The sequence below is a fragment of the Clostridium sp. genome, assembly GCF_036569345.1.
GTDB lineage: Bacteria > Bacillota > Clostridia > Clostridiales > Clostridiaceae > Clostridium_AD.
In genome coordinates this window covers 1-57671 of the sequence record NZ_DATCQT010000055.1, presented here as the reverse complement: position 1 = coordinate 57671, position 57671 = coordinate 1, and the positions used below count along the sequence as shown (strand labels likewise).

Sequence of the window (57671 nt, the reverse complement as noted above, 5' to 3'; positions counted from 1 at the left end):
GACAGGGAATCGTCTAAAAGGGTTTTATTCTTTTCTTTAATCGTTTTATCAGTAGTGAGTTGAGCTATAGTCTCATAAAGTTCATCTAACTTTTTCTTATCAAGAGTATATTTTTCATAGCTTTTTACTAATGAATTAAAATCTTCTATTTCCCTTTGTAAATTTTGTAATGCATTTTCTTGTGTTCCTATTGTTGTAGTTGCAGTGTTTATAGTATTATTTATATCATTTAAGGTTTCACTAATATTGTTAAATGTGGTTTCTTTTGATATTAATAACTCTTCATTTATAACTAAGTTTTTTTCTAAGGATTCGTAAATTTCTTTATCTAAAACAGAAAATTGAACTTCACTTCTGTTTTTTTCATAAAACTCAACATCACTTAGTTTCTGATCTAAAACTGTATTTAATGAAGTTATTTCGCTTTGTTTTTGACTTAATAACTTTTTTAGTTCTTCTTCATTTATAAGATTAGTGTTAAAGGATACATAAAATGTCATATCATTTAAATAACACAAGTTATTAACTTTTTCACTAGATTCATTGGTTAAACTCTCTCTTTTCACTATAGGAATAGGATAAGATGTAAACACACCTAGATCCTGGTTTTGAAGTTTTATTAAATCCTCTGGCTCCATAATTAGAGAGTATGGCAGAAATGGATTGTTTTCTATAAATTTTATATTTTCATTTTCACTGTAATTATTTTTCTTAAGCCAATCCATACCATATAATAAGGTTATATCTCTTTGGCGAAGTTTTTCTTCAATGTCTTTTGGAATTTCTATAGTTCTTCCTGTTTGAAGTTTTTTCTCCTCTTTTTTCAGCTTACTTAATTTAACAATAAATTTATTTTCCTCTTCTTTTAAAATCTTGATTTTAGTGCTAAACACATTTATGATATAATCTTTGTCAAAAAGTCTACGCTCATCTACATCTATGTATTTTATAATATTTTTCCTTTTTTCTATCTCGGTAAGCAAAACAATTTTCTCTTTTTTCATATTGGTTAGTTCAAAAGTTATATTACTTATCACGTTTGAAACATCATCTTTTTCTCTTTCCTTAACCTTTAATTCAATAGATGTCGCCTCAAGTATTTTCTTGTTTTTAATAATGATTTGATTTTTTTTAATGGAATTTTCACTATATGTTAAAGTCTCTTTATTTATAAAATCTTTATTATAATATCCTATTAAGTTTCGTATAAAGACTTTTTTATATCTATTGTTGAAAATTTCTTCATTTAGCGAATATGACTTTATGTTACTTTGGAGGCTACCTATTGAGATACTTTTTTGTTGAAGAGCTTTATTAAAGTCATCTATTTCTTTTTTAGCATCATCTATATTTATTTTTGTAGACTTTATATTTTCATCACTTTTTTGTAAAAACGACCAGGTTTCCTTTTCTCTATCTTCATAATATTTCTTCAGAGTAAAACCTGTATTTTCTCTTTCTGGCCTTAGATCCTTATTTTTTTCCTTAACAATATCTATTTGGTTCTCATATTTTTGGACATCCTTTGATGCCTTAACATATTCCTCATATAACTTTGAGCACTGGAGTACTTGTTTATTTTTGTTAAGAATAGTTATTTTCTCATTAGTATTTAAGAATTCCTGAGTAGCTAGTTCGCTTTCTGTATTTATTTTTCTAGATTTACCTTCAAATGAGTAAAACTCTGAGGATATTTCTTCATATCTAATTTCTTTAATATAGGTTTCTATTTCTGAAATTTTAAACAGGAGGTCCTGTTGCGCTATTTCCGAGTATATTAAACTCTCTTCTAAATATTTTATAAGATTAGCTATTTGATTTTTTAAACCTTCACTTTGAATTTTATGATCCACGCATATTTCGGCTACTGCTAATATACCCTTTGCGCAAACCTTAAACTCTTCTATAGCATCTTTTTTTTGTATTTTAGATTGATTATATCTATACTGATATATATACTTTTTAACTATTTCACTGAAATTCTTTATCTTGTCTTCATCTTTATTAATTTTATCTTCTACGACTTTAATAAACCACTTCTCCACAAGACTTGATACATTTTTCGATTCTTGAAAAAGTTCTGATAAGCCTGATTCTCTCGTGTTGATTTTTTTAATTATACTTTCCCATTCTTTGTTATTTATATTAAACTGCCTTAAATTATCAAAATAATTCTTAGTCTGTGAAGGTACTGTAATATCATAGTAATTAAAGTTTATGTCCTTATCTTTTTTAAGCTCCTCGAGTAACCCTTTAGTGTTCGTAAAACTTTTAATTTTTTTAATGTTTTTTTCAATTTCAACTGCTGGGAAATTATTAATGTCATACTTGCTGTTGTTTCTATATTCGTGTATAAAGGTTATTATATCTAGATCCTCACCGGAATCATCATCTGAGGAAATTGACCTTTTTCTAATCATCATACCAATAAGCACATAACCAACACCTCCATCCAAAACCCATTCAGTTAAAATGTAGCTTGGAGAGATTTTTGTAAAATAACTATTAAATTTTCTATCTTTTAAATCCCTGTAGCGCTTATTTACAAAAGGGGCCATCATTAACTGGACCATTACAGACTTTCCCCCACCATTTCGTAGGCTTAAAAGGGTGCTCTCGCCGCCTAGCTCAAAAGTCTCATCATCTATTTTCATTGAATTGTTATTATAACTAAAGTTTACAATTCTAAGAGCATTGATTTTACTCATTGATTTCACCTCCAAAAGCAGTAACTACTCGCAGGTAGTTATTTTTGTTTAATATATTCCAATCCATAAAATTATCTAGTTTCGAGGTTGTAGTTATCATATCATCCACTGGCACATAATTTATAAGTCCTTGATTTTCTAAAAATGTTAGTATAGTATATATAAACCCTTCCTTAGTAGTTCTAGAAGTGGTTTGTTTATCAGAGCTTTTAAGAGCTTCAAAACGTTCTAGAATATTAGTATACGCAATACCTGTTTTGATTTGAGTTTCTTCTAAATCCTCTTTTTCTACGCTTTCTTTTAACCTGTTACTTATTATGTTTAAAAGCTCTCCACCCTTTAGAAAATATTTGCATTTACTTGATCTACCTTGAGAACCATAAAACTCAACTAGCAGAGTAAGTATTACAAACTGTGATAGATAATAATCCTTATCATTGCAATTAGACTTACAGAGTTCCTTTTTTAGCTCACCTTTAGAGTATCCAAAAAAGTCATTGTCCTCGCTTGGTATAAGATATATAACCCCACTGTACTTTTCAACCTTACAGTTACAATTTTCTCCTTGCGTTTTCACTAAATTCATTACCTGTTCACTCTCAGAATACATTCTAAAAAGATCTTTTTCCTTGTCGCCAGCAAGTTCACCATTTTGAATTAAGTAATAAAAAATTTTGTTGCTAGTATTTATATCTTCTATATTGTACATAACTATCCCTCACTACCTCTCTACTTTAAAAGACACATTTGAGCATATAACCGTTTTAACGGTGCCGTTGTCACTTGGAAGTCCATAAAATTTAATTTTTTCTTCACTATGTAATATTTTGGATACATAGATATTTTTGACATCACTAAGTTCGATATTTTCTTCTACTAAATCTAATATAGTTTCATTTAATTCGAATTCAAACTTTTCTTTTTCGTATATAGTTTCTGCTTTTTCCTTCTTAAGCTCTGATATATCAATATGGCTATACTTTAAAAGTTCTATTATTATTTCTCTAAATATTTCAACGGTAGGTATTAATATATCTTTATTATTAGGATTATCTTTAACCTTTTGTGATATTTCTTTAAGAGATACTTCTCCGTTTACGTTTGCTGATTCTAAAATCACTTTTAAGGAGCTTTTGTATTTTAAAAGCTTTATTCTTGATTTTTCTCTTTTTTCCTGGATCCAGTGGCCTTCTTCAAAAGACACAACTTCATCCTCTTCAAGTTCTTTTGCTTTTATAGGTTTTTGATACTGCAAACACTTATTAAGGTTGTACATTTTATTAATAGGTGATCTATATAAAGATCTAAAAATATAATCTATACAAGCCAATTTAGAACTATCTTTACTAATTATGTCGTAGATATCTGTCCCGATATTAAATCTTTTTATAAGAGACATCGAAGCCATTTCTTCTAATTCTTTTGAATAAACGCTTTTAAAATCAAAATGAGTGTTCAATATTTTTTGTTGCTCTTCAATAGCCCTGCCAAGATATTGCCCAATTATTCCTAAAAAATTTAAATTTTCAAGTTCTTTGTCATTAAGTTTTTTAACATTTATATTCTGATTTTCTATTTCTTGTATTTTAAGATTAACCATAACTCTATATTCATTAAATTTTTTTCTTGTTGTATTTAAAGAATCCATATTACCTTCTAATAGTTGCCTGTATTCTTCTACAGAATAATTAAGAGCATTTTGCCTAATCTTACTTATAGCATCATGCATTTTTTGAAGCTGTATTCGAAGGAGATTAAATATATTTTTTACATCATCAACAGCCTTATCATAACTAGCTTTCTCTAGATGAAGTTTAAAAATCATTTCATGTATGGTGAGCTTCATATTGTTTTCAATTTCTAAAGTAGATAATAACAGTGAATACCCATCATCTGTTAAATAATAAGAAGTTCTCTTTACTACATCATCAACATAAACTATCTTATTAGAAACAAAACTTATGTATATATTTGTGTATTCTCCTTCTTTAAAGTCGAAACCTTTAAAATACATTGCTTTACCTTCATCGCACAACACTATGTTTACTATGAATTCACCCAGGTCCTTGCACTGCTCATAACTTAGAGACTTTTTGAAATACTTCATATTAACATCATCAATGAAACTACCTATACTATCCATAGTGCAGTATTCATCCTTTAAAGACTCCTCCATTATGTAGAGCATAACTGCAAAAATCAAATTCATATATTCATGGGTTTGTTCAAAACCATAATTCTTCCATGTGTTTTTAAACATACTATTTTTACAAAGCAGAACATATGATCCAACTTTTTTCATTCTTATATTAAAATCTTTAAGAAAATCTACCCGCATTTTTAGTAATCCCCCTATATTTTTTTAAAAGAGACCTAAGCACTCTTTAAAAATCGCTAATATTCAATATTTCCTGTGGAATATATTTATCTGAGCTAAGTATATTTATTATGATATCTCTATATATCTGCGTAAATTCCATTGTAAATACTTGTCCTATATTTCTATTTTGACCATCTTTTGTATTTGGTAAACCTATATTTTCATTAATAAATTTATCTATCATAGACGCGTAGCCTTTAACAAAGGGTTTTATATTAAAATTCTCTTTGAAAATTTTATATAATCCCTCATAGATTATTATCCCTTCATAATCCAAATCTCCAAGATATAAAATTTCATTTTTCTTATCCATAAGATAGGGTTCAGCACAAACCTCAAAATCTTCAAAGGTTCTATATATATTTTTTCCTCCACCATATATTAATGTAGATATTTCGTCGCCAAAAATTTTATTACTTCCGTTTATAAGGTGTTTTCTCATGCTATAAAATGTATCTTTATTTTCAAGTATTAATATTTTTTGTGGTGAGGTTTTGCTATAGGAATAATAAGAAAGAGGCTGCGTAGTATCATAAATGTTTAAAAACTGGGAAGATAAATTAAGATTATTAAGTATTCTTTTTCCACCTTCACGATTAAGAAACTTTTCTCTTTGCCAAATTTGAAAACTTCTTTCATTAGCTGATATTTGTGTATTAAGTAAATTAATTGACTCATCAAGAAATCTACTTAAAGCAAGAACGAATACCCTGTCATCTTTATATTTATCTATGTTTTTAATATAATAAGTTTTATCTAAATGAATATTCATAGTATATGATAATTCCTGAGTATATTTAGAATTATCTTCCTTCAAGGCTATTATGGTATATCTATTATATAGAGAGGGATTCTTACCATTTAGCTTACTGCTTTTTATGGGGAGTATTACATTGTCAATAACTAAATTTGTTACTGTATTTGCAAAATCTATATACCCTATTATGTTAAGAAATTGTTGTAATTCATCAATGTCTATTCTTTTTTTATTGAGAGTTCTTAAATTCTTCATAGTTATCTCCTTATATAATCTGATATTTTCTATTTTACCATATACAAAACATCTCCACTATTTAAATCTAATTAAATTTAACTAGATATTGAAATAATAAAGAACTCTGGTGGCTACCAGAGTTCTTTATTATTTATCTTATTTTAATTGCCATTACCTTACCTTGACCCAGATAACCTGACTTAATAGCATTTCCTATAAGTATTTTTTTATATCATCAACACTTTCTAAATCAAAAATATCCGTTCCTATTTGCTGAATGATCTCTTCGGGTAAACATTTAATTTTTTCTATATAGTAATCAGAAAGTCCATTGAATTTTTTCATTAACTGATTTATAAGGAGTTCGGATTTACCTTCTGCAATACCCTTTTTCATCCCTTCTTTTACACCTTCTTTAAGTCCTTCTTTGATTCCTTCATCTAAACCTTCTTTTATTCCATCACTTTTTAATTTAACAAAGATGTTTGATGCATTTGAAACCATAATTTCAACCTCCTCATTTTTTATTTTCGTCAAATATATTTTCTACTAGCTCATTCATATTATATATTTCATTGTTACTAGTTGTATTTTTAATCCATCCTTTTAATAATAATTTTTCCTCAGAAGTTAATTTATTAAAACCAATTACTATATCCTTTAATCTTTCCAAATATTCAATGGCATTTATATTTTGATCTAACAAAAAGATGGCTGCGGCAATATTTTTAAATTCATACAAATGATCCTCATTATATCAAATTTAACACTGAAATAATATATGTTATATTAATATTATTACCTTAATGCGAACATATATTCGCATACGAGAAATTATTTGATTTTGATGAGGGGTAGTTAAAATTATACATTTTAACATTTAATATAAGGGAATAATGGTATAATAAAATAAATATTTTGTGTTGCAACAGTATAAAAAATATAATAGTAAAAGAGCTTTAAAAGAATTTATAACTTGCCACGTGGGTGGCAGTAGAAAAAGAGACAAAACAACACTATAATATAATTAGTAAATGCAGTAACGGAGATGAAGAAAATGAAAAAAGATGAACATTTATTAAGTATAACAGAAGTAAAAAATATACTTAAAGAAAAAAGTAGAGAAGAGCTATTGGAATTGATGATAGAAAGCTATAAAAAAATTCCACTTTTAAAGGAATATATAATCGTTAAATATGGTAGCCAGGATAACATAGAGAAAATTCTTGAAACTTACAAAAATAAGATTTATGATGTGTTTTTTCCTAAAAATATGAAAACTCAATTTAAAATAGGTGATGCAAAGAAAGCTGTTAACGAGTTCAAAAAGCTATGTTCTAATGAAAAATTTACAATAGAGTTAATGCTTTATTATGTTGAGATGGGTATTGAGTTTACGAATACTTACGGAGATATAAATGAAGCATTTTACAATAGTGTTGAAGTTATGTATGAAGCAGTTGTAAGTGCTATTAATAAACAGGATAATTCGGAGATTTATAATAACTTTAAAGATAGGTTAAAAGCTGCTGTAGAGGACACTAATGGTATAGGATGGGGTTTTAACGATGACCTTAGAGATATATATTGGCAGATAAAGTGGTTTAATTTAGGTGAGCTTGATATTGATGAGGAAGAGGTTAAAAATATAAAAGAATATATATTCGAAAGACTTGAAAAAAGAAAGGATTTGCCTAGTTTTGATAAAAACATTGTATTAGGTGAGGTTGTAAGTGAAATGGTAGATGCAGATGAAGTATTTCTAGCAATAATGGATGCTAGATGTATGGACTATAGTAATGATGATGAATTTGATTTTATATCAAAAAGAACAGGCTACTCTGAAGAACTTATAGAAATAATATTATGGCAAAAATGCTGTTATGAAATGGAAAATGACTATTGGGAATATGAAGGGAAATGTAGTAAGTGCGGTAACTGTAAATTATATATAAAGGAAGTCCCTAATGTGGATTTTGGAGATCAAGTTATCTGTAAAGAATGTGGAACTGAATTTATAAGATAATCTTTTATTAACAAAAAGCTGATAAAAATAACGTTAAAGATATAGTAAATAAAATCAATAAAAGTATTATTGGGAGTGAGTGGTCCAAGTGGTAGGGTTAACAAATTTAAAAAAGAGTTTGGGGGAGTATAATGATTGAAGCAGATATAACCAATAAAGGAATAATCACCAATGATTCCATCGCATTTAAAGAGGCAACTCTAGAATATGATTCAAACTGCTCTACCGGAGATAAAGATTATTTACTTCCTAAATTAACAGCTTCATTAAAAAGGGCAAAGACCATAGATATCATAGTAGGATTTTTGATGGAATCAGGGGTTAAATTACTTATTAATGATTTAAAACAGGTGGCGGATAAAGGTGTTAGAATAAGGATTCTAACAGGAAACTATCTAAATATTACTCAACCTCAAGCTTTATATTTAGTAAAGGATGCGCTGGGAGATAAAGTAGATTTGAGGTTCTATAATATTGCTAATAAATCCTTTCATCCTAAGTCATACATATTTGAATATGAAGGGAATGGAGATGTTTTTATAGGATCTTCTAATATGTCGAGTTCTGCATTGACTAGTGGCATTGAATGGAATTATAGACTAAATAAGAATAAAAACCTAGAAGATTTTACACATTTTAAAAATGTTTTTGAAGACTTATTTTTAAATCATTCTATAATTATAGATGATGCTGAGATGCGGCGTTATTCTTCAGTATGGAAAAGACCTAAAATCTTTAATGCTTTAGAAAAAACAGAAGATAACAAAGAAGAATTCGGTAAGTTAATCCTTCTGTATGAACCTAGAGGAGCACAAATTGAGGCCTTATATGAACTGAAAAAATGTAGAGAAGAAGGTTTAGATAAAGGATTAGTTGTGGCAGCAACAGGTATAGGTAAAACTTATTTAGCCGCTTTTGATTCATTAGATTTTAATAAAATTTTATTTGTGGCCCATAGAGAAGAAATATTAAATCAAGCTGAGACATCTTTTAAAAACATTATGCCTAATATTAAAACTGGATTTTTTAGTGGTAAGAATAAGGATACTGATTGTGACATTGTGTTTGCTACGGTACAAACCATGGGACAAAAGAAGTACCTGTGTGAAAAATATTTTAAAAGAGATGAATTTGATTATATTATAATTGATGAATTCCATCATGCAGCTGCAGGTAATTATGGGAATATATTAGAATATTTCACTCCGAAGTTTCTTTTAGGACTTACTGCAACTCCTGAGAGAATGGATAATAAAGATGTATTTGCCCTTTGTGATTACAACGTTGTTTATGAAGTAAGACTTAAAGGTGCCATAGACAAAGGATGGCTTGTTCCTTTTAGGTTTTATGGAGTTTTTGATGATACAGATTATGAAAAAATATCCTTTAGAAATGGTAAATACGATGAGGCAGAATTAGAAAAAGCTTTAATGATTAACAAGCGGGCAGACTTAATTTTAAAACATTATAAAAAATATAATAGTAAAAGAGCATTAGGCTTCTGTGCCAGCAGAAGGCATGCAGAGTACATGAGTAAATATTTCAATGAAAATGGAATTAAGGCTTGCACCGTAGTAAGTGGAGAGCAAACAGAATATTCTATGGATAGAAAAAAAGCTGTGGATAAGTTAAAGAAAGCAGAGTTAAATATTATATTCTCTGTGGATATGTTTAATGAAGGATTAGATATTCCTGAAATTGATATGATATTATTTTTAAGGCCAACAGAATCCCCGACAATTTTTCTTCAGCAATTAGGACGAGGGCTTAGAAAATATAAGGACAAGAAGTATGTGAACATTTTAGACTTTATAGGTAATTATAAAAAAGCTCAATTGGTTCCTTTCTTTTTAAGTGGCAATTTAAAAGATCCTGAGGGAAAAGTTAAACAAGGTAAATTACCTACAGAGGATGAATATCCTGATGATTGTATTGTAGATTTTGACCTTGGAGTAATTGATATATTCAAGAAGATGCTGCAGCAGCAAAAGAATATATTTGATTTAGTAGTAGATGAGTTTAATAGAATAAAAGAAGATTTAAAAACTAGACCAAGTAGGCTTCAAATGTATACTTACATGGAAGATGACCTATACAATGTAATAAGATCAAGAGGAGAATTAAACATTTTCAATGATTATCTAGGATTTCTAAATAAAATAGATGAAATTTCAGAAGAAGAGAAACTACTTTTAAACACTAAAGCTTATGAATTTTTAAAAAATATTGAGAAAACTTCAATGGTTAAGACTTATAAAATGCCATTACTTCTAGCTTTTTATAATAGTGGTAACATAAAGTTGAAAATAGATGAAGAAAATATATTTTTAAGCTTTAGAGATTTTTATGTTAAACCTTCCAATGCAGTGGATCTTTTGAGACATGATTCAACTAAAAACTATAAGAATTTTAATAAAAAAGATTATTTAAGGGTCGCTGAAAATCCAATAAAGGCGTTTTTAAATTCGGCAAAAGATTTCTTTTATAGAGATAAATCATATTTTTGTTTGAATGATGATTTAGGTGAATTTATTGATAATCCTTTATTTATATCTCATTTTAAAGATATTATTGATTATAGGACTAGAAGATTTTATAAAGAAAGACTTGAAAAGTTAGAAAAATAAATACGCTGACAAAACCCTCCATAGTGATTATATGGAGGGTTTTGGCTATTCATAAACTTTTTCAAGAACAATGCCTTTTTCAAAGCCGCCTCTTTCTTCTCTTTTTGCATTTCTTTTGTTAATTAAATCTTCCTCTGAGTATCCAAGAACACTCGCAAGGGCAAATAAAACTTCCATCACATCAGCAAGTTCTTCTAGGTTTTTAGCTTCTAAAAACTCAAATGCTTCCTCATCTAATTTGGTTTCAAGTAAAGGTAGTAGTTCTTCTTTTTTAGCATAGTGCACATCAAAGCTTTTACCTGTAGCTTGAATGATTTCAGGAATTTTATCGCGGACTAGTTTGTTGTAGATCTTCATGGGGTGGCCTCCTTGGTTGATTTTATTGGTTTATTATAGCATAGGTTAGGATATGACGGTAATTTATTGCCTATCTGTTAAAATTTTTTGAACTTTCTAAAATGAAAGCAAATTTTGAGAAAAATTGACTTGGCCTTTTTTAATTTCAAATGTGACAATATTCCCTCAATTTAGCAAAAAAAGTGTGGTAATATGTTTTAAATGAGATTTTCAAAATTAAAATGTAATAAATTGTAACGATATTTTCTAATCCTTTTAAGAGATTTGAAGATATGAGGTTCATGAAAAAATGTAGGGATATTGAGTATGTAGAGTTTAATATTAATGTTTGGAAAAAACTTAGTGGTGAAGAAAAAGTGTGGATAAGAGAATGGTGTGAGAAGAAGCTGGGGGAGTATTATGGGGAATAATATAGCTACATTATAAAGGTACACTGATTGTAATAGATATTCAGAGGGGGAACACAAATGTCATTATTAGAGAAAGCTGCATTTAGATTGATTAATGGAAAAAGAACAGTTACTGCTCCTATTTTTATAAAAGAGTTTGAAAAAGAGAACCAACAACTTAAAGATTTGATAGATCTTTCAAATAGAGTTAGTTCAGATAAAAAGAAACTTATAGATAGGGATATTATTTTTCTAAAACAAGGGCTAGATGGAGAACAAAACGTGCAATATGAGCTTAAAAACTCATTTATACCAATGTTATGTCTTCATGACATTAGAATTGAATATGATGACTATGTAGCTCAAATTGATTTTGTTATAATTACTAACAAATTCATCATGGTATTAGAAGCTAAAAAGCTTAATGGAGATATTGAAATTACATCTGGTGGCGATTTTATAAGAAGTCTGAAAAGCAATTCTGGAAAGGCATTTAAGAAAGAAGGAATGTATAGTCCAATATCCCAGAATGAGCGTCATGTTAATATACTTAGAAAAATTTTAATAAAGGAAGGTATTATAAAAACTTTGCCAATAAAATCTGCAGTTATACTAGCTAATCCAAAAACAATTGTGAATAAGTCTAAGGCTCCAAAGAGTATTCAAAATAATATATATAAATATGACCAAATCACAAATCTATTAAAAAAAGAACTAAATGATGATAAGAATACCAGAAACATGCTTGAAAAATATATGTACGAAATATCAGATTTTCTTATTAAAAATAACAAACCTATAACTATGAACAATAGGGATAAATATTCATTAATTGAAGAGGATTTTATAAAAAACGAACATAAGGTTAGTACTGAAGTATATACAAAGAAGGTTAAGGAAAGTAGAAAGCAACCTGAAAAAATTATCACTATTGTGAAACCTATAAATGATGATTCAAAGACATATGAATTACTTAAAAAATATAGACTTAACACCTCTAGGGAAGAAGGTATTAAACCATACCTTATATTTAATAATGAAGAATTAGATGCATTAATTAAGAGTAAACCAAAAACAAAAGATGATCTACAGCAGGTTAAAGGATTTGGGCCGAAAAAAATTGAGAAGTATGGTAATGAGATATTGGAGATTTTTAATGTTAGGAAATGATAATTTGAAATTTAAAGAAGGACAATTAAATGGTAAGATAGGTTAGAAGTGATTGTACGGTTGGCACATTTGAAAAAAAGAATGGACTTCCACCAGGGACTATTAGAAATGAAGGCAGTAGAGACACAAGAAGTGATAAAAAAATTGGAACGATACGAAAGGAAGCAGAAAAATAATTATAAGTTAAGAAATAGTTTGGACATTTGGTAGTGAAATTCTGGGGGAGGAAATCAATATGAAATTTAACAAGAATATCTTCACATTGTTTAATAGAGATGATTTTACATATCGTAAGGGTGATGAAGGTATTAAAAAAGAATATGTTGAAGGAATTGAGAATTGGACGCTATGGTGTGATGAATTAACCAAAAAAGAAGGGAAATTTGAATCTCCAATAATACAGAGTTGGCAAAATAGTGGACAGTTGGCCAGGCATTTCTGGACACGTCTAAAGTTTACTCCTTTTATAAATTCTGGATCTTGCGTTTCTATGCATGTAGTTAATTATGGATTTACAATTGAGCTTAGTTTCGAAATTAAAAATGAAAGCAGCAGTTTATCAAAAGAGGAATACAACAAACTGCTTCTTGAAAATCTTGAGAATTGGGCCAATAAATATAATGTTGATTTAGACTTATTCTATATTTGTGTCAAAACAAACAAGTGTACCTTGAATGAATACTTTCATAGTTCTGAAAAAATCAATTGGTTTGCTAATACAAAAGGTATAAATATTAATATTGGGGTTTTCTTTGCGGTAGAGCTAGTTTTAGAGCTTGATACAGAATCAGAAAAACTAATTGATATTCTTCAAAAATTAAGTCATTTATATGCAAAAGTGCAAAAGCCCAACCAGATTTATAATTCACTTAAAAATGCAGAGGAGCTAGTTCCAGATGTATACGATGGCAGCTATGAGTTAGTTAGGGAAATTGTAAAGGCATATGAAAAAGTTTCCTATGATAACTTAACTTTAGATGATTTAAATGCTATGTTCTTTATGTGTATCGGAACATTTAAGCAAGGTGTTGAAATTAAAAAACAATTTATTCGAAAATCCAACTTACCTGAATTTGAAAAAAACAGAATTATAAATTTAATAGATGAAATTGTCAGGAAGTCAAAGGACTCTGGTTACACACATGTTAGTGAAGGGCTTGGGGGTTTTGGTATGTTTGGTGAGGCTGTGGGTTCTTTACGTGCAAGCTATAAAGATACCGATGAAATAACTGGGGCAAAAGACTTTATTAAGTTGTGCATTAGTATTAGTAAACTTTCTGACGATGAAGAAATATTTGCTACATGTGAACCAGTATTAAAAGCTGGCATTAAAGGAATGCAGACAGGTAAGATATCTAAATTTTTGCATTGTCTAAAGCCATATACATTTCCAATTATCAATGAGAGACAAGGTAAAGGAACAAGTGTTTATGACTCACTTTGCATAAAACTAACTAAAGCTGAAAAAGCTGTTAATTATATTCAAAATGCAAGAGCAATTAAAAGTGTCAGAGATAAATTTTTTAACTTTCAAAATTATAGGGTAATGGATATAGTTGAAGAAGAAACAGCTCAGATAAGGTATTGGCTTGGTGGGGCAAAGTATGACGAAAAAGATGTATCACAAGAATTTATCACCCAAAATGTTTTTGGAATCGGTTGGCTAGGCGAAGATATAAAACATGCTGTAGGTGATGAGAAATTATTAGAAAATATTTTTGGAACTCATGATTTGAAGGATCATGCACGAAAAATGTTTAATTTATTTTTTCAAATAAAGGCAGGAGACAAGATAGCAATAAAATCTACTTTTGCTAAAGATAAGACTTCCATTTTAAGAATTAAAGCAATTGGCACGGTTCAAAGTGATGCCCAAAATGGCTATTTATATAATGAAAATTTGAAACATACAATTCCTGTTAAATGGGAGAATGTTGAACAGATTGATTTGAAGAATGTAGGAGGCCATTGGGACACCTTATCGGAGGTTACAAATCAGGAACATATTGATAGAATATTTTTCGAGAAAAACTTAATCGAAATAGATAAAGAACAGATTGAAGTAAGTATACCAATTAAATATTCAAAAGAACAATTATTAGAGGATGCGTATATATCAGATGATAAGTACAAGGTAATTGTAAGCCGCCTTGAAAAGAAGAAAAATATTATTTTACAAGGGGCTCCAGGAGTTGGTAAAAGTTATCTTGCTAAAAAAATAGCCTATTCAATAATAGGAACAATTGATGAATGCAAGGTGCAAATGATACAATTTCATCAAAGTTACTCCTATGAAGACTTTATTATGGGCTACCGTCCTAATAAAGTGGGTGGGTTTGACATTATAGAGGGCGTTTTCTATAAATTTTGTAATAAAGCTATTGCAAATCCCAATGATAAGTTTTTCTTTATCATTGATGAAATTAATAGAGGAAATCTAAGCAAAATTTTTGGAGAACTTATGCTGCTAATTGAAGCGGATAAACGTGGAGACAGTTTCGCTATGTCTACGGTCTATTCTGAAAAACCATTTTATATACCCAATAACTTGTATATTATTGGACTTATGAATACTGCAGATAGAAGTCTTGCTTTAATTGACTATGCTCTTCGTCGTAGATTTAGTTTCATCGATATTGAGCCAGCTTTTGGTGAGAATTTTATAAAATACACAGATAAATTCAAACTTACAAATTTAGATAAGGTTTTAAATATTATAAGAGTAATAAATGATGAGATTGAAGTTGATGAATCACTTGGAAAAGGTTTTAAGATTGGACATAGTTACTTCTGTAATTTAGAAAATGCTGATAATGCTGAACTTCTAGAAATAATTGATTGTGAAATTGTGCCACTTTTAGAAGAGTATTGGATTGAAAGTAACGATAAGGTTAAAAATTATTCTCAAAACTTACGTGAGGCCGTAAGTAATGAGTGAGGTTAATAATTATCAATTAAAGATACCCATTAAGAATATTTATTATATGCTTTCATATGCTTTTCGTGTGCTTAGGCAGGATGGGTTCGCTCAGCTTAGCAGTGAGAAATTTGAAAATATTTACGAATTATTATGCGAAATTCTTATAAAGGGTATAAGGGAGCAATTAAAACGTGGCATTTATAAAGAATATAATCTTATTGAAGAAGAAATACCAGTTGTGCGTGGGAAAATAGGTATCACAGAGTCTATTAAGTTAAAGGCAGTCTCAAGCACGAAACTTCATTGTATTTATGATGAATTTAGCAGTAATAATATTTTAAATCAAATATTGAAAACTACTTGTTTAGCTTTGATTAGAAATTCTAATGTGAATATTCAGCAAAAGAAAAAATTGAAGAACTTGATGATGTATTTTGGAGAAGTGAGTGAAGTTTCTATCAAGACGGTGGATTGGAAAAAGTTGAATTATCACAGAAATAATTTAACTTACAAAATGTTAATTAATATTTGTTATCTTGTATGGGAAGGACTTATTGTTAACGAGCAAAATGGAAAATATAAGTTTATGGATTTTATTAAGGATAAACAAATGGCAAAATTATATGAGAAATTCGTATATGAATTTTATAAAAAAGAGTGCCCAGATGTATGTGTAAGTTATCAACAAAAAATCATCTGGAAGACTGATGATGGTTATATAGATTTATTACCTAGTATGAGCACGGATATTTCTTTAACTAAGAACAATCATAGGCTTATTATTGATACAAAGTTTTATCCCGAAGCTATGCAAAAAAACTATTTGAGTGAGAATAAAAAATTTATTTCTGGAAATTTGTATCAGATTTATACTTATGTAAAAAATAGTGACTTTATGGGCGAAGTAAGTGGCATGTTACTATATCCGACGGTGACGTATGATTTAAATCAAGCTTATAAATTGAGTGGAAATAATGTATTTATAAGAACTGTTGATTTAAATAAAAATTTCAGTGAAATTTCAAAGTCACTAAGAGAGATTGGGGATTTAGTATGATAACTTTTATATCCGTCAGGGAGAAGCTTGTTAGATTTTACTTATTTAAGAAAAAATCGCAAGAATCTATATATTTTTACTGCTAATATGAGAATTGCTGTGATATAATAAATTCAGCAATAAATTCAGCTAATAAATCATGTAAAAATAAATAAATATAATTGAGGTGTTAATCATGAATATATCTTATAACAAGCTATTTAAGCTTCTGATAGACAAAGAAATGAAGAAAACTGAATTGCGTAAAGCCACTGGTATAAGCCCAAACACCTTGACTAAATTGTCTAATAATGAATTTGTGTCTATGGAGGTATTGGTAAAGATTTGTCACGCACTAAACTGTGATGTTGGAGATATTGTTGAAGTTATTAAGAGCCCTGATAATATGACAGCAAATGTTATAGTGTAATATAGGAGAATTATAATTATAGGAGGGAAAAACGGATATGGAACGCAAAGAATATAGCGCAGGGATGGTTAAGCTTTCATTCTGGTTTTCTGAATTTCGCAAGATGATTGAACTGTTGAGCAGTGGTAAAAACTTGCTGGAAATCAAGATGATGAATTTAGAAGAAAATATATTCTCAGCCCCTACACAGGCAAGGGCAATCCAAATATTCAGTACTGTGTCTACTCGTGTGAGATGTTTGAATCAGTCTTTTTATACATTGTTTGAGAAAAGTGATATCTCAAATCAAAAAGTAATTGCTCTTATAGCAGTTATGCAAAGCGACAGTTTATTCTTTGATTTTGTACATGAGGTCTATCGTGAAAAACTGATTATAGGTGTAGTTGAATTGGCTGATAGCGACTTTGGCATCTTTTTCAAGAATAAGCAACTGCAAAGCGATAAAGTTGCGAAATGGATGGACTACACTTTGAAGCGTTTGGGTAACTGTTATAAAACAATGCTAATGGAAGCAGGTTTAATAGAGCGCACAACAGGAACGCGAAAAATCTTGAAGCCAATCATAGATAGATCTTTGGAAGATTGTCTGATGGCAAATGGTATGGAAATAACGCTACATGCATTGATGGGGGTGAGATAAATGCACAGCTTGGAAGAGAGACTTGATGCTGCGGAACGAATAATAAAAACTGAAAGTTTTCGCAAGAATAAGGGGCTTGGAAATGAAGTAGGCTATTATGTGTTTGATTACCCTGCAGAGAAAGAACTGATTGTCCGAGAACGAATAAAATATATGAAGGGCAAGAGCTCCAAGGGAACCGATGGATTTGAGCTTGTTGTTTATGACCTTTACGATATTGTTATTGATCTTCTAGAAAAGGAAGGATTCATGGAACAATGTTTCAAGTTTGAAAAGAAAAAAGGCATGGAACGGATAGTTAAAGCTGTAGGAAATTTGCTTCAAGTAAATGATGAAACCAGTTTGATCGTGGAGTATATTCAAGAACATACTCCAAAGGATGCTGTTGTTTTCTTAGTGGGTATTGGGAAATGCTATCCTATTCTTCGTTCTCATAAGGTTCTCAATAACCTTAACCAGGCGATAGATCGTGTGCCTGTGGTTATGTTCTATCCAGGGAAATATGATGGTCAGGAATTGGTTCTATTTTCAGAAATAAAAGATGACAATTACTACAGAGCATTCAAGCTCGTGGATTAAGGGGGATAAAGGATATGTTAATTAAAGATATGTTCGCAAAGTCGATTGACAGAGATATCAAGGGTGTTATTAAAGTTGGTCAGGCTGACGATGAAAATATTCGACAGGAATTGGAAGAATATGTTGTTACTCGAGAACTGCAGAAACACTTTGCAGATTTTTTTGGAAGCTACAAAAGAGGAATAAATGGTCATACCGATAAAATGGGAGTTTGGATTTCAGGCTTTTTTGGAAGTGGTAAATCTCATTTCTTGAAGATTTTGTCATACATTCTTGAGGACAAAGAAGTTAATGGTAAAAAAGCAATCGACTATTTTGTAGAGGATAATAAAATAGTTAATCCAATGGTGCTTGCAGACATGAAGCTTGCTGCTAGTATTCCCACGGATGTTGTCTTGTTTAACATTGACTCTAAGAGTGAAATGACAGGTAAACAATCCAAGGATGCTATTGTCTCTGTTTTTCTGAAAGTATTTAATGAAATGCAGGGCTATTGTGGCTCTATTCCATTTCTTGCTGACCTAGAAAGACAGCTTACTGAAAAAGGCCGTTATGAAGAATTTAAGAAACTGTTCGAAGAAGATCTTGGAAAAAAATGGGAAGAATCCAGACATAAATTTGATTTTATTCAGGATAGTATTGTTGATGTTCTGGATGAAATGAAATTTATGAGTGAGGCGGCTGCTCGAAACTGGTGTGAAAAAGCAACGGAACCTTATAATATCAGCATCGAGAACTTTGCCAAAATGGTTAAGGAATACCTTGATAGTAAAGGCCGTAATCATCACATAGTCTTTTTATCGGATGAAATTGGTCAGTATATAGGTGATGATTCTAAATTGATGCTTAACCTGCAAACTGTGACAGAAGATTTGGGAACAGCATGTCAGGGGAAGGTCTGGATTGTAGTAACTAGCCAGCAGGATATTGATTCCATAACCAAGATAAAGGGAAATGACTTCTCTAAAATTCAGGGGCGTTTTGATACTAGGCTTTCTCTTTCCTCAGCTAACGTGGATGAAGTTATAAAGAAAAGAATTTTGGATAAAACAACTACTGCTAAGCAGACACTGAAATTGCTCTATGAGCAAAAGGCAACCATCATCAAAAACCTCATCGTTTTCAATGATGGTGTTGAGAAAAAGCTGTATACTGATGAAAATGATTTTGCTGCTGTTTACCCATTTGTGCCTTATCAGTTCAATCTGCTTGCAAGCGTATTGACTTCCATAAGAACCCATGGAGCATCCGGCAAGCATTTATCTGAGGGTGAGAGGTCCATGCTTGCCTTGTTTAAAGAATCGGCTATGAAACTGATGAATGAGCAACACGGCGCGATGATTCCGTTTAATGTTTTTTATGATGCACTGCATCAGTTCTTAGATCATAGCCATAAGGGTGTAATTACGAGAGCAATGGACAATAATTATATCAATCCTGATCATGAAGTTGAGTGTTTCAATGTCAACGTACTGAAAACCCTCTTTATGGTTAAATACGTCAAAGAGATTAAAGCCAATATTGATAATATTACTAGCCTTATGATTTCTGAAATTGATACCGACCGTATTGCATTGAAGAAGGATGTTGAGGAAGCTATTAAAGTTCTTGTTCGTCAGATGCTGGTTCAGAAGAATGGTGATATTTATGTCTTTCTAACTGATGAGGAACAGGAGATCAATCGTGAAATTGAAGGACAGCCTATTGAAATGAATGAGGTTATCAGCAAAGTATCTGAACTAATTTTTGAAGATATATTTAAAGATAAAAAATATCGTTATCCTGCTTTTAGTGGACGGTATAGTTTTTCATTTAATCAGATTGTAGACGACCGTCAATATAAGACAAATCAGAACCATGATATCGGAGTGCGGGTACTTACCCCGAACTCTGACTATAGTGATGAGGAGACAACACTTCGCATGATGTCTGGACAGGGCAAGGAAGTTCTTGTAGTATTGCCAAACGACTCTGCATTTTTGAATGAACTGAGAAGTGCACTGAAAATTGAAAAATATCTGAGGCTTACAACTTCTAATGCATTGGCTAAGTTTGAGCAAATTAAAGAAGCGAAACGTGTGGAAATGCGTGAAAGAAGTGGCAATGCAAAGCTGTTTCTTTTGGAATCAATGAAAAATGCGGATATATATGTTAATGGTGATAAAGCACAGATTGGCTCCAAGGAAGTTTCATCACGTATTAATGATGCTCTTAGCCGACTTGTGTCCACTGTCTACCACAAGCTACCTTATATTGATGCTGTAATGGGTGAAGCTAATATCAGGGTATTATTTAAGACTTCAAGTCAGCAGACACTGACGCTTGTAGGTGGAGCAGAACCGAATGTTAATGCATTAAATGACATGCTTAGCTATATTGCTAGCAATTCATCCATGCATACGAAGACTTCCATGAAAAGTTTGATGGATCGCTTCATGAAAGCTCCTTATGGTTTCGTGGAGGATGATGTGGAATGGCTGGTTGCAAAGCTGTTTAAGAGTGGGGATATTTCATTTGCTGTAAATGGCAGCAGTGTTACTATACTAAATAAATCTGAGGAAGAAATTATCCGTTATATTACTAAGAAAGAATATGTTGAAAAGCTTCTAACAGAACGTCGTGAAAAACCTAATGATATACAGAAAAAGGCTGTGCGTGAAGTAATGAAAGAATTGTTTGGCGTTTCGAGTGTTAATGATGACGATGATTCTATGATGCGTTCCTTTAATAGCTATAGCCAAAATGTGATCAACGAGCTGGAGAAATTTGAAATCATGTATAATAGTCAGAAGTTGCCGGGGCAAAAGACCGTTGCAACTGGGAAGGGCTTGCTTCGTGCGGTCATTCAGATTCAATCTCCTATGGAGTTTTTTATGAAGATTAAGTCTGACAGGGAGGACTATTTTGACTTTGCTGAGGAATATGAACCTGTTAAAGCGTTTTTTGCCGGTGATCAGAAGAGCATATTTGAACGTGCTTTGCGATTGATAAAGATTTACGATGAAAGTAAGACTTTTATTGTGGATGATAAGGTTGAAGAATATGTTAGTTCTGTTAAGGCTATTCTGAGAAAAGATTTACCATACGGTGATATTCCGAAACTTCCTGAGCTTCTAGATAACTATACTGATGCATATATGCGTGTTCTTTCAGAAATGGAAGCTCCGATAATTGCAGCTATTGATGATGCGAGAACCAGGGTATTCGAAATCCTTGATACTAAGTCATATAAGTCAGAACTAAGTGATCGTTATTTCAAACTTTTTACTGAAATTCATGATAAGGCCACTCATTGTAACAATGTTGCTACCTTGCAGAATATAAAGGTTGAAGCCGATGCTCTAAAAGTCCGTCTGCTAAATGAAATAGATAAAAAAGACGAATTGCTTGAAGCTGATCATGTTGCAGAAGAACAGGCTAGATATGAAAATAATGGTCACAAAACTGTTGATCCTGGGCCTCAGCTAAAAGTGAAGAAAAAGAAAAATATCAGCATCAAGTCTATTACTGTCTCTTCTTCTTGGCGTATTGAAACTGCTGAAGACGTTGAAAAATATATAGATGCTCTGAAAAAACGTATTTTGAGCGAGCTGGCTGATGATACAATTGTAAATATTGAGTTCTAAAGTAAAGGAGGAAGCATATGGCTGATTATTTTATGGATAATGATTCAAACCAAAAGACTTTAGAAGAAACGCTGTCAATGTTGATTTCCCGGTGTGAAAATGAACTAGTGGAGTTTAAAGAAGCTAAGGGCAATTATGATACCCATAAGCTTGGACAATATTTTTCTGCAATCAGCAATGAAGCAAATTTAAAGAACAAACAATATGGGTGGCTCATATTTGGAGTGCAGGATAAAGATCACCATATTATTGGAACCAACTACAAAGATATGAAATCTTTAGAAAAACTTAAACATGAAATTGCCACCAGCACAACCGGAGGCATTTCGTTCATGGATATATTTGAGTTATACCCGGAAGTTGATGGTAAACAGAAACGTGTGGTTATGTTTAAGATTCCGTCTGCGGTGACTGCAATACCTACCGGATGGAAAAATCGTTATTACGGACGTGATGGAGAATCATTAACTAATTTGTCACAGGAGGAAATAGATCGTATTCGAGGGCAAAAAAAACGGGATTGGTCAAAGCAGGTTGTAGAAGGCGCAAAGATAGAGTATCTAGATCATGATGCAATTGTAATGGCTCGTGAAAATTATAAGAAGCGGGCAAATAAACCGCATATTGAAGAAGAAGTAAATGCTATGACGGATATGGAATTTTTGACAAAGCTAAAACTTATTATTGACGGTCAGATAACCAATGCTGCAATGGTTCTTCTTGGAAACAGTGATTTTGATTATCTGCTGGATTTTTCGCCGCACATTATGTGGCGACTATACGATTCCAAGGGTAATGATAAGGACTATGAAATATTTAACATCCCTTTTTTGACTGTTGTAGATAAGGTCTATACTAAAATTCGTAATCTGACTTACAGGTATATGCCGAATCAAATGACGCTGTTTCCAACGGAAACTCAGCAGTACGATTCTTGGATGTTTCGAGAACTTTTGAACAACTGTATCGCTCATCAGGACTATACAATTGGTGGAAGAATCTATGTAAATGAATTTGAAGATAAGGTTAAAATCACTAACCCGGGCAGCTTTTTACCCGGAGAAATCCAGCCTGTGTTAGTACCGAGCTACTCCCCACCGTATTACAGGAATCAGTTATTGACACAGGCAATGTCAAGCTTTTACATGATTGATACGGCTAGCATGGGTATTCGTAAGGTCTATAAAATTCAAAAAGAAAAGTTTTTTCCAATGCCAGATTATGACTTTTCTAGGCAAGGTGAAGTATCAGTTGCTGTTTATGGCAAGGTGCTAAACGAAAACTATACTCGTATTCTGTTTGAAAATCCAGACTTTGATTTGGATACAGTCTATATAATTGATCGCATACAGAAAAATGAACCAATTAGTAAGGAAGATACCAAGCGAATTCGGAAACTTGGCGTTGTTGAGGGAAAAGCTCCAAATCTCTACTTATCTGCACCACTTTCCAAAGCCATTGATGAGCAGGCACAGTATATTAAAAATAAAGGTTTTGATGATGAGTATTATAAAAAGCTAATTGTGGATTATCTAAAACAATGGAAAAAAGGAAAGAAAAAAGATTTCATGGAACTGCTCTTCAGTAAATTGCCAGATGTGTTGGATGAAAAACAAAAGGAAAACAAAGTTCGTAACCTGTTGACGGCTATGAAACGTGAGGGAATTATCACAACAGACACTGACAATCAACAAAAATCATACTGGATATTGACTAAAAATTGATTAAAAACATTGGTTAAACTAAGATTTAACCAAGATTTAACCAAGATTTTAACTAAGAAAATTTTTAAACAGCTAATTGGGTATTGGTTAAAAGGATTAAGTTAACCAATGTTTAACCAATCTTTAGTCAATCTTTAGTCGATCATAGGAGGATATGCAATGAATAAAACAGCGATAAAAAACTTTGCGATATGGGCAAGAAATAAGCTCATCGCTGAAATAACATATAAAGCCGGATTACTTGGAATTACAGAAAAAGAGATTAAAAGTCCTTTGCCGCAGTCCACGCAGACTGTTAAGTTTTTTGATATTGGAACAAAGGAGCCTTACTCCATTGCTGGTGTTGAGATTGAACAACGCAAAAAATTGGCTGAAGAAATTCATAGAAAAGCCAAGAAGTCTGACTACAAAACCGCTTATCAGAGCTTGGTGGAGGAAGTTGCCTACACTTGGTTTAACCGTCTAATTGCTGTGCGCTTCATGGAAGTGAATGATTATCTACCAACTAGTATCAGAGTACTTTCCTCAGAAAGTAGCAATAAGTCTGAGCCGGATTTGGTCACTAATCCCATGAATGCCGACTTGGACTATACTGCTTATGAAAAAGACCGCATCGTACAGCTGAAAAATGAGAATCAGCTGGATGAACTTTTCCGTATGCTGTTTATCAAGCAGTGCAATGCTTTAAATTCCATTTTACCTGCATTGTTTGAAAAAACCAATGATTTTACTGAGCTTTTGATGAATGTGTCTTTCACTGATCAGGACGGTGTGGTCTATCATCTGATTCATGATATCTCGGAGGCTGACTTCAATGTATCCAAAGAAGGTCAGGTTGAAATCATCGGTTGGATGTATCAGTATTACAATACAGAACCGAAGGGTGAGACCTTTGCACTGCTTAAAAAGAATGTGAAAATTAACAAGCAGCGTATTCCGGCGGCTACGCAGCTATTTACTCCTGACTGGATTGTTCGCTACATGGTAGAGAACAGCCTTGGACGTCTTTGGGTGGAAGGTCATCCAAATGATACCCTGAAATCTCAGTGGAAATATTATCTGGATGAGGCTGATCAAGAAGTGGATGTTCAGGTGCAGCTGGCTGCTATACGTGAAGAATATAAAGCGATAATGCCAGAGGATATTAAGGTTATTGACCCTTGCATGGGCAGTGGTCACATGTTGGTGTATGCTTTTGATGTGCTGATGCAGATTTATGAAAGTTATGGATATAGTCAGCGGGACGCGGCTAAGAACATTATTGAGAAAAATATATATGGCCTTGATATTGATAACCGTGCTTATCAGTTGGCTTATTTTGCTGTAACGATGAAGGCGAGACAATATAATCGCCGTATTTTGAAAGGTAAGATTTCCAGCCATGTTTATGCCATTCAGGAAAGCAACGGGATTAACCGTGAGCAGCTGAAATATTTTGGAGTAGGATTGAGTGATATTGAGAAGAATTCTGCCCTAACGCAGATGCAGTATCTGTTGGACACAATGCATGATGCAAAGGAATATGGTTCTATTCTCAATATTAATCAGTTAGATTTGAATTTACTTTATAGATTTGTAGGCAATGTTGGCATGGATGAACAGTTAACACTCGATGCTATTGGGTTGGATGATACTCAGAAGCAATTGATTCAACTGGTTGAAATAGTTGCTGTAATGACGCAAAAATATGATGTAGTAGTAACAAATCCACCTTACATGGGAAATAAGGGAATGGATGCGAAGTTAACTGAGTTCGTTCAAAAGGAGTATTTTAATAGCAAGTTGGACTTGTTTGCTGTGTTCATTCAAAGATGCATACAGTTAACTAAAAAAAATAGATATCAAGCAATGATAACGCAGCATTCTTGGATGTTTTTAGCAAGTTTTGCAACAATGCGGGAAGAAATATTGTGCCAAACAACAATCACAAATATGGCTCATTTAGGCGCTCGAGCTTTTGATGAGATAGGTGGAGAGGTCGTTCAGACGGTAGCCTTCGTATTAAACAATTCAGCGATGGACAATTATAATAGTTCCTTTTCAAGATTGGTTAAGTATAACAGTCAAGACGAAAAAGAGCGTGGATTTTTCAATAAAGATAACATTTATATAGCACAAGCAAAGCAGTTTTTTACAATCCCTAATAAACCTGTAGCGTATTGGATTGAAAAAGGCATTTTATCAATGTTCTCCAATTATGAAAAAATTGGAGATGTTTATCAAACAAAACTTGGAATGTCAACTAATAATAATAATCGTTTCCTTAGGTTTTGGTATGAGGTTAATTTAAAAGAGACTTATTTTTCAAGAAAGCATGGTGATAAGCAAGTGTATTCTGAAAAATGGTTTCCATATAGCAAGGGTGGTGGCTATAGAAAATGGTATGGGAATTTTGAATATTTAATCAACTGGTATGATAATGGATTTGAGGTTAAAGAGTTGGCATCTCAGTTATATGGAAGTTATTCTCGTACCTGTAAGAATACACAGTTTTTTTTCAAGAATGGTTTAACTTGGGGCCTAATTACTCCAGGAGTTTATTCATGCAGATATTTGCCAGAAGGTTTCGTTTTGGGAGATGCAGGTCCGATGTGTTTTTCAGAAGATGACAATTATTATGTATTAGGATATTTGAACTCAGGAGTTGTTAGTAAAATTCTTTCTATTATCAATCCAACAATAAACTGTAGTACCGGAGTAATTTCCGCTGTTCCAATTTGCCCTTCGAATGTATTTAGAAAGCAAATTGTAGATATTGTGGTTGACAACATTTTCATTTCAAAAGATGATTCAAATTCTTTTGAAACATCATGGGATTTTTTAAAACATCCATTTTTACTTTATAACACGGATGATACAATCAACAATGCTTTTAAAATGTGGTCTCAGTATAAAGAAACACAATTTATGAAGCTTAAAGCTAATGAAGAAGAGGTGAATCGTGTTTTTATTAGTATTTTTGAGCTCCAGGAGGAACTTAACTCAGAAGTGGATGATAAAGATGTATCAGTTCGTAAGGCGGATATTAATCGTGATATTCGTTCTTTCATTTCATATGTAGTTGGTTGTATGTTTGGCCGCTATAGCATTGATATCGATGGTCTTGCTTATGCTGGTGGTGAATGGGATGTCAACAAATATAGCACCTTTATTCCAGATCGAGATAATATTCTTCCAATAACCGACGAAGAGTACTTTGAAGATGATGTTGTAGGATTGCTATACACTTTTTTAAAAAAGACATTTGGAACAGAAAACTTAGAAGAAAACCTTGATTTTATTGCAAAAGCTCTGGGTAACAAGGGCAATAGTTCACGTGAAATCATACGCAGTTACTTTCTGAAAGATTTCTTCAAAGATCACTGCAAGATTTATAAGAAGCGTCCTATATATTGGCAGTTTGACAGTGGTAAAGCGGATGGGTTTAAAGCTATTGTCTACATGCACCGATATAATGAGGATACCATTGGCAATTTACGTATTGATTACCTTCATCGGATGCAACGGATTTATGAAAGTGAGATTTTACGGATGCAGGAAATCATAGAAAACAGCAAAGATGCACGTGAGATGACAGCGGCTACAAAACGAAAAGAAAAGCTTGTTAAACAACTTAAAGAAACCAAAGAATATGATGAGAAAATTGCTCATTTGGCTCTTGCACGTATCGCCATTGATTTGGATGACGGTGTGAAAGTGAATTACGAAAAAATTCAGACTGATACCGATGGCAAGAAACTTGCAGTGCTGGCGAAAATTTGAGGGGGAAAACCGATGTGCAATGAAAATTTGGCTAGCAATAAACTAAAATCAGTATTACCAAACTTGGTATTCAAAGAAGATTTACCATCACTTAGTAAGAAAGACTTTTGCAAGGAACTTTTAGGGGTAATACAGATTGAAGGAGAGACAATAAGTGAAATAGAGATCGAAAATATAATTAGTAATTATATTTTTGTTTCTGAGCGTGTTCGTAATGATTTGAGGGAAATAGATAAAAGTTTAGCTGAGTTAAAATCACTTGATGCTGCTACCCTGTCAGATGAAGATTATAAGCACAAAAAATATCGGTATTTTGCTGGATTAAATAAAAATGCTAAAACAGAAATTATTGATTTTTATAGTGATAAACTTATTGATTTTGTTGTTGAAAACAAGTCATATAAGTATGTCGAACGAAAAGATGATAAGCTAACTATGCTATTCCTTGATGGAAGATATGAATATGCTCATTTCAAGAGGTATTTTGACTTTAAGCATGACTTTAGCACGGAAGCAAAGATACGTTTTATCCCGGGTATTGAACTTGTTAAAGTAGAAAAAACTGTAAATGAGTATATTAAACTGAAAGTTTCCTCTTTTGAGAATTACAAAGAGGAAATAGCACGAATGGTGACTGAAAACCACTGTATTGAATATGTACGAGACAAGGTATCAAGCAATCATTACCTTTCCAGAAGAATTGAAATCTTTGATACCCTTGTTGAACTGTTTAATGAAAAGAAATATCAAGCTTTCGTTGCCATTGCAGTGATTCAATTGGAAGGAGTGTTCTATGATTGTTGCTCTATAATGGCAAAAAAAGAACTTGGAAATAAAGCTGGGACATTGGTAGAGAAAGTCGAAAAAGTATTTAGAGAGAACAGAGTTATGGAATTAGCTGTTTATCCTTATTTTGCATTTGATGTCCCAGATCTTCGTAACGAAGTTGCACACAATGGCATTATCTTAGGAAAAGAACTGCAAACTATTGCAAATGAAATAATTCTCGACTTATATTCTATTGTCTATTGGGCTTGTCGTTTGAGTAATGACAAATATATCTCACTAATGATGACAATGGACAAAATCAATGAAACACCTGATGCAGATGAAGAACAAGTAATTGGAACACTTTTTTGCGAGTTGTTCTCCTGTTATCAGATATCAAATCGTGAGTTTATTGACGTCTTGAAATCCCCAGAAAACTATCAAACAGAAATTGGATTCTATAAGCCACCTACAGGAAGCACTACGGGACTATCTTTAGTAGAAGCCGTTACTTTCCTTTCTTCAAAAGTTAAAAGTGAAGTATTCTGGAAATTCATCAAGCAACAGATAGACGTTGATAATGAAGAGCACACGAAAGGGAAGCCGTATGATTTTATTGATTTTGTGATTCAATTTAAAAATGAGTTTATCCTTATTCTGGGGAAAGGAACGCCTGAAAAAATAGCGTGTCAAGAAGTAGCTAAGTTACTCAGACCTTTTGAGGATGCAGATAAAACAAAGGCAGGTGAATAAGATGGCTGAATTAAACCTCAAACAGATAACAGATAAGCTAAATGCTGAATTCACCGGTGAAACCAGAAAACTTGTCTTTTGGTATGATGACAAAGCGGAGTTTGCTGAGGATATTGATATATTGGAGTTGGTCAACGCCAAGGTGTATCACTTAGAGATAGACAATCAGTTCTATACAAAATACTTTTTAGAGCGTTTGGATTGTACGACCAACTATCTGATTTATGCTCCATTCCCACGTCCCAATGTGGGGGATAATCATTTGGAAGATACTATGCTATATTCTAAGCGATTTTTCGCAGACCGTGCATCATTGCTCACGGTTGATCTTGGAATTGATGAAAAATATAAACCGGTAATTCAGAAATATATTAAGTTCTTTGCAGCTAAGGATCGTACTCAGAAATTTTATGATTTAGAGATTGAGAATTTCACCAAAGAAACTATTGAAGTGGCTCTCATGAGCGTTATCTGTAAGACCAGAACTGCCTTTTTCGATGAGGTTGTTCGTGTTGTCTTGACGGATGACCGCCTTGAAGAAAATAAGTTCCTTGCGGAGTTTGAAAAATATGATCTTCTTGCTGCCTTCTGGCGCCAATGCGAGGAACAGTTTGGCTATAACGATGTGAAAGCTACACTTGAAAAGCTTGCAGTTACTATGTTTGTTACATATACAGAACGATATCTTCATGGAGAACTACCACAGGCTTGGAAAAGTTTTGTGTCCTTTAAATCTGGTAACATTATTGCTTTTCTAGATAACCTTATGAACAATGTGTTGTATAGAGAGAAATATAATAAAATTTCTTCCTATGTTGCCAAGGGTCTAAATGTAGCTGCTGCTTTTGAGGACTATAGTCCAGAGACTCTAATTGACTGTGATACATTTGCAGTAATAGACATTTTTATTATTAGTTGGGTGAATGACAGACTTTTAAATGAGGATAGCGGTGCAAAGCTGGGTGACCTTACTATTCCAGATATTTGTCAGGATCGACGCAAGAAGCATTTTGGAGAAGGCTGTCAGGTTCAGTATCTCCTTTTGGAGAATGCATATTATTTGATTTTGGCAGCAAAATATCATTGTAAGGAAAGCTTAAAAGATATTGTGGATCAGTATCTTGATTCCGACTGCCTGATCGATAACCACTATAGAAAGTTTTATTATTACTATGACAAGATAAGTGAAAATACATCCTTTGAGAAACTGCGTGATTTGGTAGAAAATATTTACACCAATGAATATCTGTCCAAAGTGATTCCAGAGTGGAATTCTTGTCTGGTTAGTGAGGAGATGTTGACTACCATTCCATTGCAGCGAAATTTCTACAATCAATATATCCGTTCTAGTAAGGACCGAGTTGTTCTTATTATTTCTGATGCAATGCGCTATGAAGTTGGGCGTTCGCTTTTCTTGAAACTTCAGGATGATGAAAAATGTAATGCTAAATTGGATGCTATGCTGAGCGTACTGCCGTCTTATACAAGGCTTGGAATGGCAGTTCTGCTTCCTCATAAGAGACTTACAATGACAGATGATTACAAGGTGTTGGTTGATGATATGCATTGTGATGATTTGAAACAGCGTGAAGCAATCTTAAAAAAATATTCTCCTAACAGCAGGTGCATTCAGTTTGATGATATGAAAACTATGAAACAAGCGCAGATGCGTGATGTGTTAACTGGCATGGATGTAGTTTATGTTTACCACAACCAGATTGATGCCCGTGGTGATAAGCCTAATACAGAAAATGAGGTATTTACTGCCTGTGAAGAAGCAATTGAAGAAATTTTTGCTTTGATTAAGCGTTTATCTGTTAGTGCAAATACCTATCATTTTATAGTGACAGCTGATCATGGATTTATCTATAAACGTGATAAACTGCAAGAGAGTGATAAGATTGCAAATGCTGCTGGTAAGAGTGCTTTTGTCAATCGTCGTTTTATCGTCTCAGAACAGCCAATGCAGGATGATGGAATTGCATCTGTATCTATGGGTAAAATCCTTGATAATGCCGACAATAAAGTGGTATCTTTCCCTGTCAATTCAAATGTGTTTAAGGTAGCTGGGGGTGGACAGAACTTTGTACATGGTGGGTCTTCTCCTCAGGAGATGATTGTGCCTGTTATTGATGTTAAAATTGAAAAAGGGTATATGGAAACGCGTGCGGCACAGATTATGCTGGTCAGCATGGTTCAAAAAATTACAAACCTGATTTCCTCCTTAGATTTCATTCAATCGGAACCTGTCAGCGATGTGATTAAGTCAACCAGCTACAAGGTCTTCTTTATTTCTGAAGACAATGAGAAGATATCAAATGAGTGCATTTATGTTGCAGATAAAAAGGATGTTGATCCTCAAAAGAGAATCTTCCGTTTAAGGTTTAACTTTAAGAATAAACAGTATGATAAGGCCAAGAGATATTATCTGGTGGCTTATGATGAAAAGAATGATTTGGAAGTCCTCCGTCATGGCGTGGTAATGGATATTGCTTTTGCCAACGGCTTTGGATTTAACGTATAAGGGGGCGAGAGCATGAGTGAGTCAGAACAGGAAATTGGAACTAGAAAAGATGAACTTTTTGAAAAATTGCATACCTATTTTGATGGTAAAATAGTGCGAAAAGACCTTACCAAAAAAATTAAAGAAGGCGCCAATGTTCCAGTTTATGTGCTAGAGTATCTTCTTGGTATGTATTGTTCAAGTACAGATGAAGATGTTATCGAACAGGGCGTACAGAATGTGAAAAATATACTTGCAGACAATTTTGTGCGCCCAGATGAAGCCCAAAAAATCATATCAAAGTTACGTGAAATGGGGAGTTATACTGTTATAGATAAGATATCAGTAAAACTAAATTATAAAGTTGATAGATATGAGGCCGAATTCTCTAATTTAGGGATAAAAAATGTTCCTATTTCAGAAAGTTATCCTTCACAATTTGAGCGATTACTATGTGGAGGAATTTGGTGTATAGTTCAATTGGAATATTTTTATGATGAAGCAGATAACAATAGATGCCCATTTTTAATTAACAAGTTAACACCTATTCAAATGCCAAATCTTGATTTAGAAGAAGTAATAACTGGTAGAGACCAGTTTTCAAAGGAAGAGTGGATAACCGTACTTCTAAGATCTGTAGGGATGGAAGCCTCAAAATTTTCGGATAGAGTTAAATGGCTACTTCTAGCAAGAATGATACCCTTAGTTGAAAATAATTTTAATCTATGTGAACTTGGACCTAGAGGTACAGGAAAATCACATGTGTATAAAGAGATTTCGCCCAATAGTATACTGGTTTCTGGTGGTCAGACTACGGTTGCCAATTTGTTTTATAATATGGCCAATAAGACTGTGGGACTTGTAGGAATGTGGGATTGTGTAGCTTTTGATGAAGTTGCAGGTATGACTTTTAAGGATAGAGATGGAATTCAAATTATGAAAGATTATATGGCATCGGGATCGTTTTCTAGAGGCAAAGAAGAAAAGAGCGCATCAGCATCAATGGTATTTATAGGAAATATTAATCAAAGCGTGGATGTTCTTTTAAAAACTTCTCATTTGTTTGATCCATTTCCAGAAGCCATGTCAAATGACAGTGCGTTTTTCGATAGAATGCATTGCTATGTTCCAGGCTGGGAAATCCCTAAGTATAGACCTGAATTCTTTACTGATGATTATGGCTTTATAACGGATTATTTATCAGAGTTTATGAGGGAATTTAAAAAGAGGTCTTTTGCTGACGCTTTTGATAAGTACTTTAAATTAGGTAATAATTTAAATCAGAGAGATGTTATTGCAGTAAGAAAGATGGTCTCGGGACTAGTTAAACTCATTTATCCACATGGTAAATTTGAAAAAGAAGACATTGAAGAGATACTTAGATTTGCACTTGAATGTAGACGAAGAGTAAAAGAGCAACTCAAGAAAATAGGTGGTATGGAGTTTTATGATGTTAATTTCTCTTATATAGACAATGAAACCCTTGCAGAAGAATTTGTACCCGTGCCAGAACAAGGTGGTGGTAAACTCATTGTAGAAGGTACCCATAAACCAGGTCAACTATATACTGTTTCGCATGGCAAATCAGGTATGATAGGAGTATTTAAACTAGAGGTTGAAATGGTATCTGGTTCAGGTAAATTTGAGCATACGGGCATTGGTTCAGATAGGGAAGTTAAAGAATCTGTGGATACTGCCTTTAGATATCTAAAAGCTAATAGTAAAAATATCAGTGGATCAATTAGTATGGTTTCAAAAGATTACTTAATGCATGTGCAAGACATTAATGGGATAGGAATGACTAACCAACTGACATTACCTTCACTTGTTGCGTTATGTTCAGCAGCTATGAGAAAACCAATAGTCAGTAGCCTTGCTATACTTGGGAACTTAAGCATTGGTGGAACAATTATAAAGGTTGAGGATTTGGCAAATGTATTGCAAGTATGTCTTGATAGTGGTGCTAAAAAGATTCTGGTTCCAATAACATCAGCGATGGATATGGGGACAGTACCGCCAGAGTTAATGGGTAAATTTAATCTGATATTTTATCAATCGCCAGAGGATGCTGTATTTAAAGCATTGGGGGTTGAATAGTTAAAATTATAAAAGTAATAAGTGGGGATTGATGAGCTAGAATGTTCAGATCTGTGCTTATTATTTTTTATATAAATAGAGGAGATTATACTTTATTGTAAAAACTGAGAAGAATACATCAGAGTATTATTTTGTTAAGAAGTTAAACCATATAACCAGAGGAATTATAGATGGTAAACGATGAGGAATGATAGAGGCGTGGGTTAGGTAGGTACTACTTCAGAGAAATTTGCTAATTAGTTAGTTAAAGCTATGATTACTTTAGGGTTTGTTAATATCAAAGTTAGATAGGTAAAGATGATGTTGAACTAAGTATACTAGATTGTATAGGCTATTATAAACCAGTTGGACATATCTTGGGCTAACTTACCATGCACAAATAGAAGCCTATAAGAAGTAAGGTTTCTAGGGCTTGTCGTTTGCCAAATTGGTAACAAAACTGCACATAACAACTTGTGGGCAAACTAATTTAAAAGGATAGAGTGGAACGTTATTTCAGATGTACTTTTGAGTAGAAAAGAGAGCATATTAAATTAGAATTCAGTTATATATTTTCTTGTAAAATATTATCAAGTTTTGTATAATAGTGTTAATATTAGGTTATATTTGAAAAATATACACAGTGAAGGGATGATTTTATGGGGGAAGGTTTATTATTTAAAAAGGTAGATTTACATACACATACGCCAGAATCAAAATGTTTTAAAAATAAAAATATAACACCACAAGAATTTGTGAATGCAGCTATAAATAAAAAATTATCGGCCATAGCTATAACTGATCATAACACGGGAAAATGGATAGATAAGGCTAAGGAAGCAGCAATAAGTAAGCCTTTAACTATATTTCCTGGTGTTGAAATAACTGTTTCCCCAGGTATACACATAATTGCAATTTTAGATGAAAATAAAGGTACTGAAGATATACAAAATTTACTCGGAGCATTAAAGATACCTGCAGAAGAGCAGGGTCAATCAGATGCAATATGCAAACTTGGAGCAGCGGAAGTTATTGATATTATAAAGGAAAAAGATGGATTAGCTATACTTGCACATATTGATGGAATAAAGGGTGCATATACAACCTTTACTGGTAACCCACAGAGAAGATTATTTAATGAATCAAGGTACGATGCGGTTGAAACGTCAAGCGGTGATTTACCAGCAGATTATACTAAGGAAAATGGATTCTTTAGAATACCAGCTTGTTATCAAGCTTCTGATAATCCTGATCCTGAAGAGCCAATAAAACATTCGATTGAGGGCTTAGGTTCTAGTTGCTCTTACTTTAAATTAGGTAATAAAATTACAATAGAAGGGTTGAGACAATGTTTTATAGATTCAAAGGTTAGAATTAAGAAAATGGAATATGCTCAAGAAGCGTTATATCCCAAAATACTTAGTCTTAAAGCATCAGAGGGTTTTTTAAAGTTTCAGAATATTAAATTTCATAGAGGATTAAATAGCATAATTGGTGGAAAGGGTGTTGGGAAGTCATTAATCGTGGAACTACTTAGATTTGCATTTGATCAGAACTCAAGTAATAAAGATATCTTAAAAGACCATGAGAGTAAACTTGAAAAACGATTAGGAGTACAGAATTCTGTTGAAGTTGTTTTCCAAAAGGAGAGCGGTACTACATACATGATAAAACGTACTCTAGAGGGCGAATATGCTTGCAAGAATTTAATAACTGATGAAGTATATAACGGTAACATCAAGGAACTATTTCCAATTCTTGCATATAGTCAAATGGAGGTTATAAAGACAGCAGAGGATGAAGGTGCGCAGCTTTTATTAATAGATGGATTTACCGACTTGCATGACGAAAATAGAATTATAAGCATGCTTCAACAAAATTTGAATGATAATGATAAACAATTAGGAGATTCAAATAAATCATATTTTACTTTGGAGAGTCTTGAAAGGGACCTTAATACATTACAGGAACAGATAAACGAAATAGATAAAACTATGGGTGGCAATGAGGCTGATAACAATACGCTAAATGAATATAAAGTATGTGAGGCTAAAAATACATTTCTTAACTCCCAATTAAAATACATAGAAAGTTTGAAAAATATTGTAGTAGAAACATATACAAAAATTGAAAATGCCCATTCAATTGAAATCAATGCTGAAGATAAAAGTGATGGTCTAATATGTGGAATTGAAGAGAAGATAGTTAATTGCCAGAGTAAGCTGCTAGAAGAACTTAAAAATTCTGAGAATGAAATCATGGTAACTTATAATTTGGTTGATTCGCAAATACTTGAGTGGCAATTAATTTTTAAAAGTAAAGAAGAAGAGTACAATAAGTTAGTTAAGGAATCTAATGAGAAGAAGATATTAGCATCAAGCAGAAAGACTCTAATTGATAGCAAGAAGCTAACTTCCAGTTACCTCCTAGCACCTCGGAGGAACTAACATAAGTTGGAAATGAAATGGACAACTTATGTTTGCTAAAAATTGATCAAAAGTTTGCTGATGGAATCCAAGAGGTAGAAGAAACTCAGAGCTGTTCGAGATGCCAAAAGGGTCATCTGGTAATAAGGGAGAACAACTTAGATAATAATAAATTTTCAGGTTGTAGTAATTATCCATTATGTGACCTAACATTTAAGCAACTTGAGATTATAAATGATCATGTTAAATGTACCTCATGTGGTAGCTATATGGTGAAAAGATCAGGACGAAATGGAAAATTTTACGGATGTATCAATTATCCATATTGCAATAACACTATAAAATTTGAATCTATAGCTAATAAAATAAATAACAAAACAACTAATTTAGAATTTCAATTTTCAAATGATGAAAGAACACATTGAAGGAAGTAAGAGGTGCTAAATTTAGCCGAATTTTAAACAAGTGTGGAGAAGGCACATATTAAGTCTTCTTTTTTTTTACGTATTAAATTTGGACAATAGGTATAGCAGATGATAGGTGCTGCAAAGATTAATCTTTGCAGCACGTTTATTGTATAGTGTGCAATTTAAGCATGTAACCTTATGATGGTTATAATAACAATTAGTTAATATTTTGGGATAGATATGGTATTATGTTAATATATTACTTAAAGAATTGGGGGGCAAGAGAATGTCATTTTTAGAAAATGCGATTTCTGCAATTATTAATAGTAAGAAAACGGTGACTAAGCCTATATTTATTAAAAAATTCACTAGGGATAATGAACAACTGAAAGACTTAATTGAACTTTCAAATAAGGTAGTTTCAGGTAAAAAAAGATTGATTGATAGAGATATCATGTTATTAAAGTATGGTCTAGATGGAGAGAACAATGTTAGTTATGAGCTTCAAAATTCATTTATCCCAATGTTATGTCTGCATGATATCAGATTACAATTTGAGGACTATATTGCTCAACTTGATTTTGTCCTAATAACTTATAAGTTTATTTATGTTTTAGAAACTAAAAAACTTAATGGAGATATAGAGATTAATTCTGATGGGGACTTTATAAGAACTATAAAAAGTAATGCTGGGAAAGCTATTAAGAAAGAAGGCATATATAGTCCTATTACACAAAATCAAAGACATGTAAAAATATTAAAGGATATCTTAATTAGAGAAAAGATAATTAAAGCTATACCAATAAATTCCGCGGTTATTATTGCCAACCCTAAAACAATAATGAAGAAAACGAAATGTCCTAAGGTAATTCAAAATCTTATATATAAATATGATCAGTTAACAACTTTATTAAATACGGAATTAAGTTCTGTAAAAAATGATCCGGAAATGAGAGAGAAGCTAATGTATGAGATAGCTGATTATCTTGTGGAAAATAATAGACCAATAAAATTTGATAATAAAGCAAAGTACTCATTAACTGATGAAGACTTCGATATAAGTGAAAAGGTGATTAATAAGGGAAAAGTTGAAAGCCAAATAACTGATGAGGTAAAAGCCGAAGACGCCGTGAAAATGATTGCTAAGGAAATACAATTTAAAGAAAAGGATATTATTACGGAAGAATTAACACCTAAGGTAGCAGTTTCAGCTATAGATGTTTATAGTATTTTAAAAGCATATAGATTAAAAACTTCAAGGGATGAGGGAATAAAGCCATATATGGTTTTTAATAATGCTGAGATGGAAACACTTATTAAAGCTAATCCCAAATCAGAGAGTGAATTACATATGGTTAAAGGGTTCGGGGATAAGAAAATTGAAAAATATGGGGAAAAAATATTGGAAATTTTGAATAGATAAAGGGTTATACATAAAATAGAAAATGCAGCTCAGATGAAACATTGAAGAGGATTTAAGGTTGAGAACCTCCAAAAATAGTAGAAAAATAGAAAATATTATAAAGGATTTCTAATCATAGGAATCCTTTAAAACATATCTAGATTGAAATGCTAACTACAGTAAAGAAAGTTAAAAAGGTTAAAAAAAGAAAATGATTCCGAATAAGGTTATGCGAAAAGTTCTATAAATTAATAAGAGTGAAAGAATAAAATAAATTCGGAGGCTAATGTATATGAAATATATAATAAATGACGCTCATATTAGTGGGAAAAATGATGTATAAGAGTGAAAAATTTCTAAAAGCGGAATAGTTCATGATTTGGATTTTTTTAATGAATTCTATTACTTGGAGGTAATGGATTAATTACAGGCTTGAATTTCATAGACAAAAATCATAACATATGTAATGGCAATTTGATAAAAGCTAAAAAATAAATAGGAAAACGGCAATGGAAAATGTAACTTTTACCATTGCCATTTTTATTGAAACTAAAAGATCATGACAAGCGTTTATATTATGTGCTTTGCTATAGACAAGAGGACTTGGTAGCAGATTGGGATAATATGGAAGAATAAAACTTATAGAATCAACAACTGTTACTCTATTAAAGTTTGTTTTACATGGAATCATAATCTTGTATGCATGATTGAATAAATAGTAAGAAATGTGGAAATATTTAACACTACATTTCATTTATCTTTAATGATATAATGTCAAAGGAAATTGATAAAACTTGCCAATTTCATAGATTAAAAACAAACTAAAGATAAAATGGAGGTTTATAAATGAAAGAAATAAGTGCCCCTTTTGCAAAATTTAAATTTGAGATTTTTGTGAATAAAATGGTGACCTTCGCAGAAAAAACAATGGATTCTGATTATGCAGTGGCTTGGATTGATAAAGCGGGTGGTTTTCCAGGGTATGATGTGGATAAAAAAGAAAGAGATTATCAGATGGAACTTAAGGAAGAAGGGAAAATGCTGTATTTTTACTTTAGTGATGTTGATTCAGGAGATCCTATTAATTGTGCTAACGGAAAGAAATATACACTTGATAAGTATTCAAACTTTAGTCTAAGTGTTTCAACTACAATTGGATATTTACTTAAGTATAAGGATGGAGAAATCATCATAAATTCCGCAATGAATTCAGGTGAACCATCTCTAGGACCATTACCATCCATAGATCTTTATGATGATTGTGATGTGTTTGATGAACCTATGGGGAAATATATCAAAAAATTTATTGAAAAATAAGAAATATTACGATTTAACTAAGCGTGGAGAAATAAAAATATGCATAAATACAACTAACAATGCTTAGAGATAGGATATAACAAATGATGAGGAGTGATAATAATGATTACTAGTGAAGCAAAAGACAAATTAAAGAAAGTAGAAATATTAGAGTATATTGGATATGATGAAAGGCCTAATACCTATTATTTAATTAAGTATAATGATAAAAAAGCTATATTGCACGTAGATCAGGATTTTCCGGCAGGATTGAGAATATTCTACACACCTTTTGTATATGGAATTGATAACTATGTTGATAACCAAGGAGAAGAGGTACAGGACAACGATGAAGAATATGAAGATGATGAGGATATAAAAATAGTTTTTAATATTGAAGATGAAGAAATAGATTATGATGATTACTTAAAGGGGCTTGGAGCCGAAAAGCTCACTGTTGAAAACTTTAATTATTATTCTAAAGAGCAGGAAATGCTCGACAAAGATTTAGGAGATTATCCTTTAAGTGGTGTTGAACATGAGGAAGTTGTTAAATTACTAAATTTAGTGAAGTATAACCCAAATGCGAGCCTAGATTACGAGGAGGATTAGAGTAGAAGAAGTTGAGAGACACGAAAAAAAAGGATGGTGTAAGTAATGAAAAAAATTGAGATAACCTATGAAAAATTAGACTTTAACAGACTAGTAGGGGCAACATTTAAGTTTGCAGAAAAGCATTTTAAGAAGTACTTCGCTATTCCATGGACTTTTGAAATTGGTGATAGTCCGGTTTATGGCAAAGATGATGACAGCTTAGATAGCTATGAAGACATACCTGAGAATACAGATAGAGACTTTAGAAATGAATTAGTGAATGAGGGGAAATTATTATTCTTCACTTTTAGCACAAATAATACTGATGATTTAATAGCTTGTGCAGATGGTAAAGCGTATGAAATGAATGAAGATAATATATTTAATGACGAGTTCTATATCGGTGATACTGAATGCCTGGGATACCTTTTAAAATATAATGCTGGTATATTGACAATTCAGGCAGCAACGAATTTTTCAGGAGCTTGTATGTGTCCCGCTTCAATAAATATTCCGGAAAATTGTGGCGTTTTTGATGAGCCTATGTATGAATTTATAAAAACATTTATTAATGATGATATTTAGGGCTATCTTTTAAAAACACTCTTCAGATATCTTTGAGGTATGTCCTGTGGAGATGGCTATATGATTAAAAGGAACTTTCTATGAAGGATATATTAAGATGACAGAAGAAAGGAAGAGGTTATAGATATGAAATCTAATGAAACAGATTTTTATAAACAATCAAAAGATCCAATTGAAGATTATGAAACTGAACGAAGTATTATTTCATTTATCCGAAAGCGGAGTATAATCCATAACGAAACGAAGTTAAAACCCTTAGAGCAAATATACAATAGAGTTTTATGCAAGTATGAAAATCTTAACGTTAAGATTGTGCCTGCAGGTGAATGTCCCTGTTGCAAAAAGATAGTTCGTTGCGAACCTGTTTATGAAGAAGTAGGGTACTTTAAAGATGTTGTAAAAAGATTAATCCGCTATTGGGGTACTCCCTTGCGGGAAGTGCCAACATTAACCTGTTGTGGAGCAAGTTTTGATGCCACTTGGTTAGAAGAATATCAAGGTCCTGATTTAATGTACAGAGTTCCCATTGGTTCTTATTTAATCCCTGTAGTGAATAATTCTGATAAATATCCTGTCACAGTTAATGAAGAAGAAGCAAGGCAATTAGCGGAATTAAAACTTAAGCAATCCCAGCTGTTCGATGAGAAGGAAAAAGAATGGATACATGAACTTGGAGAATTTGGTGTTGAAAACTGGAACTCAGTGGCAAAAGGTTTTTCTTCACATTGGCATGAGCACTGCTATGTTGCTATGTTAGAGGAAGTGGTTAGTCACGATTTACTGGATAATATTATAACTAAAAAAGAATTAGCGGAAATGAAAAAAAAATTGCTTCGTAACTCACCTAAAGTCTATAAAGTATTTTATATAGTTCCGGTATTAGGATATTTGTTGAATGCTCTGCCAAGTGAAGCTGAAAACGGACTTCGCTGGAACATTAAGTTTCACAAGGCTCAAGTTGGAAAAGTCATATTAGAACAAGCAATTCTAACCTTTCCCTTGATTGAAGAATTAGAATGGATGAGGATGGAAGCTCTAAATGAGTTAGGTTTGGAAAATAATATTCAAATGAAAGTAATAATTGATAGAATGATTGCTTTGGAGAAAAGACTTCAGGAAAAACAACGAGCCACTGATTTCTTAACAAAGCAAATAAAGGAAATACAGCAGCAAGAAACAAAATCAAAACAAATGCTTGATAAGTTAACAAATGAAAACGAAAAACTTAAGGAGCTTCCAAGCACTGCTGAGCATTTTAAATCTCAGTCAGGAAAGATTAGACAATTTAAGGTTATGATTGGAGAGATGCAAGAGTTTATAAAAAGCTTACCACAAGAATCAATCGAGCAGCCCATTAACTTCGATGATCAGCCTATAATTACTCTTGAAAAGGATGCAATATTTAATACTGAAAAACTCCTGTCAACTAAGGTTTTAGGCATTATAGGTGGTTTCTCAGACCAACTTAAACTACGGAAACCCTATTCTTGTGAAATTATAACAGCTACTGGAAAGAACTTAGAAGACGTTAAACAATTAGTGGACAAGAGTGATATCATAGTTGTATTAACACAACATGTTTCACATGCTGCAATGTGGTTAGCAAAAGAATCCGCTATTGATTATGATAAACCCATAGTTTTTTCTAAACATGAAAATATTTCAATCATCCTAAATGATGCAGCGGCTGCTCTTGATTCATTAATTGGGAATTTGTAGAATTAAATGAATCATGTGTAATGGACACTAACATAAACTGAAAATTATTTTCAGTTTATGTTGCTTTTTATGTCTTATTTCACATAGATAGATTCATACATTTCCTTTATTAGAAGATAAATATTTGTTTTCCTAGTAATAAAGATTAGTCTTGCACTGTTTTTATTCATTTGGGCTGTTAGCTTATAATAATAGGAGTGACTAAGATGACTTACATCAACATATACGATAGAATAATTATCTAAGAAGGATAAGTTGGTTCCTAATTTATCAATATCCAGAAATCGTGCTGTAGGTAGCAAATCCTTAAGTTTATTAACCAAAGAAATTTGACCACTAATAAAAACAAGTTTTTCTTGAGAAAGTCCTTTTATCATTTCATCAATATTTAGGCTGTCTATATCGGGTACAACGGCATTATCCAGCTTGAAGAGCATTTCTCTTAAACTTAGAAGTTCTTTATCATTATTTTGTCGTTCTTTAAGCTCAAGTACCAATCTCTTGTTTTTAAGATTAAGATCCTCATTTTCATTTATTAGTTTTTCATTTGTATCATTTAATCTAGAGATTTCCTCTGTTAATAACTTATCTTTCATTTCTAAAGAGTGCTCACGTTTGCCAAGCTCATCTCTCTGATTTTTAAGTGAGAAAAATAAATCTTCTTTTGATTTATTTAGATACAATTCTCTAACTTTTCTATATTCTTGTATTAACATTGATATAACTAGAGAGGAGACTATATAAAGGTCCATTTCGCTTTTAGGAATATTAGAATAACGTTGATCATACAAACAATTTTTTATTATGTAGTCAACTTCATTTTCACTAAATTCTGCAACATCGAAAAAGAAGGAGTGAAATCCATTAGCACACAAAAGACGTTGAAAAGCACTATAATACTTTGAGATACCCTGTTTGTCAAGCTGTAATCTCTTATTATTAAGATCGTTAGTATCACATAGGTCTAAATCTTTATTAAATCCTAATTTTTTTGCCTCAAGGGCTTTTATTTCAGCAAAAGCTCTATTTAATTTAATCATTTTTCCATTCAATAAAAAATCTCTTTTAATTTCGTTAACTTGCTCTGTGCTTACCTGTCGATCTAACTGATATTTAATTTCTTGATATACAGTCTGGTTTATAAAATCATCATAACTTTGAGTCATTGCATTGCTTAAACTATCGTTAGGATTCCAATATTTTTCATTTCCATTAATTTTCAAGTATAACAATATTTAAGTTAAGCATTGAACTTCTAGCAGTGTAGGGTTTGAGTTTTGTTTGTCCTATAGGTTTAAAACCTCACCAATTGAAAGTAGATGTTTAATTAGAAGTGTAGTAGTTAGGTGTGGTAAATTGTCTATGTATCTATCATAATAAGAAATAAACTTGAACCAGAGTAAACAAAATAAATGTTTACTTGGTTCTTTTTTTATTACCTTATTATACTAATTTATGTTAAAATATAAGTAAATTTGTAATATTGTAACATAATTTTAGCGTACTGGAGTTGAATTTTTTGAAACTTTTCGATGTTCTTCCAATTAAATTTTTTAGCATCTTGTCTTCTATTAACAAAGAAATATATTCGGATTGTCTATTTATTTTGTATAAAGTAGTAAACACTAATACTTCCTTTGGAGTAGATAGAGAAATAGTGACTCAGACTTTTGTTGATTATTTTGAGAGTCTTGAACAGGTTAATATATTTATGGAAGAGAATGAAACTATGAAGAATTCAAGAGATAGCGCTAATTTTATTATAAGAAAGTTAGATGAATGTGGTTGGATTGATATAGAAACAACAAATAATTATAACCAGATAATAAATTTAAGGGATTATGCTATTTCAATGTTAGGTACTATGGATAAAATTATTAATAATGAAGGATTAGAATATCAAGGGTATGTGTATACCATCTTTTCTATCCTATTTAGTAATGAGAGTACAGAGTATAACGTAATGCTTGAACAAGTATATGAAAATACACATAAGCTAGTAAATGGGCTAAAAACATTAAATTCAAATATAAAGAAATATATAGATCAAATAACCCTTAAAAAGACACCTGAGGAAATTATGAAACTACACTTTGAAGGTTATGCTCAGAATATTGTGGATAAAGGCTATCATCGATTGAAGACATCAGATAATGTAAGTAAATTTAGGCCGAGAATTATAGAAAGACTAGAAGCTGTAAAAAGCGATAAGGAATATCTTAAAATAGTTTGTAAACAAGAGCTTGAGATGGAAAAATATAAAACAATGGACGAGGCTTATGATAAGGTGACCATGGGTCTAAATGATACTATAAATGCTTTATATAATATTGATCAAATTATTGATGAGATAGATAGAAAGAATTTTCAATACATAAGAGCTTCACTTTCTAGGGTTAAATACCTTTTAAATAATACTAGAGATTTAAGTGGGCAGATCACTGAGATTTTAAAGTATATAAGCAGTAGCATTGAAAATGATAATCTAAATTTGAAAGAAGATATCATTTTAGAAATTGAGGAGTTATTTGGATTATTTCCACAAAACTTTATTGATGGAAAATCCTTATACGTTTCAAATGAAGGTAAGAAAGACTTTAAACCGCAGGAAATAGACAAAGCTAATATTGTGTCAAAAGAGCAGCGAGAGCAAAAAATAAAACAACTTAAGGAAAAAAATAAAACTCGAATGTCTAAAGAAAATGTAGATAAGTTTATACTAAATGCACTTGGTAATAATAAAACGATAAATGCCTCAAGTTTAGAACTTAATGAGGTTAAAGATTATATAAGGATTATTTATATAATTATTTATGGGAAAAGTAGACTTGTGCATTATAAAATTAAAAAGCTAAGTAATAAAGTTATTGTAAAAGAGTATAGCTTTAATGACTTTGAAATTTGGAGGAAATAACATGACTACTACAGAAAAATATTCGGAGTTAAATGAAAGACAAAAGGGTGAATTTGCAAGAATTTCAAATAGATTATTGTCAGTTTGTTTTCTTACAAAAAAGAAGGAAGAAAATAAGAAAGATTATTATTTTATAGATAGTCATAAAGAAATTTTTGAGAACCTTTTTAAAACCATAGGATGGGAACTTGAAATTGATGATAGTTACGGGGTTATGCATCTTGTAAATCCTTATAATTATAATAGATATCAGTTTAAACTTTTTGAAAGCATTTTACTCCTGATTTTAAGAATACTTTTTTATGAAAAGCTTCAAGAGTTAACTCTTGCAGAAAATGTGGTGGTGAGAATTGATGAAATTCATGAACGTTTTGCTGCTCTAAAGCTAAGGGATAAACCTATTGAAAAGGGAATATTAAAAAGTACGCTACGATTATTTAAAAGGTTTAATATAATAGATTTTATTGATAATGATATAACCGCTGGCGATAGCAGAATAATAATTTATCCTACAATTTTACTTGCAATAAAAGTTGATGATATAAGAAAGGTTTATGATAAATTAGATACCTATAAAAAAGGGGGTGAAGATAGTGAAGAAGATAACCAGGATGAAGCTGATTAATTGGCATTATATAACTGATTCAACCATTGATTTTAATGGAAGTTCACTTATTACTGGTGATAATGGTTCTGGTAAATCTACTATACTTGATGCACTTCAGTACGTTTTAACTGGAGGAAAGTCTAGATTTAATAATGCGGCTCATGATAAGGCTAATAGAGATTTAATTGGCTATGTACGATGTAAGACTGGGAAAGATAGTAAGCAATATGAAAGAACTGGGGATGTAACTGCACATGTGGCAATTGAATTTTATGAAGAAAAGAAAAAGAAAAGTTTTATACTTGGGGTAGTTATTGATTCTTCAAGCGATCTAAATATACCGAAACACCTTTTTTATAGAATTGAAAATAAAAAAATATCAGATGAATTATTTTTAAGAGGGAATACTCCTAGAAATATTAGTGATTTTAAGGTGAATATTAAAAGCTTTGAACATAGACTACTTAATACTATTCAAGAAACTCAAAGAGATTTCGGACATAGATATGGAGCATTAAATAATAGATTCTTTGAACTTCTTCCGAAAGCGTTGGCCTTTAAGCCCATTGATAATGTAAAAGATTTTGTTTATTCCTACATATTAGATACAAAAGAAGTGAACATTGAGTATCTAAAGGAAAATGTAAGAACTTATTTAGAGTTTGATAAAATTCTACAAGATATAAAAAATAAGCTAGTACGGCTCAGTAAAATTGATTTGATTTATAATGAGTTATTAAGAATTAGTGAGAATATTAGAGTTCAAGAATATATAATCCTCAGGACTTCAAAGGAAATTGAGGAAAACAAATTACAAAATAAAATAATAGAAGAGAAAAATAGTAGTGATTCATATAAAAAGGGGATGTCAAAAGAGCTTACGCAAAGGGAAGAACTTGATAAAGATAAATCTATTGCAGATGAGCTTCATACCAGTCTTTTAAAGAACGATACTTATCAGATGATTAACTTATTAAAAAACCAAATTAATGACTCTAATAATGAATATAGTAGAATTGTTCTTCGTGAAAAAGATTTTGATCAAAATTTAGTTAAGGAAATTGATAGAGCAAAGAAACTATATAATCAGTCTATTGTTATAAAAGGAATTGAAGATTTTATTTCATCTTCAAAAGATTTAATGAATTTATCAACCATTAGTAGTTTTTCAAAAGCATCGATTAATATAGAAGATGAATATAAAACTATGAATGATAAATCGGTAAATAATAGAGCAGAATTAAAAATTAAAAAAACATTGGAGGTTAGTAAATTATCTGATATTGAAAAAGAAATAAGGCTACTTGAAGGCAAAAAACTTGTATATGATGATAACATATTAATACTTCAAAAAGCTATTTCCTTGGGAATAAAGAATGAATTGGGAAAAGACATAGAGCCAAAAATAATCTGTGAATTGTTACATATTAAAGATCCTTCTTGGATAAATGCAGTGGAAGGTTACATGAATACTCAAAGATTTAATTTGATTGTGGATCCACAATATTTCGACATAGCTTTAAGTATATATGAAAGGGTTAAAAATAATAAACACATTCATAGTGTAGGACTTCTTAATACTCAAAAGTTAGATGCCTTTGATACTTGCGCACAGGATAGTCTTGCCTATTTGGTTACTTCAAATAATAAGTATGCAAAGCAATACATTAATATGATTCTTGGAAAAGTTATTAGGTGTAACAAAGCAGAGGATCTAAAGAAATTTCAAAGAGCTATTATAGACACATGTATGGTATATCAAAATAATACTGCAAGGCAAATCAATCCAAATATCTATAAAAAGCCCTATATTGGTGAAGATGCTTATAAGGAGCAACTGAAACAGAAGATTGTTGAAAGAGATGAATGTACGCTTAAAATCAATGAGTTTAGTAAAAAGATTGATATATTAGATAGTACTGTAAATTTACTTAGTGGTTTGCGGCTTGAGTATTTAAGGGAGAATTGCACAATAAAGCTTGAAGCTAATGACAAAAGTAACGAACTTAAGGATAAAAAAGAGCAACTTGAAAGAATAGATAAGAGTACCCTAATTCAGCTTCAGTTTGAATTAGATATGATAATAGATAAAAATTCAAAAACTGTAAAGCAGCTTGATTTGGTTATGAGAGAAAATATTGAGTTATCAGTAATAATAAAGAATCTAAATAAAGAAATAAGTTTATATGAGGAAATATCTACTGAAGCTACTAGTATATTTACTGCTTTTGAAGAAAAAAACATGGATATTATAGCTCCCGCTAAAGATAAATTTTTTGAGGTTACTAAATCTAGAGATTTAGAAAGTGTCAAATCTAGTTTTATAACTACTAAAAAAGGATATCAAACACAGGAAATCAATAAAGATAAAGAACTTTCAGAAGCACAAAGAGATTATAATAGAGATTTTCATTTTGGTGCAGCAGAAGGAACTTCTGGAATAAAGAGTTTTCAAAATGAATATAGGTTGTTAAAAGACAGTAAAGTGATTGAATATGAAGAAAAAATAAAGGTATCTAGGCAAAAGGCTGAAGAACAATTTAAGGAACATTTTGTGTCAAAACTTCAAGAAAATATTTTATCCGCTCAAGGTGAATTTAAAAAATTAAATAATGCTCTTAAAGGAATTACTTTTGGTGAGGACGAATACAAATTTCAGTATATGGAAAGTAAAGACAACAAGAAATTCTATAACATGATTATGGATGATACTAATTTTGGAGGCTTTACCTTATTTACTAGTTCTTTTATGGATAAACATAAAGAGGCCATAGATGAGCTATTTGAAAGAATTACCATTGATGATGAGGAATCTCAAAAAACCCTTGAAAAATTTACAGACTATAGAACTTATATGGACTATGATATTAAGATTCATCACTTGGATGGTAGCACTTCTTCTTTCTCTAAGGTTTGCAGAGAGAAAAGTGGTGGTGAAACTCAGACTCCTTATTATGTTGCAATTGCAGCCTCGTTTGTTCAACTCTACGATGGGACTCACCAAGATGAGTCAATTGGAGTTATATTATTCGATGAGGCCTTTGACAAAATGGATGAAAATAGAATTGAAAGTATGATGAGCTTTCTTAATAAACTAAATTTACAAGTTATTATTGCAGCACCTCCTCAAAAAATAGAAAGTATCGACGGTCATGTTGGAACTACCTTAGTAATATCTAGGGAAGATACTTTTAGTTGGGTGGAGGCGTTATATATTAATGAAAAATTATAGTAATATTATATTAAATACACTTTTAGATAAATACGAGAAAAGCTCTCTATATAAAGGAAATAATGTTGTAACAGTTAATATTGGTTTTAAAGTAACAAGTAGTAGTCTGCCAGACTATTTTAATGAAATAAATTCTGACTTAAAGGATGAAATAAATGAGTGTTGCTTAAACCTATGTAATAAGGGCTTTGTTGAAATACATTGGAAAAGGTATGAAGAAGGAAATATTATAGAAAAAGTAACTCTTAATGTTCTAAAGCTAGAGGAAATTTATAAAACCTTAAAAAGGACACAAAAGCAGTCAATGGAAGCTGCAGCTATCACTATATTAGAACCATATTTATCAGAGCAAAACTATCTTTCCGATTTTTCAAAAGACATAACTCAAAGGCTTCAAGAAAAGAAAAGTATTAAAAAATATTTTGATATAGAAGATTTAGTAGTTATGAGTGATGTACTTAAAGCAATCCATTTAATAATAAGGCAGGACGTAGAAATTCCCAAAAGAGTTTTTAGTGTATATCATTTTAATGATTCTAAACGTTTAGAAAAAATCGAGTCAAAACTTATTAGAATTATGATTGATTTCGGTGGTTTTGATTCTGAGCTGGATGTATTAGCTGAAGCCAATATTATAAAAAATCCTAGTTATGTGTATTTAAAAGGTAGTGGTATTTTTACTATTAATGACCAAAAAATAGATTTACAAAAACTTCAAGGTGAGATTGGGTTAAGTATTTCTTTAATTGAAAAGCTTGTAGTTAATAAATTAGATGTGAGTCGAATTCTCACTATAGAAAATCTAACTACTTTTCATTCGTATAAATCTCGAAATGAGTTAGTTATTTACCTTGGTGGTTATCATAATTCAATTAGAAGGGAATTACTTGTTAAGTTATATGAGTTTAATATAGAAACACCTTTTTACCATTGGGGAGATATTGATTTAGGCGGTTTTAGAATCTTAAATCATTTAAAGAAAATGACAGGAATCCCTTTTAAGGCGTATTTGATGGATGGTGAAACTTTAGTGAAGTATAAAGATCATTTAAAACTAATAGATAAAGAGTCTTATTTGGATAGTCTAAGAGGAATGCTTCAGGATAGTGATTATGAGGAACATTTTGAAGCCATAAAGTACATGATTGAGAATAGGGTTAGATTGGAGCAAGAGGTAGTGGATATAGTTTGAAAGGCAGTATGAAACCTTTTAAGGTGAAAAATAAAGAAAGAGGAGAACTATAATATTGAATATTGAAGAAAATCTTATTCTTATAAAGGATGAAGATAAAACAGATAGGGTTATTTATTGTGAAAATAGTAAGGGCAAGTACAGGGTTACATTTGATAACCAAAAAACATATACATATAACTACAATAACGTTAAGTGGATTAGACATCCTATTGAGATAAATGCTGAAACTACAATTATATATGAAAATAATCATCCTATTTCTGGTGCTGTTAAAATATTCAAGTTTGAAGAGCATGTTAAAGTGTGCTTTAAAACTGGTTATAAAAAACTTTACCATATATCCAATATAAAAATGGAAGAATCCTGCTTGAAAAATAAATCTTCAAGTAATTGTTTTGAGTATTTAAAGAAATTAGCAGTAAAGGTTAGTATCACTTTAAATGATGATAGCAGTTTTTTGAGCAAACAGTATAATAAAATAAAAAATATTAGTCCTAGAAGTGTTTTATCAGCATATTTAACTCCACAAGATCTTGAAAAAAGAATATATGGGAAACAAATAATATTTCCATTTGGTTTTAATCTTAGCCAAAAGAGTGCAACAGAAAAAGCTTTAACTTATCAAATAAGTATTATTGAGGGGCCTCCTGGAACTGGTAAAACACAGACCATTTTAAATATTATTGCAAATGCTATTATTAATAATAAAACTGTTGCAGTTGTTTCTAACAATAATTCAGCCACCGCAAATGTACTAGAAAAGTTGGAAAAGTATGGAGTGGGTTTTATTGCAGCATATTTAGGAAATAGAGAAAACAAAGAGAAATTCTTCGCTTTTCAGAATTCTTCTTATCCGGTTATGAACGATTGGAAGATAGAGAAGGAGCAGTTAAAGACAGTAAAAAACGACTTAGTGGATTCTCAAAAAAAACTTGATGACCTGTTAGATAAACAAAATAAAATAGCCAAGCTAAAACAAGAGCTTTCTGAATTATCGGTTGAGATAGAGTATTTCAACAGATATTATGAAGAGAAAAAATTTAATATAACTTCTTATCATTCTTTATTTAAGCAAAACTCAAATGAAGTAATGTCATTACTGTTAGAGTACGAAATCATTATAGAAAAGCATGGTGTATTTAAATTTAGGCATAAGCTGAAAAACTTAATTAGGTATGGTATCACAAGCTTTAAATTTTATAAGAACTCTAGTGAAAATATAGTAGAATATTTTAAAAAAATCTATTATGAACTAAGAATAGAAGAGTTAAATGAAGCTATTAACTTATTAAATAACATATTAGAAAAGGCTGATTTTGAAAACCTAATGAAAGTATACAGTGAAAACTCCATGGTAGTGCTTAAAGCTAATTTAGCACGGAAATTCATAACAAAAATTAGTAGACCAAGATTTTCAATAGATGCACTATGGAAAAACTTTGAAGATTTCCAAAAAGAATATCCAGTAATACTCAGTACTACTCATTCCTTAAGGAGCTGTGCAAGTGAAAACTATTTATTTGATTATGTTATTGTGGATGAAGCATCACAGGTTGATATAGTAACTGGTGCACTAGCCCTTTCTTGTGCTAAAAACACAGTTATTGTTGGGGATTTAAAGCAACTACCTAACATTGTATCTACAGAAATTAAAAATAAAAGTACTATGATTTTTGAAGAGCACAACTTAGATAAAGCCTACAGCTATGCTGAAAATAGTTTATTGTCTTCAATAACTAATTTATATAGAGATATTCCGAAGACCTTACTTCGAGAACATTATAGATGCAATCCTAAAATTATTGGATTCTGTAATAAAAAATTCTATAACAATGAGTTGGTAATATTAACCGATGAAAGTTTAGATGAAAAGCCGCTTTTAATATATAAAACAGCTACGGGAAATCATGCCAGAGGGAAGCTAAACCAAAGACAAATAGATGTAATACTTGAGGAAATAATACCAAAATTAAATTTAGAGAAATCTCCTAAAGCTGTGGGCATTATTTCGCCTTACAGATTGCAAACAGAGGAGTTAAAGAAGTTAATTAAAAATGAGAGTATTGAAGTTGATACAGTACATAAATTTCAAGGAAGAGAAAAAGATACTATTGTTTTAACTACAGTAGCAAATGAAATAAATGATTTTATAGATGATCCTAATCTTATAAATGTTGCAGTATCACGCGCAAAAAACAAGCTAATTCTTATAGTTTCTGATAGTAATATATCAACAGAAGATAGTAATATAGGAGATCTAATAAAATACATACAATATAATAATTTTGAAATTATTAATAGTACCACATTTTCAGTATTTGATTTGCTTTATAGCAGTTATTCTAAAAAACTAATAGAAGTATTAAATAAGAACAAAAAAGTTTCTGAATTTGCTTCAGAAAATTTAATGAATATGGTGATTGAAAAGGTTCTAAGTAGAGATGAGTTTAAAGCTCTTGATAAGGTATTACATCAACCGCTTAAAATGTTGATCAAAGATACATCTAAGTTAACAGAAGTGGAATATAAATTTGCTATGAATATTTTAACTCATACTGATTTTATAATTTTTAGTAAGATAGATAAGATGCCGGTGCTTGTGGTTGAAGTTGATGGGTATGCTTTTCATGCTAATAATAAAGTACAATTAGAGCGTGATAAAATGAAGGATGAGATACTTAGAAAATATAATATATCTATTTTAAGGGTAAGTACAAATGAAAGTGGAGAAGAGTTAAGGCTATATAACAAGCTTTGTGAGGTTTTAAAGATTAGAAGTGATTTAGGTATTATTTAAATCAACGAAATAAAGTGTGACTAATTGAAATAGGGGTGAAATTATGAATTCTAATGTAGAGAAGATCTTTGAAAAACTCCCAAAGCAATGGGTGGTTAAGAGGTGATCCATATTTATGGGATGATTTAAAAAAACATTTCTCACATGCTACTATTCCATTCTCAGAAGTGAGTTTTCGAAATGAGATGTATAGTATGTTTGAAAAATTCAGTGGAAGTAAGTTTGATTCTAAAGAGTATATCCATATCCAACAGTATAGTCATGGAGGAATGTCAAGTGGTATGATTGACCCAGGATTTTGGCTCAATACTGCACTTCCTTTCATACTTAAAAATAGGTGAGTACCCTATAAAAATTTAGAAAAATACCCTTATATCACATTTGTAATATAAGGGTATTTTTTAGGCTCTTTTTTAGAATGTCCTTGACACAGGATCCATCTTATATACTATAAGCATTTTACATTGTATAATTAAGGTAAAACAGAGAGTACAAATATATAGGTTGGTGCTAATGTAACAAAATGGTTATAAATAAAATTCATAAAAATAATGGATTACACGGAGTTGATATTATGAACTATACAGAAGTATACAATAAATTAAATGAAAATGGATTTAGTCAGAAATGTATATTAGTTAAAGGAAATTCAGCAAGTGGCAAAACAACTCTTGCAGTTTCTAAATACAGGGATCTGATAGACAATAAAAACATTAAAAGTTCAAATATATTATGCTTATTTATGAACAAATATCAAAATATAACATGGACCAAAGATATGATTTTTAATACTTCAGGTGAGATTAGAAAAAGTTCCTACTATGGATTTATCAGGAGAGAATTATCCCTCTATTGGCCTTATGTAACTCAGAATTGCACGGATATAAAAATTAATATATTGAAGCCTGAATTTGCATCTTTTGATGCTACCAATTATGCTATGAAAGCCTTAGTAGAACATTTTAGAAAAGCCAAAGGATACTTTCAAGATATAACATCAACCTCTTCAAAAATAGCATCAGATTTAATTTCTAATATTAATAATGCTGCATTATCGTTAGTTCCTTTTGATGAAATAGGAACTAGGTTTTATAATTCATTAGAGGTAAAGGATTTCTTAATTAAAGAAACTTACAATCAATTGGATGAAGTAACTAGGTATTATATTTCAAAATTATTGTGTAATGGTGTTGTAGATTATGGACTGTCCTTTTATTTATATAATAATTATTTGCTTCATGATCCAAGATATAATAGTATAAATAATATAAAATATCTTATAGTAGACGATATAGATGAGGCATCACCAGCAGAGCAAGAATTAATATTTAAGATTATTAATAATGTGGATAAGGCATATTTGTTTTATAATCCTAAAGGCGGAATGTGTAGTTATTATGGAGCTAATACTGATTATTTGAAGAGTAAATTAAACCTTGAGTATCACGAGATTACTTTAGATAATCATTTTTGCTGTTATGATGATTTTATTAACCTTTCTAGAATAATAGATAACAGGGCTCACAATCTCTTTATGGAAGATAAAATAAATGAAGATGTACCAGCCTTTATAGATATGACATCACAATTAAGATCGGAAATGGTCCAAAAGATATTAGTAAAAGTTGAAGAGCTCTTAAAGCAGGGACTTATGCCAAAGGACATAGCAATAATATGTCCATTTAATGATTTCATTATTTCCTATGAGCTTCAGAAAAAAGCAAAGGAATTAGGTCTATCAGTTATGGAGACTTCAAAAAGAGATAGATTTATAGACAATGAATATTTACACCCCTTAATAGTACTCGCGGTATTGTGTAATGATTACAAAAGTATAAGTTTAACAAATGAAGATTATAAAAACTTTTTCTCTTTTATGCTAAGGCTAGATGTTATTCGAGGGTCTTTGCTATATCCTTTTGTAAATGAAAGTGGGTTACAAGATCTTAGCGCAGAAATTGAAGATAGAGTAGGTGGCGAGGCAGTAGGCAGATATAATGAGTTAAAACACTGGATAGAAAATTATAAAGTTAATTTAATGGAGCTCAAGGGTTCGCTAGGAGAATTTTTCAGAAATGCATTTTCACAAGTGCTTATAGTCCTACCAAAAGTTAAAGAACATATAGAGGACTATATAGGTTTATATGAAAGCTGCGAAGGTTTCATAAATACTTTAGATAAATTAGAATTTAAAGGGAAATCTTCAGAGGAGAGGTTTATAGAATTTATCCGAGGCGAAGGAAGTGGATTTTATTCGATGAATGAGATACAAGAAATGTTATTACAAGATAATAGTATAGTTTTAACATCTCCTTATACCTATTTGACCTCTAATTTAAGTAGTAAGGTTCAGATTTGGACAGATATTAACAGCAATATGTGGTCTCCTAGAAATGCTCACGAGTTATCAAATTCTTATGTATTAAAGAGTAATTGGAATATTGATGATATGTATACCGAAAAGGAAGAAAATAATAATGTTTATGGAATTCTAATGTCTGTAGTTAATTGCCTATTAAGAAAATGTAGAAGTGAATTATACATATATGGTAGTGAATATTCTTTAAGTGGATTCCAGCAAGAAAGTAAATTTGCAGATATACTTATAGAAATATTAAGCGAAAGAGGTGAAATCAATGACAAAGGAGATAATTACAGCGACGAAGACGATGAGTACAGCGACGAAGACGATGAGTAATGAAGGTATAAGTAATGAAGTTAAAGAAATAATTTATAGAGATGACCAATTGCCTATAATGCAATATCGAGGGGGAACTATGGCAGTTCCAGCAGTTCCAGGAGCGGGAAAGACTTTCATAATATGTAATCTAGTATGTGAAATTATAAAAGATAAAGTTCATAAACCAGGCAAAATACTTATTGTAACTTTTATGAACAGTGCAGTTAACAATTTTAAACATAGAATCTCCATGGTGTTACAAAATAAGGGGATAAATGCAAGCAACGATTACGAAGTCATGACTATCCATAGTTTAGCACTAAAAATCTTAAAAGATAGACCGGATGTAATGGGGGTTAATGAGGAATTTAAAATATTGGATGATGTTAATAAAAGTTTATATTTAAATAATTGCATATCAATGTGGCGAAGGAAGGGAGGAGAGACTGCTTTTAAGAGTATGATATCGGATAAAGCCTTAAATAAATATGCAGGGAAACAAGATATGTGGTGGAATGATTTTTTTGCAACAGTGGATACAATTATTGGTGAATTAAAGATAAATGACATTTCTCCTGAAAAATTAAAAGAGGACATAAAATTATTAGATCAAAATAGTATCTTAGCACATATATCTGAAATTTATGATACCTATACTAAAATCTTAAAAAGTGAAGGGTATATAGATTACAATGATTTGCTAATTCTTGCGTATAAACTTTTAAAAACTGATGGTACAGTTAGAGAAAAGTTACAAAAAAAATATACCTTTGTCTTTGAAGATGAATGCCAAGACTCTAATTTAATTCAAGGGAAAATACTAAGTTTAATTTCTGAGAAAAGTGGCAATTTAGTAAGAGTGGGGGATGTTAATCAAAGTATAACAGGAACATTTACAGCGTCTGATCCTAAATTTTTCAGGGAGTTTTGTGGTAATGCAAATAATGCATTCAAAATGTTCATGGCAGGGCGTAGTACAAATCATATTATTGATTTAGCAAATGAATTAGTTAAGTATACAAATTATCAACATGGTGAAGAAAAATGTAGAAGTGCATTAGTAGATCAAAAGATTAAAAGTTTGGATGATAAGGTTGAAAAAATCGGAGATAACTATGGTATAAGCACTATGATGTGTAATTCAAGACAAGAAGAAACTAAAAAAGCAGTTCACGTGGCTATGAAATTTAAAGAAAAATTCCCTAGTAAAACCTGCGCAATATTAGTTCCTTTTAATAATCAAGTTAGAGAAATAGCAGATATGCTTAGAACTTATAATATTGAATGTGATGAGTTATCAAATAAATCAGATAAAAAAATTAAAGTTACGAATACACTAGGATATATACTTCAATTTATTTCAAAGCCGCAGGATAGTGTTATATTTAAAGATCTAATTAAGAATGTGTTTATAGAAGAACATAATGAAGAAAGTGAAAAAATGTTCGATTTTATTTGCGGTTATGATGTTGAAAAGCTTATATACCCAAGTGGAGGTAAGATAAATGAACTGGATATTCCAGGTGAAATATTAAATTCTAAGGTGTATAAACAATTTATAAGTTCTATGGATCTAATTAAAACAATATTTGAATATCCTCAGACACATTTTGATAAACTGATTTTATATATTAGTGACGTTCTAAACTTTGGTCTTGAAAATAGAGCAATGGCAGAGGCCGTTTCCTCATATGTTAGATATGCTTCTAAAGATAATAGTGAATTTTCTTTAGCTTATGTAGCAGAGCAATTATTAGATGGAAAGAATAGTATACTGGACCATATTTCAGGTATAATATATGACTTAGAGGGATATGAACCTTCCCCTGATAGAGTAACAGTATCAACATGTCATAAAGCTAAAGGGTTAGAATGGGACTGCGTATTAATATTAAATATTACTTCTTATCAATATCCTTATATGACAACCGATAAATTTAAAGACTATTATTATTTAAAGGATGAATTTAAAAACCCTACAGTTCTTTGTAAAAACGAAATTGCTAAAATTCTAGGTAATAATATTTGTGAAGATTCATTAAAGGAAGCTAAAATACAGATAATAAATGAAAAAATAAGGCTTTTATATGTAGGGATAACGAGGGCTAAGGAATATTTAATTTTAATGGCAACACAGTCTAATGAAGGAAAATGGAATGAAGATAAACCATCAAAGTATTTTTATGTTCTTCAAGATTACATAAATAGTCAAAGGGGTGCTTTAAATGTTAGACATTAGAAAATTAAATCATGTCTACTATAGTCAAAATCTTTTAAATACTTTTGATAAATGTCCTTTTAAATTTAAAATAAAATATTTGGATAATATCAGATGGAAAAAAGATTCAA

At 31.2% G+C, this 57671-nt stretch carries 38 protein-coding genes (1 of these 38 running past the window's edge); 30 read left to right on the top strand and 8 right to left on the bottom strand.

Annotation, left to right across the window (positions count from 1 at the left end; all coding sequences use genetic code 11):
- The 6 genes from VIM70_RS05435 to VIM70_RS05410 all read right to left on the bottom strand — a co-directional run.
- A protein-coding gene (locus VIM70_RS05435) for a hypothetical protein (RefSeq protein ID WP_331944719.1) crosses the window boundary here: on the bottom strand, window positions 1-2708 show its 5' portion. The gene continues 1690 nt to the left of window position 1, outside the view; the window shows 2708 of its 4398 coding nt (coding positions 1-2708); it begins with the start codon at window positions 2706-2708; the stop codon falls past the left edge of the window.
- On the bottom strand, window positions 2701-3417 hold the full coding sequence (locus tag VIM70_RS05430) for a DUF6063 family protein (protein ID WP_331944718.1): 717 nt from the start codon (window positions 3415-3417) through the stop codon (window positions 2701-2703). Before VIM70_RS05430 ends, VIM70_RS05435 begins: the two co-directional genes overlap by 8 nt.
- A gap of 12 nt (window positions 3418-3429) precedes the next feature.
- Window positions 3430-5046, bottom strand: coding sequence for a hypothetical protein (locus VIM70_RS05425; RefSeq protein WP_331944717.1), 1617 nt, complete (start codon window positions 5044-5046; stop codon window positions 3430-3432).
- A gap of 46 nt (window positions 5047-5092) precedes the next feature.
- Window positions 5093-6100 (bottom strand): Wadjet anti-phage system protein JetD domain-containing protein, encoded by a 1008-nt coding sequence (locus VIM70_RS05420; protein WP_331944716.1) that lies wholly within the window; start codon window positions 6098-6100, stop codon window positions 5093-5095.
- A 195-nt stretch (window positions 6101-6295) separates the two neighbouring features.
- Window positions 6296-6586: a DUF4351 domain-containing protein gene (locus VIM70_RS05415; RefSeq protein WP_331944715.1), complete on the bottom strand. Its 291-nt coding sequence runs from the start codon at window positions 6584-6586 to the stop codon at window positions 6296-6298.
- A gap of 13 nt (window positions 6587-6599) precedes the next feature.
- Window positions 6600-6824 carry a hypothetical protein gene (locus tag VIM70_RS05410; protein WP_331944714.1) on the bottom strand — a complete coding sequence of 75 codons (225 nt, stop codon included), beginning with the start codon at window positions 6822-6824 and terminating at the stop codon, window positions 6600-6602.
- A 315-nt stretch (window positions 6825-7139) separates the two neighbouring features.
- On the opposite strand from VIM70_RS05410, the gene VIM70_RS05405 reads away from it, so the two are divergent.
- Window positions 7140-8108 carry a DUF6155 family protein gene (locus tag VIM70_RS05405; protein ID WP_331944713.1) on the top strand — a complete coding sequence of 323 codons (969 nt, stop codon included), beginning with the start codon at window positions 7140-7142 and terminating at the stop codon, window positions 8106-8108.
- 131 nt (window positions 8109-8239) lie between these two features.
- Window positions 8240-10735: a DEAD/DEAH box helicase family protein gene (locus VIM70_RS05400; RefSeq protein WP_331944712.1), complete on the top strand. Its 2496-nt coding sequence runs from the start codon at window positions 8240-8242 to the stop codon at window positions 10733-10735.
- Window positions 10736-10780: 45 nt separating this feature from the next.
- Here the strand turns inward: VIM70_RS05400 and VIM70_RS05395 are convergent, their stop codons facing one another.
- Complete coding sequence (locus VIM70_RS05395) at window positions 10781-11092, bottom strand: nucleoside triphosphate pyrophosphohydrolase (protein ID WP_331944711.1); 312 nt, start codon at window positions 11090-11092, stop codon at window positions 10781-10783.
- A 281-nt stretch (window positions 11093-11373) separates the two neighbouring features.
- Here VIM70_RS05395 and VIM70_RS05390 point away from each other — a divergent pair, with 281 nt between their 5' ends.
- From VIM70_RS05390 to VIM70_RS05295, 20 genes are all read left to right on the top strand, one after another.
- A complete protein-coding gene (locus tag VIM70_RS05390) occupies window positions 11374-11502 on the top strand; it encodes a hypothetical protein (protein WP_331944710.1) in 129 nt (42 codons plus the stop codon).
- Between the two features lie 57 nt (window positions 11503-11559).
- Window positions 11560-12651 carry an NERD domain-containing protein gene (locus VIM70_RS05385; protein WP_331944709.1) on the top strand — a complete coding sequence of 364 codons (1092 nt, stop codon included), beginning with the start codon at window positions 11560-11562 and terminating at the stop codon, window positions 12649-12651.
- 235 nt (window positions 12652-12886) lie between these two features.
- Complete coding sequence (locus VIM70_RS05380; RefSeq protein ID WP_331944708.1) at window positions 12887-15589, top strand: HI_0552 family protein; 2703 nt, start codon at window positions 12887-12889, stop codon at window positions 15587-15589.
- Complete coding sequence (gene mcrC, locus VIM70_RS05375) at window positions 15582-16628, top strand: 5-methylcytosine-specific restriction endonuclease system specificity protein McrC (RefSeq protein WP_331944707.1); 1047 nt, start codon at window positions 15582-15584, stop codon at window positions 16626-16628. Before VIM70_RS05380 ends, mcrC begins: the two co-directional genes overlap by 8 nt.
- Window positions 16629-16803: 175 nt before the next feature.
- Entirely contained in the window at window positions 16804-17037 is a 234-nt protein-coding gene (locus VIM70_RS05370; RefSeq protein WP_331944706.1) for a helix-turn-helix transcriptional regulator, read from the top strand.
- Window positions 17038-17074: 37 nt separating this feature from the next.
- A complete protein-coding gene (locus VIM70_RS05365; protein ID WP_331944705.1) occupies window positions 17075-17677 on the top strand; it encodes a DUF1819 family protein in 603 nt (200 codons plus the stop codon).
- Window positions 17678-18256 carry a DUF1788 domain-containing protein gene (locus VIM70_RS05360; RefSeq protein ID WP_331944704.1) on the top strand — a complete coding sequence of 193 codons (579 nt, stop codon included), beginning with the start codon at window positions 17678-17680 and terminating at the stop codon, window positions 18254-18256.
- Window positions 18257-18270: 14 nt separating this feature from the next.
- Window positions 18271-21882 carry a BREX system P-loop protein BrxC gene (gene brxC, locus VIM70_RS05355; protein WP_331944703.1) on the top strand — a complete coding sequence of 1204 codons (3612 nt, stop codon included), beginning with the start codon at window positions 18271-18273 and terminating at the stop codon, window positions 21880-21882.
- 17 nt (window positions 21883-21899) lie between these two features.
- Complete coding sequence (locus VIM70_RS05350; protein WP_331944702.1) at window positions 21900-23606, top strand: ATP-binding protein; 1707 nt, start codon at window positions 21900-21902, stop codon at window positions 23604-23606.
- A 159-nt stretch (window positions 23607-23765) separates the two neighbouring features.
- Complete coding sequence (gene pglX, locus VIM70_RS05345) at window positions 23766-27368, top strand: BREX-1 system adenine-specific DNA-methyltransferase PglX (RefSeq protein WP_331944701.1); 3603 nt, start codon at window positions 23766-23768, stop codon at window positions 27366-27368.
- 12 nt (window positions 27369-27380) lie between these two features.
- On the top strand, window positions 27381-28889 hold the full coding sequence (locus tag VIM70_RS05340; protein WP_331944700.1) for a hypothetical protein: 1509 nt from the start codon (window positions 27381-27383) through the stop codon (window positions 28887-28889).
- Between the two features lies 1 nt (window position 28890).
- A complete protein-coding gene (pglZ, locus tag VIM70_RS05335) occupies window positions 28891-31413 on the top strand; it encodes a BREX-1 system phosphatase PglZ type A (RefSeq protein ID WP_331944699.1) in 2523 nt (840 codons plus the stop codon).
- A gap of 12 nt (window positions 31414-31425) precedes the next feature.
- Window positions 31426-33489 carry a protease Lon-related BREX system protein BrxL gene (brxL, locus tag VIM70_RS05330; protein WP_331944698.1) on the top strand — a complete coding sequence of 688 codons (2064 nt, stop codon included), beginning with the start codon at window positions 31426-31428 and terminating at the stop codon, window positions 33487-33489.
- Window positions 33490-34127: 638 nt separating this feature from the next.
- Complete coding sequence (locus tag VIM70_RS05325; protein ID WP_331944697.1) at window positions 34128-35915, top strand: PHP domain-containing protein; 1788 nt, start codon at window positions 34128-34130, stop codon at window positions 35913-35915.
- A gap of 17 nt (window positions 35916-35932) precedes the next feature.
- On the top strand, window positions 35933-36319 hold the full coding sequence (locus VIM70_RS05320) for a DNA topoisomerase family protein (RefSeq protein ID WP_331944696.1): 387 nt from the start codon (window positions 35933-35935) through the stop codon (window positions 36317-36319).
- Window positions 36320-36587: 268 nt separating this feature from the next.
- The gene (locus tag VIM70_RS05315) at window positions 36588-37724 is read left to right on the top strand and encodes an NERD domain-containing protein (RefSeq protein WP_331944695.1); all 1137 of its coding nucleotides are present in this window, start codon (window positions 36588-36590) and stop codon (window positions 37722-37724) included.
- An 825-nt stretch (window positions 37725-38549) separates the two neighbouring features.
- Window positions 38550-39020, top strand: a complete 471-nt coding sequence (locus tag VIM70_RS05310) for a hypothetical protein (RefSeq protein ID WP_331944694.1) — start codon at window positions 38550-38552, stop codon at window positions 39018-39020.
- Window positions 39021-39122: 102 nt separating this feature from the next.
- A complete protein-coding gene (locus tag VIM70_RS05305; RefSeq protein ID WP_331944693.1) occupies window positions 39123-39611 on the top strand; it encodes a hypothetical protein in 489 nt (162 codons plus the stop codon).
- Window positions 39612-39656: 45 nt separating this feature from the next.
- Window positions 39657-40178 carry a hypothetical protein gene (locus VIM70_RS05300; protein ID WP_331944692.1) on the top strand — a complete coding sequence of 174 codons (522 nt, stop codon included), beginning with the start codon at window positions 39657-39659 and terminating at the stop codon, window positions 40176-40178.
- 126 nt (window positions 40179-40304) lie between these two features.
- Window positions 40305-41897: a DUF2325 domain-containing protein gene (locus VIM70_RS05295; RefSeq protein WP_331944691.1), complete on the top strand. Its 1593-nt coding sequence runs from the start codon at window positions 40305-40307 to the stop codon at window positions 41895-41897.
- A 74-nt stretch (window positions 41898-41971) separates the two neighbouring features.
- Here VIM70_RS05295 and VIM70_RS05290 read toward each other — a convergent pair whose 3' ends face one another.
- The gene (locus tag VIM70_RS05290) at window positions 41972-43120 is read right to left on the bottom strand and encodes a hypothetical protein (RefSeq protein WP_331944690.1); all 1149 of its coding nucleotides are present in this window, start codon (window positions 43118-43120) and stop codon (window positions 41972-41974) included.
- Between the two features lie 296 nt (window positions 43121-43416).
- Between VIM70_RS05290 and VIM70_RS05285 the strand changes: the two genes are divergently transcribed.
- The 8 genes from VIM70_RS05285 to VIM70_RS05250 all read left to right on the top strand — a co-directional run bounded on the left by VIM70_RS05285 (window position 43417) and on the right by VIM70_RS05250 (window position 57561).
- Window positions 43417-44811: a Wadjet anti-phage system protein JetA family protein gene (locus tag VIM70_RS05285; protein WP_331944689.1), complete on the top strand. Its 1395-nt coding sequence runs from the start codon at window positions 43417-43419 to the stop codon at window positions 44809-44811.
- Between the two features lies 1 nt (window position 44812).
- Window positions 44813-45436, top strand: a complete 624-nt coding sequence (locus VIM70_RS05280) for a DUF4194 domain-containing protein (RefSeq protein WP_331944688.1) — start codon at window positions 44813-44815, stop codon at window positions 45434-45436.
- Window positions 45405-48650, top strand: coding sequence for an ATP-binding protein (locus VIM70_RS05275; RefSeq protein ID WP_331944687.1), 3246 nt, complete (start codon window positions 45405-45407; stop codon window positions 48648-48650). Before VIM70_RS05280 ends, VIM70_RS05275 begins: the two co-directional genes overlap by 32 nt.
- The gene (locus VIM70_RS05270) at window positions 48637-49842 is read left to right on the top strand and encodes a Wadjet anti-phage system protein JetD domain-containing protein (protein WP_331944686.1); all 1206 of its coding nucleotides are present in this window, start codon (window positions 48637-48639) and stop codon (window positions 49840-49842) included. The genes VIM70_RS05275 and VIM70_RS05270 overlap by 14 nt, the downstream gene beginning before the upstream one ends.
- A gap of 55 nt (window positions 49843-49897) precedes the next feature.
- Window positions 49898-52642 carry an AAA domain-containing protein gene (locus VIM70_RS05265; RefSeq protein ID WP_331944685.1) on the top strand — a complete coding sequence of 915 codons (2745 nt, stop codon included), beginning with the start codon at window positions 49898-49900 and terminating at the stop codon, window positions 52640-52642.
- A 68-nt stretch (window positions 52643-52710) separates the two neighbouring features.
- Window positions 52711-52983: a hypothetical protein gene (locus VIM70_RS05260; RefSeq protein WP_331944684.1), complete on the top strand. Its 273-nt coding sequence runs from the start codon at window positions 52711-52713 to the stop codon at window positions 52981-52983.
- Window positions 52984-53216: 233 nt separating this feature from the next.
- Window positions 53217-55340, top strand: a complete 2124-nt coding sequence (locus VIM70_RS05255; protein WP_331944683.1) for a hypothetical protein — start codon at window positions 53217-53219, stop codon at window positions 55338-55340.
- On the top strand, window positions 55279-57561 hold the full coding sequence (locus tag VIM70_RS05250) for an ATP-dependent helicase (RefSeq protein ID WP_331944682.1): 2283 nt from the start codon (window positions 55279-55281) through the stop codon (window positions 57559-57561). The genes VIM70_RS05255 and VIM70_RS05250 overlap by 62 nt, the downstream gene beginning before the upstream one ends.
- The last annotated feature ends 110 nt before the right edge of the window (window positions 57562-57671 follow it).

Excerpts from the sequence above, each read along its gene's own strand:
- VIM70_RS05430 (WP_331944718.1), bottom strand. The coding sequence starts at position 3,417 with ATGTACAATATAGAAGATATAAATACTAGCAACAAAATTTTTTATTAC.
- VIM70_RS05425 (WP_331944717.1), bottom strand. The coding sequence starts at position 5,046 with ATGCGGGTAGATTTTCTTAAAGATTTTAATATAAGAATGAAAAAAGTT.
- VIM70_RS05420 (WP_331944716.1), bottom strand. The coding sequence starts at position 6,100 with ATGAAGAATTTAAGAACTCTCAATAAAAAAAGAATAGACATTGATGAA.
- VIM70_RS05415 (WP_331944715.1), bottom strand. The coding sequence starts at position 6,586 with ATGGTTTCAAATGCATCAAACATCTTTGTTAAATTAAAAAGTGATGGA.
- VIM70_RS05405 (WP_331944713.1), top strand. The coding sequence starts at position 7,140 with ATGAAAAAAGATGAACATTTATTAAGTATAACAGAAGTAAAAAATATA.
- VIM70_RS05400 (WP_331944712.1), top strand. The coding sequence starts at position 8,240 with ATGATTGAAGCAGATATAACCAATAAAGGAATAATCACCAATGATTCC.
- VIM70_RS05395 (WP_331944711.1), bottom strand. The coding sequence starts at position 11,092 with ATGAAGATCTACAACAAACTAGTCCGCGATAAAATTCCTGAAATCATT.
- VIM70_RS05390 (WP_331944710.1), top strand. The coding sequence starts at position 11,374 with ATGAAAAAATGTAGGGATATTGAGTATGTAGAGTTTAATATTAATGTT.
- VIM70_RS05385 (WP_331944709.1), top strand. The coding sequence starts at position 11,560 with ATGTCATTATTAGAGAAAGCTGCATTTAGATTGATTAATGGAAAAAGA.
- VIM70_RS05380 (WP_331944708.1), top strand. The coding sequence starts at position 12,887 with ATGAAATTTAACAAGAATATCTTCACATTGTTTAATAGAGATGATTTT.
- mcrC (WP_331944707.1), top strand. The coding sequence starts at position 15,582 with ATGAGTGAGGTTAATAATTATCAATTAAAGATACCCATTAAGAATATT.
- VIM70_RS05370 (WP_331944706.1), top strand. The coding sequence starts at position 16,804 with ATGAATATATCTTATAACAAGCTATTTAAGCTTCTGATAGACAAAGAA.
- VIM70_RS05365 (WP_331944705.1), top strand. The coding sequence starts at position 17,075 with ATGGAACGCAAAGAATATAGCGCAGGGATGGTTAAGCTTTCATTCTGG.
- VIM70_RS05360 (WP_331944704.1), top strand. The coding sequence starts at position 17,678 with ATGCACAGCTTGGAAGAGAGACTTGATGCTGCGGAACGAATAATAAAA.
- brxC (WP_331944703.1), top strand. The coding sequence starts at position 18,271 with ATGTTAATTAAAGATATGTTCGCAAAGTCGATTGACAGAGATATCAAG.
- VIM70_RS05350 (WP_331944702.1), top strand. The coding sequence starts at position 21,900 with ATGGCTGATTATTTTATGGATAATGATTCAAACCAAAAGACTTTAGAA.
- pglX (WP_331944701.1), top strand. The coding sequence starts at position 23,766 with ATGAATAAAACAGCGATAAAAAACTTTGCGATATGGGCAAGAAATAAG.
- VIM70_RS05340 (WP_331944700.1), top strand. The coding sequence starts at position 27,381 with ATGTGCAATGAAAATTTGGCTAGCAATAAACTAAAATCAGTATTACCA.
- pglZ (WP_331944699.1), top strand. The coding sequence starts at position 28,891 with ATGGCTGAATTAAACCTCAAACAGATAACAGATAAGCTAAATGCTGAA.
- brxL (WP_331944698.1), top strand. The coding sequence starts at position 31,426 with ATGAGTGAGTCAGAACAGGAAATTGGAACTAGAAAAGATGAACTTTTT.
- VIM70_RS05325 (WP_331944697.1), top strand. The coding sequence starts at position 34,128 with ATGGGGGAAGGTTTATTATTTAAAAAGGTAGATTTACATACACATACG.
- VIM70_RS05320 (WP_331944696.1), top strand. The coding sequence starts at position 35,933 with ATGGACAACTTATGTTTGCTAAAAATTGATCAAAAGTTTGCTGATGGA.
- VIM70_RS05315 (WP_331944695.1), top strand. The coding sequence starts at position 36,588 with ATGTCATTTTTAGAAAATGCGATTTCTGCAATTATTAATAGTAAGAAA.
- VIM70_RS05310 (WP_331944694.1), top strand. The coding sequence starts at position 38,550 with ATGAAAGAAATAAGTGCCCCTTTTGCAAAATTTAAATTTGAGATTTTT.
- VIM70_RS05305 (WP_331944693.1), top strand. The coding sequence starts at position 39,123 with ATGATTACTAGTGAAGCAAAAGACAAATTAAAGAAAGTAGAAATATTA.
- VIM70_RS05300 (WP_331944692.1), top strand. The coding sequence starts at position 39,657 with ATGAAAAAAATTGAGATAACCTATGAAAAATTAGACTTTAACAGACTA.
- VIM70_RS05295 (WP_331944691.1), top strand. The coding sequence starts at position 40,305 with ATGAAATCTAATGAAACAGATTTTTATAAACAATCAAAAGATCCAATT.
- VIM70_RS05280 (WP_331944688.1), top strand. The coding sequence starts at position 44,813 with ATGACTACTACAGAAAAATATTCGGAGTTAAATGAAAGACAAAAGGGT.
- VIM70_RS05270 (WP_331944686.1), top strand. The coding sequence starts at position 48,637 with ATGAAAAATTATAGTAATATTATATTAAATACACTTTTAGATAAATAC.
- VIM70_RS05255 (WP_331944683.1), top strand. The coding sequence starts at position 53,217 with ATGAACTATACAGAAGTATACAATAAATTAAATGAAAATGGATTTAGT.
- VIM70_RS05250 (WP_331944682.1), top strand. The coding sequence starts at position 55,279 with ATGACAAAGGAGATAATTACAGCGACGAAGACGATGAGTACAGCGACG.